The following is a 57259-nucleotide window of genomic DNA, read 5'->3' as shown; positions in this document are numbered from 1 at the left end:
CGTCTATTTGTTCACCAATTGCTCGCACCGCTTCATTTAGAGCAACTCGCAAATCAGAGGCGTTAAGAACCGCATGCTCGACGACCCCAAGCCATCGCTCGCTCAACAGGTGAGTATTCATGGTTGATAGCTCTTGCACTTGTTAGTTCACGAGTGAGCACAGCGCAGGTTCCTTTTTGCGCGCTAGATAAAAAGAAAAAGATATAGCGCTCTTCAACCATCGTGTAGTTGAGAATAATAGAATGGAGTGTGGTGCGTGCATCACGGGGCATCTATCAAAATGGCCAGGGAAGGTCTCTAGAGTTGGGCAATACGCTTCCAAGTTTGAAAAATTCCGGAACGATGCATGTCATCTCCCATATCAACTCCATCATGGAACACTCTCTTTTGACCCCGTCATTGCCCCGGATGGAGAAAATCAGAAGGAAGTCGTGAAGAGCCTCCTCTGTGGTTAATGTTCGCCAGCCGGACTTGGTGTCCGAGGTTGAGTCCACAATGAGGAATTCCTTTTTCCTGGGATCGTAGCCACCAATGACCACCCAATGAAGGCACCGCAGCGGTCCCAGAAGCACGACGGCTGGCTGGCCGCGTTCCAACCTGTTGATGACTTTTCTGAACGATGAGAAATCCGGGGCCAGTGCATCCACCACAAATCCATCATGCCTGAAGGTCCTGAGCATGTCCCACGGCAGTGTGCCATCCCAGTCGGTCAATGGCAGTGCTGGTTCATCCACCTGCATCGCTTTGCGCAGGTGTTTGTTTTTTAGCTTAAAATGCCTGTAAACCACGCGGCTGGCGCACAAGCCGCAGGTATGATTCTCTCGTTGGCGCACATGTTTCAAAGACAGTTTCATATTGGATGGAGTTAAGGATTCGTTGGACAGATTTGCGGGGATTCAGAGGACGGAATCATCACGACCAAGCATCGGCCTTGGCAGTTATTAGTCCGGCACTTGGATAGCGCGCCTCTCGCAAAGGGAGAATCGCCCGATTTGATTTTCTGTCGTGATGCAGGATTAATAGTATGCAAGCGAACAAGGTGATTGCCGCGGCGTCATGGCCCTTGGCGACCACCAGATTGGAGAAGTCTGCGGCATCGCGATAACCGCGGGCAAGCCCTTCCTAGGCTTTCTCATCATGGCCTGTTGGGCAGAGGTGAATGGTCTTTGGTGTGATTGGGATTGTCTGGATGGTTTAGTGGAGGTCTGCGTGAAGCTCCAATGTAACGACATCCGGGGATGTCGGCTGGTTTAGCACAGGCCTGCGCGGAGCAGCTGGTGGACAAAGGCGTCCATCTCCTTCCGGTTGTTCACCCCATTGAGCTTGAGCCATTTTATGACTGGCTGGTAAAGCATGCCCAAGGACTGCCTGAGGTAGGTCATCTCCAACTTCAGTGTGTCATGGGTGCGTTCTTTTTGCCGCCGCCCTGCCATTTCCAACGAGCTAATCGAATTCGCAAGCTCGGTGACATAGTGGGTAATGTGGCTCATCTTGTGGTAGTTGAGCCGGTCTGGGGTGTCGGTGGGCGCATGGTAGTGAGCCCATTGCCCGCAGGAGAGGAAAAAGTAGGGCACTCCGTTGCGCCGAAACACTCCATGGTCGCTCATGTCGCCGATGTAACGATTGAGCGTGGGAATGATCTTCAAGCCGGCAGGCTGGCCGATGGAATCCAGCGCCATGGCCATATCCTCATGACTCTCGCTGCCCATTACAAACAACAACTGGCCCAGCGTGGGGATCGTGATGTCCTTTTGGGCCAGTCCTGGAACGAGGCCGGCGGCTTTTCCAAGGTATGGCACATGCGAGAGCACATGACCTGGAATCGAAATATCATGCCCGACCAGGTCCATAATGATGGCAGCGTGGATCTCTCTCTTGCCCAGCACATGATCCTCATAAAAGCGGTGGCTGCCCATGCCGTCCCCCAAAAAGTAGGGAGGCTCTTCTGCATCAAAGAGCGCGATCACCACGTCGCGTTCGAGGCCGCCTTGCTCCGCCAGCAGTTGGCCCGCCTGAAGCGCGATGGCGACTGCCGCCGCATTGTCATCCGCGCAGGGGAAAGGAATGACGCTGTCGTAGTGGGCACCGATCAAGATGGGCGCGAGGCTTGGATCAGCTCCGGGCAGGCATCCTGCCAGATTACAAAAAGCCTTGCTCTTGAACTTGTAGGGCAGTTCCAGTGATTTCCCCACATACGGCCTGCAGCCGATTTCTTTGAGACGGCGCTTTAGGTGGAGCCGCGCCTGCTCATGACCATCCGAGCCCACCATGCGGCCATCGGGATAACAAATGGCCTCGGTTTCAGTGCGAAGGATTTTGGAAAGGTTTTTCATGGCTCGTGAGCTGAATTTTAGCGTTTCTTTTTGGAAGCCGCCTTGCGGCGCCGCGCGGCTTCAATTTTTTCAAGCAGAGCTGGAATGGATTCCCCATCGAGACGTGGGGAGTTCTTATTCAGTATCCACAAAATGTAAGATGGTTTTCAATGCCTCCCTCACCTGATCTCGCGTTGCAAAGAACACCTGATGGCGGGTTGTGAGTTCCGCGATCAACTCATGGTGCCGACTGGTGATCTCATTTGCGCAACGGGTGAGACGTTTGGCGAATGTTGAAACAAGGCAGGTGATGAAGGCTAGAAACATGACCGGCAGCATGGTCATCATCAGATTGCCGAAAACGTAGCCCGGCGAAGGCACGGGAAAGTTTTGCCATTGAAACGTGTTCATGCCTTCAAAGCTGGTCCGCCAAGCGAGCAGAAAAGACTGGTAGAGCGCCCAGAGCGGGCCCGCCGCGAGGGTCCAGAATATCACAGTCGCCACAGCGCCAATCATAAAGGCCGGAAACCGTGTGGTGAAGCTCGCGACGGAGTCTGCGAAGATCTTGCTGGATCTGGACCGCAGTTGCTCGATACCGCTGACCTTGATCTCGCCAGGGGCCATCCGGAGGTGCTCCGTCACGCCCTCCGGCAGGGCGTGACGCGCAGCCCTGTGGAGTGCGTTCAGCGCAGGCATGAGCTCCTCCGAGATCAGGGTGCAGGCGCGTGCGTTCAACTCATGATCGAGGCTTTTCCCGCGCGTGGTGAGGCTCCTGACGTTGCGCACGGCCTGGAAAGCGCTCAGGGCCAGGGAGGGCATGCTGCCAAGCATTGCAAACGCCAGCCGGTCGATCGCTCCGCTCACCAGCGCGAGCATGGTCATGAAACCGCGGAAGGGAAACATCACGGGATGCAGGGAGCTGGCGATGCGCCAAAGCATTTGAAAGCGCACACTGCGCTCCAGTTCCTCGGTGCTGCCCACCAGACGCTGAAGCACCTCTCCCGCGGCGCGCTCCTCCGCTTTCTCCAGATCCTCCAGCGGTTTACGCAGACGCGTGATCAATGGGGCCAGCCGGGTGCCCAGTCTTTGTCGCAGTGATCCGAGGCGAGCCGCGAGCATGGCGGATGGATTGGCAGCCGTGGTAGTCATGGCCTCACGAATGGCGTTTCGTGCCAGCATCGCTGCCTGCTCCTCGGCGGCCGCACGGTCGCCGCGGTGTTCGAATCCGGGGATCAGCACCGGCGGCAGCACCTCGCTGAGCGGGCAGCACCGTTGCAGGCGCTCGCGCAGCCTGGTTATTTCAGGGAGGCTCAGGTTTTCGGCACGCGGGTATTGATGATCCACGATCACGGGCAGAACAGTGGCACCGTCACCTTCTCTCAGAAAGGCATCGTTGGACTCATCTCCCATCGTGTCCCAGGTGAACATTGCCACGCGCAGTGGTGCCAGCGTGATGCTGCGCAGCGCGTGCTGCCTGCGCTGTTCATCGGCCTCATTGTGACCGGGAACATCCAGCAGGACATACGGACGGCCCAGGTCGAAGAGGTTTTCCGGCGGGACCGGAATGCTTGTTTCGCAGGAGAAGTCCAGCTCACCGGGAAGCTGCGCGCCAATCCACATCAACTTGTCCGTGTCTCCCTCTCGCCTGGAGCCACAGGGAATTCGTTCGCGTGCGGTGGTGTTCAAAAGGAGGGAACGGCAAAGCCACGACTTGCCAGAGTTTTTGGATCCCACCACCGCGATGACGGTCGATGACATGCCGCGCCGCCCGATGATCTCATCCGCCTCGCGACGAAAGGTTTCCAGCTCGCGCTGCGCGCCGGCGGCCTCGGCGGACGGGCCGAGAAGCAATGAAATGGCAGCGGAGACTTCGTCCACGCGGGTAAGAATGAAGGTGTCGTTCATATTGTTCTTCATGGTTCGATTTGATCCAGGGTGTCGCGGATGCCTTGCAGTGCGTCATGATCCAGTTCGATGACCGGTTGCGCCAGCACACGGATGACCGCGGGTTGCGATGCCACGCCGGGTGACGGCAGACTGAGTTTACGGCCGGTCATGCGATGCCTCAGCTCCGCATCCTCCTCCCGCGGCAGGCACAGCCCGTCCAGGACGGCCGCGTGCAAGTTGGCCACCTGCTGCAGCCCGGCCTGTTTCTCCAGATAGCGCGTGAGGTCACTGACCGCCGCCTTGTGAAACAACGCGCTGATGCCCAGCGCCGTCAGCAGTTCTTGAATGCTCGCCAGTTTGACCGCCGTGGCGCCGAAGTCGATTTGTGAAACGAACAGCACCGCCATCATCGTCGCGATCAACGACGCGGGCAGCACAAAGGTGGCGATAGCCCGTTTGTACCATGGCACTTCCTCCCACAGTTTCGTCATGATCTTGTCGAGCACATCGGCATCGCATGTGTCCTCCGACATGTCGAGGTCCTTGAGCGCGCGGAGAGCGAACGTCCAGACTTTGGCAAGGTCGCCCTCTGCCACATCGGTCCGGACGCAGCGCAGCGGCTTCATGTGATCCGCGAAGGCATCGGGCTTCACGGTATGAATGCTGTCGGGGTTTTTCCACGGGGATTCGGGTTTCGCCCCACCAAGCGGAATGTAAGAGCGAACCCATTCCGCAAAGGCGGACGCCCCCTCATGAACGGATTTCATGAGGCTGGTGAAGGGTTTGTTGGCCCACAGCGCAACACCGATCTCCCACGGTGCGGTGCGTTCCATGGAATCGAGAATGGCTTTCGAAATGCCTTCGGAGAAAAGTGTGCGCACATGACCCGCCTCATCGACGAAGTGTTCGGTTAGAAACTGGCGCACATGCTTTTGCACCTGGCGCACCTCTGCGCCGGTTTGTTTCTCGCATTCGACCAGCGCTTCGATGGTCTGGTTCAGAGTGCTCTGCATTTCAGTGATCCCGCTGCGCACAAAGGCCCGGCCCAAGGTGGAGACATCCAGCGAGTCGGGCAGCTTGGAAATGTCCCGCCCGTCCAGACTGGTGAAGACCGGCCACCGAGAGCGCCCATGCACCTCCTGCTGGTAGGGCGCGTGGTAGATGGCCCTTATCATGTCCCGCACCTTCCAGTCCGTCAGGACCGACTCGGCGTTGGCGATGTCCTTGGCAGCGTCTGCGTTCGCCTTGTTGAGCACGAGAAACACCGGCAGTTCAGGCGCATGCTGGTGCAGTTCATGCAGGATCGTCAGCGCGGTTTTGGCCGCCATCTGCTCTTGGCTGCACACCAGGATGAATGCGGAGCATAGACGCGCGGCCTTCACCAGCGCATCCAGCCGCAGATGAGAGGTTGAGCCCGCGCTTTCTCCGCCGCAGGGCCGCTGGATATCGGGGCAGTCCAGGAAGCTCAGATGGTGCCCGTCCAGCGCGGCGTCATGCGCCACAAGCGGGATGCCCAGTTTGACGCCCTTCGCATCGCGGGCGTTGTATTGCCGCGCCGCCGTTTCCGGATCCTCATCGAGGTTTTCCGCGGGGCTGCCGAACTGGCTGGCAAACATCTGGGCAAAGCAGCGCATCGCCACGCCATCCGAGCGCAGGGACTCCGGCAGCCAGAAGACGAAGCGTTGCGTCGCCTCCTTTTCATAGTCGCCCACCAGCACACGCCGGCGGTTCGGCTCGGACAGAAACGATGCCACCAAGGTCGATTTGCCGGAGTTCACCGTGCCGCAGACACCGATGACAGGCGTGCGGGCGAGCTGGGCGGCGTGGTCGATGCCGGTGAGGCGTTCCTGCATGGCGGCGGCCAGATCCGGCGTCATCTCGCGAGCCAGCGAAAGCAGGGTTGCTCCAGCAATGCCGCTATCTTTCCACACGCGGCCGATCTTGGCGTGCTGCACCCTGCGGCGCAGCAAGGCGGCGATTTTGGACGAGTCAGCGATGTCGGGCATGTGCGTCGGGTGGTTCATGGTGGGAAAGGATTGGCTGCCAGCGCCCCATCATTGCCATGCAAGTTCTCAACCTGCGATTGGCCGGACATCCGCCGATATCTTCCCGCCCTTGTCATCAACCAGACAAGGTTCGTGTGGCTGTGTGCTGGTGACTTCGAATTCTGTTTATGATTCTGTTAGGTATTCTGTTGTCTCCAATGCCTTTCGGCGGGGTGGTCGTGGTGACCGCAGGGTAAAAGAGTACAACCCCGCCGTCCGGGTCTCCAATGCCTTTCGGCGGGGTGGTCGTGGTGACCGCCAGATGGGTCTGTCAGGAAAGTGGCTGTGTTCAGTCTCCAATGCCTTTCGGCGGGGTGGTCGTGGTGACCTCAGGGCTGTTTGCGAAACCCACCTGGAAGATGTCTCCAATGCCTTTCGGCGGGGTGGTCGTGGTGACCAGGCCAACGAGCGCGAGGAGTTGAAGGTTAAGGTGTCTCCAATGCCTTTCGGCGGGGTGGTCGTGGTGACAAGAAACGGCCTCCGCCCGCAACGCAGGCAACCAGGGTCTCCAATGCCTTTCGGCGGGGTGGCCGTGGTGACGCCGAGTGGGGGCACAAAGTCATCAGCGAAAATGGGTCTCCAATGCCTTTCGGCGGGGTGGTCGTGGTGACAGGACATCCAATGCTATGAAGAAAATCAAAATCAACGGTCTCCAATGCCTTTCGGCGGGGTGGTCGTGGTGACCGCCACTTCCATGCTGCTGGCATCATGCAGTGAAGTCTCCAATGCCTTTCGGCGGGGTGGTCGTGGTGACAGCAAACCGGTCTTAAAGGACCAGGGACACAACTCCGGTCTCCAATGCCTTTCGGCGGGGTGGTCGTGGTGACCTGGAAATTATGGATGCTAACTTCGCCATCATTCCAGTCTCCAATGCCTTTCGGCGGGGTGGTCGTGGTGACTGCTGACCCAAGCAGTAGGAGGTTGGTATCGTTGTCTCCAATGCCTTTCGGCGGGGTGGTCGTGGTGACCAAAAACCTGGTTCAGGAACAGGAATGTCCTTGGTGTCTCCAATGCCTTTCGGCGGGGTGGTCGTGGTGACAACTCGCAGAGGCCCGCAGAGGGCGGCAAACCGCAGTGTCTCCAATGCCTTTCGGCGGGGTGGTCGTGGTGACTTCATATCTCGCCACGCTCCTACACAGGAGCAAATCGAGTCTCCAATGCCTTTCGGCGGGGTGGTCGTGGTGACTTCATATCTCGCCACGCTCCTACACAGGAGCAAATCGAGTCTCCAATGCCTTTCGGCGGGGTGGTCGTGGTGACCCGTTGACCGGGTCCTTGCCTGCGCACGCCATCACGCGTCTCCAATGCCTTTCGGCGGGGTGGTCGTGGTGACGCTGATGCTACGTTTGAGGCCTCCTTTCGGCTTGGGTCTCCAATGCCTTTCGGCGGGGTGGTCGTGGTGACTAAAAGACTGCAAGAGCAGTTGGAAAACGCACAGTCTCCAATGCCTTTCGGCGGGGTGGTCGTGGTGACTACAAAACAATATCAAAGCAGCTAAGGCTTACATGTCTCCAATGCCTTTCGGCGGGGTGGTCGTGGTGACTTTCCCACGTTTGAGGCGTGGGACGCCCCAGAGCAGTCTCCAATGCCTTTCGGCGGGGTGGTCGTGGTGACCTCAGTCTCTTCTGTCTGAGCTCAGCGCCTTCAGCGTCTCCAATGCCTTTCGGCGGGGTGGTCGTGGTGACAAGGACAGGCCGCTGTGATCAAGCTGCTCAAAGCGGGTCTCCAATGCCTTTCGGCGGGGTGGTCGTGGTGACACGGAGTTGGTCACGGCCTAAACAAAACAAGGCGCAGGGTCTCCAATGCCTTTCGGCGGGGTGGTCGTGGTGACGCGCGATATTGCGTTTGACGAGTTTCTGCAATTAGAGTCTCCAATGCCTTTCGGCGGGGTGGTCGTGGTGACTAAAAAATAACATTAACGTCAATGCAGCTAAGGCTTGTCTCCAATGCCTTTCGGCGGGGTGGTCGTGGTGACGAGAAGCAGGCTCGGGAGAAGGAAGAACTGAAGGTGGTCTCCAATGCCTTTCGGCGGGGTGGTCGTGGTGACCATTTGTGCCTTTTTCTTACGCCAAGCCGGAGGGGTCTCCAATGCCTTTCGGCGGGGTGGTCGTGGTGACCGAGCGAGCCGAGCTGAAGGCAAAGGTCAGCGACGTCTCCAATGCCTTTCGGCGGGGTGGTCGTGGTGACCTTTTAGCTACCATTACAACAAATTCAGACTCTTTGTCTCCAATGCCTTTCGGCGGGGTGGTCGTGGTGACGGGAGAAGGAAGAACTGAAGGTGAAGGTCAGCGAGTCTCCAATGCCTTTCGGCGGGGTGGTCGTGGTGACCTGCAATATGCGATCTATGAGTTTGAAGCCAAAGGAGGTCTCCAATGCCTTTCGGCGGGGTGGTCGTGGTGACGCGGCGCAATCTGAACAGAAATAACACGAAAAGCCGGGTCTCCAATGCCTTTCGGCGGGGTGGTCGTGGTGACCAGAAATCCTGAGACTTACCCTAGCTGGGATTCCACGTCTCCAATGCCTTTCGGCGGGGTGGTCGTGGTGACTCCAGCTGATCGACACGAAGAAAAAGGCCAGCAATGGTCTCCAATGCCTTTCGGCGGGGTGGTCGTGGTGACTCAAAAGAAAGTTCTGGCACCGGAACGGCTGGAAGTCTCCAATGCCTTTCGGCGGGGTGGTCGTGGTGACCTTCACATTTGCACCTTGGTCTTACGCCAAGCCGGGTCTCCAATGCCTTTCGGCGGGGTGGTCGTGGTGACGGCACCCTTCTGAAGGTGTTGATAATTAAAGGATTGGCAACCGCGTTTTCGTAACCTCCCACTTGGCGGACGGTCTGAAGCATTTGGTGGCAATGAAAGGTCATCTCATCTGAGGGTAAGGTGCTGGCAATCAGTGATTTGGAGCATTCGTAACCTTTTGTCCGGTGCTGGCTCACCAAATGATAAGCGCAGCATGCTCCACCGGAGCTTGCGAGCCGAGACGAGCCACTTTCGCCGAGCATGTCCCACATAGAGGGTAAATCCTCACGCTGTCCTCCGCAGAATCAATGCGGTTTTCAATTTCCGCGCAGACCACCGGCAATCTCAGCGGTGGGAGTTCGAGTTCGAAAACGGACATCTGCACACGCAGCCCCAGTCCTTCCAAGTAGCGGGCAAGCCTAGCGCGCCGCCGGTCACCCGCAGGCGAGGATGGCATGTCGTAAGTGACGAGGTACAGCATGGTGCCTGGGCGTGGCATGGAGTGCAATCACCGGCGGACCTGATCCGGGTCGAGGTGATATGGGATGAAATCCGCCAGCGTGCCTGATGCTGCGTGCGAACGATAGCGCCCGGCCTCCCTCTGCATGAGCATCCCTGGTGCAGTGAGCAGCTTCCCTGTGCCGAAGGCCTCGTCACATTCCTTTGCCCAGTCGATAAGAACTTTGAGGACTGCTTCACGACCATCGGGGGTGATACGCACGCCATTGGCAGGACCGTCAGGCTGATGAAAATGCTCTTCCCTGAGCACCCCCAGATTCAGAAGCCGGAGCATTAGCCTGTCGGCCAGAGCCGGGCGGAAAGGCTCGATGATGTCGAGAACCAGCGAAGGCCTGCGGGCCTCCGTGCCATGAATACAGCCGACATAGGGGTCGAGCCCTTCGGCCTCCACACATGCCAGGAGCTGGTTGGCTAGGACAGCGTAGCAGTAAGAAAGTACGGCGTTTCCCGGATCAGCGGGCGGGCGGCGGTTTCGCCCGGTAAAGGTCAGCCAGGGAGTGCGCAGCATTTTCCCAAGGGCCTCAAACCAAAGGCGCGCCGCGGAACCTTCGACACCCAGGAGGCTCGGGATATTTCCGACTTCAGCCACTTGATTCCGATGGCGTGTGATCTGCCTTCCGATCTCGGCGAGCCTGTCGTCGCGATAATTACTGAGATAACGACGCAGGACACTGTGGCAGTTGGCAAGCTTGGCGTCGATCCAACGGCGAGCCAGCAAAAGGCGCAGAGCGGGATCAAACCAAGCAGCGGCCTGTCCAAGCCTGGCCGCCGGATCAGGCTGCCATGGAGCGACGAGCCGCGCCTGCACACGTCCTTCCTTGCCAAGAAAAGTGACCGGGATCCCGAGTGTGCCGAGGCGGTCCAGCGCGGTACGTGTGATCTCCACCCCATGATCGACGATGACCTGCTCGATCATGGCGGGCGGGATGCGGCCGAGCCGCCGTCCCTTGCTGCGCAAAGTGAAGTGAGAAGTGTCCACAGCGAGCGTGGTGTCCGCATCACGAATGTAGATGGTTTTCATTGTATGGCGCGCAGCATGGGCTGCTCCGGTTGATTTGAGGCAAGAAAACCAAGGATCTTCTCCACAACATCCAATTCCCCAAGTGTGTCGGTGTTGACAATCATCCGATACTTGGCCGGGTCTGTGAAATCAAAGCTGTAGGCGGCCTGGAGCCTGCTCCGCATCTTCTGATTGCGTGCCCCGATGGTTTCACCCGTCTCGTCTTTTCGACTAGCAACACGGGAGGCGGCGACTGAATCCGAGACATGGAGGAAAAAGCTGGTTGCCCAAGGAAAGAAATGGACCCCAAGACGATGGTCGACCACCAACCCCTGACCGATCTTGTATCGGGCCAAGATGTCATCCACGAACCAGCCATCCAGTTTCCTGTCCAATTCGGGATGAGCTTTGCAATAGTCTTGGAATTGATTGATGTCCATGTCGTGGTGATTCCTCGCATGGTCACGGCTGAAGTTTCCCATCGACACGAATTCGTGGCCGAGCAATCGTGCGAGATGCCGGCCGATCGTTGTTTTTCCGGAGCCGGCATTGCCACTCAGAATGATGAGTTTGTGGATGTTCATGGCTTGGGTTATTTGATGTTGAAAAAATCCCGACGTGTGTGAATCGGCCATCACTTGATGACCGGGCGCAGCTCAAGAAGCTCTTTTTGGACTTCGAATTTGACGGTTTTTGCCCCCGGCAGTTTTTCCTTGATCGCACCTAACAGGCGCTTGATGTCTTCACGGTGCTCCCAGCATAGCTGCGCAGAACGCGCTGCGGCGACCAAGGCTGAGACTGATATGACGACTGTCCCGGCGAATCCCAAGGCGACGCCGAGGGCGGACACGAGGGCGCCGGTGACGCTGATTGCTGCCCCAATCAAGCCGCCGACGATCGCCAAGCAGGCACCAGCGTAGGCCGTCTTCGGATTGCGTTTAGGTCCGACCATAGAACCAAAAGTGGCCAGCAGACCGATGACGGCCGAAGCACCCATGACAGTTCCACCCATGGCAGCTATGGCCCCGCCGGCTGTGGCCAGAGCCCCGCCGGCCGCAATCGCAAGGCCGCCTGCAGCAGCCCCGATGGTGGCACTGGTGTACGGATTCCGGCCCACGAATGACTGGGCCTGTGACACCCAATCTTCACTGTCAGCAGAGTCATGATGCCTTGAGGAGTGCTTTCCATTTCGGACCTTGCGCGGCTGCCCATCATTTTTTCGCGCCCAGGTCCCCGAGGCATGGTTACGAGGCGGCGGGATGACCTCCACGTCTTCATTTGCGCGGACTGTGCGTTTTCGACTGGTGCCACCTTTGGCTTGGCGTGGTTGGTCTCCATCCACTGCCGAATGCTTTGGCAGGTGCGCGCCACACTGCACACAGAAGGTTGCCATGTTCCAAGCATGCTCAGTGTGTCCCCATCCGCATTCGATGCAGTAGCGATGGAAGCGACGTGAATTGGATGTGCGGTGATAACTCATGACGCAGTGTTACGAAGGCTGGTGGTTGGCATCCAATGTGAGGACATCCGCGGTTGTCGGCATGGTCGATTGGGAGAGGAATTCATAGCTCCCGCCACGCGCTTCGAAGGTGGCGCGGTCAAACGAGACCTGTGCAAAGGCTTCCTCGATGCCTGCCTCGAGAATCGACTGGCTGTAGGTGTGGTGTCCCGCGCTGGAGTCAAAGAAACGTCCTTGCGGATCAATCATCGCATAGCTGCCGCGGATGCTGGTGACCGGTTCCGGCACGACGCGAATGCCGGCGGCCTCCACACGCGGCTGATGGCGTGCCACGAAGGCATCGAACTCCGCACGAGATAGGGTGAGTAGATCGATGTGGGCATCATTCTGCCCTTCCACAGGCATGACCTGCAGCACCTTCCAGCGGGCGATGCCGCTGTCGGCTATGAAACCGCTCATGTCTTCGCGGCAGTTGATGCGGTTGACCACCGTGTTGATCTTGGTGCGCAGGCCCAGCACGGCTGCGTCCGCGAGAATTTGGGCGTACGTCTCCGCACTGAGGGGCTGGCCCTTCGAGTTGTGTCGGCCCATGGCCCGATTCGTCTCCTCGGCGAGGCTGTCGATGCTCACGGTCAGCCAGTCCAGCACCGGTGCCAGGCGGCGCAGATACTCCGGCGTGCAGCGGGAACCGTTCGTCACGAGCATCGTCACGAGGCCGCATGCCTTCGCATGGCCGATGAGTTCCGGCAGCCACGGGCAGAGCGTCGGCTCGCCACCCGCGAAGGTCAGCTTGCGCACCGTCTTGCCGGACGGTAGCGGCGCAGCAGCCACCGCCTCCACGATACGGAACATCTCTTCCTTTGAAAGCTTGACTCCGCGAGAAGTGGAATCTTCGTCAAACGTGGCGTAGCACCCCTTGCAACGGAAGTTGCAGTTCTTGTTGAGGTGGTAGTTGACGGCTTCGGGGAGGAGGTAGGAGTGCATGCAGACTCTCTACTTTCATTCCCCAGCTTAGGCGCTCTGCAGGATATCGCGGGATGTCATCCTGAGCAGGGAGCAAAGGCTAATCGTCTTCTGACGTATCGGCCTGCATCTGTGAGAGCCGAAACTTGAGCTTTAGTTCTTCATTCTGCTGTCCAAGTCGCCCTATGGATTTCCTGAGCTCGGCATTTTTTTGCAATAACAGAGCATGCTCCTTTCGAAGTTTCTTAAACTCAGGCCCCCTTTCAGATGGACCACGAGAATCAGCCGACTCATTCTTTACCGCATTCTGTGCATGGCCATCGACGTCGCTCTTTTGCAACGTGCTCTCGATCTCTTCGATGGGAGTCCATCTGACCGTTGAAGGATCATCGAACAAGCCTTGGCTATTGCTGCTGCAGGCAGTCTCGGCGTCACGCGTATACGTGTGCCCCGCTCCCCATATACGATTGATGAGCAGGGCGCCGTCCTCTCTTTCCTTCCATGCCACGTAAAAGTCCCCTGCCGCTGCCTTCCAAATGTGGAAGATGGGGCGGTTGCCCTGCTTGTTCAGATTGGTAAACTCTCTCTCGTGATCCAAAAGACCGCCATAGGCACCCCGCTTCTTGTTAAACTCCTCGACTAATGTCGGCAGGCTCTGAATGCGCTTTCGAATTGCATCGGAATTGTGAACCTCGCCGAGAATCTTCAACGCATCCGAGGAGAGGAGAATCGGCTTTGTTTCCAGACCTAGGAATTGCGCGAACGCATTGGGCTCGACGTGGCCCTCGGAAATTTCAAACAGCCACGGATGAGCAAACACGGACTCTCGATCCTGTGCGGTTAGAGATGACAGCTCCGGGTGGCTTCGCACCTCGCGTGCTAGGCGTCCCAGATCGGCCATTTCATCAGGGGCGAGCGCCACCGGAATGGGGGGAATGATGTGGAGCGTCTGGTTGTCCTCATGCAGATACGCAGTCGGGAACTGTAAAAAGGAGCCAGCCACGTAGCCAAGGGACGCCATGATCTTGTAGCCTCCTTGCGGTGCAAAGCACGCGTACGAGGCGTCCAGGTGGCGCAGTTCGTTGACAACTTTGTGCATGAACGCCCCAAGCCCCTGCTTCAAACGCACGGGATCACTCGTGTCGAAGCTGTCCACCTCGCGCAAGTGGCACCGGCACTCCAACAGTTCCTCCATGAGCGATTTGACGGCCTCTGCGGCTAGTCGCCCGTTCAGAGTATCGGTGTGGAGCAGAACGACGTCTGGCTTTCCGTGAAGAAGTCCCTTTCTGGCTAACGCGGTGAGAAGAGAATACTCTGCACTGACGTCCCGCGGACGTGCCCGGGCGTCTTGGATACACGATTCCGAAACCGCCAGTTTTCGAACATGTGCGGCGGCGTCTTCAACGGCGTGACCTTCGGCCAGTTCCGGATTCTGCTTTCCCGCAACGAAACGAATCGGACCGGGATTAATGCGCAGCAGTTGTCCCAGAATATTACGTTCGCTAATGGCGGAAATGCCTGACGTGATGATGACGCGGCTGAAATTCATGGAGAGGTCTGCACGAATACAACGCTCAGCACCTGCCAGCCAAGAATATCTTCGCTGCCGACTTCTTTTCCAATCTCGGGCCGGAACCCGGCACGGTAGTCGGGCGAGAGCAGCCAGACTTGGTCGAATGACTGACCTGAGAGTGAGGGCAGGCATTCGGCATCCAATGTGAGCGCGGGGCGGTTGTAGGGCGGCGTGGGATCGTAGCCGAGTATGTGTCGGGCAACGGTCAGCGTGTTGGCATGCCCCCAGAATGAGATCAGTCCTCGAGCCGCAATTTCGGTGCGCAACTCCTCAAGTGGGCGTGGTTCGATGACAACCCTGCGGCGAACAAGGCTGAGTGGATAAGAGTTTCCGAGAAGAACCGGAGTGTTCATGAGGTGAACATCTCATTTTAACTGCCATCCGCCACGGGTGGAACATCGGAGGACATCCTCCCATTTCACGCTCTTGGCGCGAGAGGGCATTGATGATTTACCTTTGGTGCCATGCGATTGTTCGGCCTACTACCTCGAAGGCAGTCTCGTGGTCGTTGCAAGAAAGGTTTAAGCCATACAAAGGCGCGGCATTTGAACTGCGGTATGCGTGGTGTGTGCATGGGGACGATGTTGCCCAGTGTCCGCACAACTTCGCTTCATCGCTTCAGACGTCATCCGTGGGTGTCAGGATTTGGCAACTGAATGAGATGCCGACAGACCTCCAGCTTGGAGAGTCGGACAGGCGAATCCCAATCGACGGGCAATTATGCGCCAGACAAATGCAACGAGATACAGTAACGAAAGTCTACATCAAGGACCCGCTGGGGATACGGTTTGTGAAGAGTTGTGTAACGAACCACCGCTAATCCCGAAGTCTGAGAGTAAAGGGAGGAAAGGTCAGTGACCGTTTCGGAATCTCCCAACCAGTCTTCTTCATCGTAGTGCGCAGGTGGTTGAGTTCGTGGCGGATGTCATCGCTAACCACAGATTTGGGACGAACACCGATGGGGATACAATCGGCATTTTTTAGCCAGTGATTCATATCGTTTGCAGCTTCCGGCTGGCCAATGGGGGTGAGATTCTGATTTTGTTGATTGAGCAGAAAATGAAGTACCGCCAGCGCTTTTACCCGCATCGAAACAGGCTGATCATCAACCCAGAGACATTTCTTGCGATATCCAATCTCGATCAACCGAGGACGCTGGGCATCCTCTTTGATCTCCCGGCTAAACCTGCGCACGAGACCGCTAAAGCTGCCTGGCATGTTCTGTAGATCCTCAAACCGGTTCCGCAGGGGCACAAACGGAACGTCTGCCAACTGAACTAAAGCCTTTGATGGCGCGTGCTCCTTGCCCTCGCGATCTTTGATGGTTGTTCCGGGTTGGCTCGGGAAATAAAACCCTGGCATGGTTTCATACGGCGCGCTGACCAGCACATGCGTGAGCCTGTCGTGTTCACGTCCGATCAAGGTGACTGCAGCATGAAGCAATGCGCCCATGGTCTTGCGACCGCCAGCAATGCTGGCCACGAGACGGTTGTCCGGATTCTCCACAACTCGGCGTACTTCTTCGAGGATGAAACTGGCAGCGATGTCGTTTTCCTCCTGGGTCTGGATGTCTTGGAGCGGCTGAAGCATGCCGGATTTATGGTCGGCCTTGCCGATGACACGGGTGTCCTCCGCGATGAGTTCATCGTCTCCCGCATTCAAAGCCGCACGTAGTGCCTCCCATGCCGTCTGGCCACCCAAGGCTGGCAAATTCGTAAACAACTGCTGCTTTAGCTTTTCATCCCCGACTGCGGTCGTGATAAACACCACGCGTCGTGGCAGGACGCGTGCCTTCTCCTGAGCCAGTGCCCACACGGTCTCGGTGACGATGGCGGGTGAGAGGCCGGTGACGGCAAGTAGAACAGTTTGCTGCTTGGTTGGTTTGATGGAGCGTTTTGTGGACATGGCGGCAGTGGATGAGAATGGCGGATTCAAGCAAAGGGGTCGGTACGGGTCAGATCAGAGGGCGAGAGAAGTTTGATGCCGAGTTCTTGCGAACGTCTCTGCACAGCAACACCTGCCGCTCCGGACGGAGGGTGGCATACCGCGATCCACCGGCGGGTAAACTGCCCTCCGATGGCTTTGGCACGAGAATCGAACTCCTCCAAATGACTCAAAAGGCGGTTCTTTCCCGCACCGCCTCGTTTGCACGAGACACAGACGGCTTCGACCCCATCGATGGCAGTGAGATCCTCTTCAACACGCGTGCCGCTCTGTTGGGTCACTTCCGCTGACCATCGAAGATCACGAAAACGACCACTGCGATCCATCGCATCCGCCACCACGACTTCCCACCAGCCCCCCGTCAAAAATGCCAGCGTTTGCTGAAGCGGGCCGACGGCTGAAAAGTAACCCGGAGTATTTGGATTGTTCACGAGTTGCTCGAGATCATTCCGGTTTGAATCCATCAACATCGCAGCAGAATCACTCGCTTGACGGACGAGTCCGGCATCGACCAATAAAGGTAAAAGAGTTGCAGGTAGTGTAAAAGTACGGTCAATCAAAGCCAGCCACCCGGCGGAATCACGCGGCTCGTTTCCGTTTGGAAGAAGTCCTTTTTTTCCGTGAAGACTTTCGTGAGCCAACTCTTCGTGCTCCGGGTGCTCCAGCAGATGTATGGCCGCCGCACGAAGGGAATGCCAGTCACGACCCGAGCTGATAGAACGATGTCCATTAGCGGCAACGATGACATCGAGGTTGAGGATGTTGGCAAGGTCCTGGAAAGAGAATCCCTTCCCCACGAGCTCATCCAACCCGGGACTGCTTCCGCCATTTTCGAAGCGACGCTCTGCGGTGTCCACGTAAAAGCTGGGGCATTGATCCTTGGCGGCCTGCTCATAGGCACCGATGGACATCAACTTGGTGCCGCCGGTAAAGTTTAATACGGGCTTCATGGAGCGCTCCCGCGCGAGCCGGATCGCACGTTCAACGGCGCGGCCGGATTCGCGGATGGAGGGCATCGAAGAAAGCCGCACGTTCTCGTGTAAAGGGGACACTCCAGCCGCCTTGGCAGCATCGAGAATGCGAGACGAACGGTGCGCTGTCTTGTCCGTTGTGAGATGGATCACAGCAGCAGGCTGCAAGGCCAGCAGCGGCAGAAGATTCGGCATCGTTTGCTCGCTGATGAGCTGAATGAGGGTAACGGGGTGCATGAAGGTGTTTGTAAAGGCGACTGGCAGTCGTGGGTGGATCAGGATGTCTTTATGTCAGCCAAACTAACGACGATTGCCAATCGCCGCTACTGACAGGATGTCCGAGGATGTTTCAGGGGGTAAGCTCTCTACTGCCTCTGTGCCCAGGTCCTCGATCAAGAGGCCGAAAAGGTGGAAGCGCTGCGTGTCATCCCAGAAGATATTGCCACAGATCAACTCCATCTTCTCCGGCATCTCCGGGTGGTCAAACCGCTCCCGGACCTGCTCGATGGGCAGGTCTGCAGGCTGCGGAGTGAAGTGCCAGGGGATGGTCATGGGAATTTTTTCAGGCGGGCATCGCCTTTCATGGCGTTGTAGAGGTCTAGAGAGACTTGGCGTGACTCAGTGCGCTTTCCTTCTTGAAGATGGACCTCCTCACCAGCTTTCCATTTTTTTGCATCAAGGAAGATGACCAGTGAGCGCCAGTCTGTGTCTGAGACTTTATGGGGGCGGAGAAGCACAGGCGAGGCAAAACGACCTTTGGCGGCGCCTGAGTTCTTCTCCCATTTTGCTGTGCGGCCGTCGCTGAAACGCTGGACTATTGGAAGGCCCAAAGCTGGGCGATATGTAGTCTGATCGGCAGTTCCACGATGATTCAGGAATTCATATCCTCGATCATGATCGTTCTCAGCACGAGTGAACCCGGAATTATGCGGTGGATGCGGGGGCCGTGCTCTCGCGTGGTCAATCTTGCGACCATGAGATCTCCAATCCCGCAGCCATGAAGCAAGGTGTTTGATGCAGTCATCAGGTGACTTTTGCGTCCCTGATATCTGGCGAACGTCTATCGCAGCGTCGTTTTGAAACCTCGCTAGAGCTTTCGTCAAAGACTGGACGGAGTTATCCAAAGCCAAGGCTCCCATCGCACGGCGGCTGCGAAAACCGATAGCGCCAAGATGGCCGAAGACGGTCATCAAGGCATCGAGATCATCCTTCAGGGAAGCTTGTCCACGCCATTGGAGGATCATGTCAAAACACGGGAGCTTGGCTGGCTTGATTCCCGTGGTGTCAAAAACACCCCGGCTTTTATCTTCCACTACCCGTCCAGTCTGCCTGTCGATCTTCGAGCGTAGCGGAAATAGCAGGTATCCGCGTTCGGAAACCGGTAGTGCCGCCATGCCGTCAGCATCTTTCGATGAAGTGCAAAGCCCGTCCTGCGCCAAGATACGCAGATGAAGCAGGCCCGTTCTCCCTCCATTTCCAGCAGCCTCTCCGAAGATGAGAGATTCCTGCTTGTTCACGTCTGGAAGAGTCGCTGTCAGCGATTTGAAACCGCCAAGCACACGGAACCACCAGCGTAGTTGCCCTCGAAAAGTGGAAGCTCTCAATTCTGCTGACTGGCTTGGTTCTGCACCACCATTGAAACACGGGGTGATGATCTGAAAGTGATAGGTAAGTCGAAGCATGGCGGATGAGAATGAGATTAGTCTGGCAACTGCCTTGCATACAGCCTAGCTAGCTCTTGAAGCGCAGTGATGATCTTGGAGTTCGGACGAGATTTTTCGGTTTCATAAAGCTGCCGATCCTTTTGGGTGAGATGCTCCAAGAGAGCCAGATGATAGCCTGGAACCGCTTCAGGTGCTGGGAGCTTCGGCCACCACTTCTTATCAACTGTAAACTTGTTGATGACGGCACGCAGTTGGTCTGGGCGGAGGCTTTGAAGCGTTTGGATAACGGACGCATCGGGCAGAATGCTGCGAAGGGCATAATTGGCAGCTTCGGCTTCGGCTTCAGCAGCTTTCTTTGCCGTCTCTGCCGCCTTCTTTGCAAGTTCCTCCTTCTCATGAGCTAGGTCTGGGACTTCAAACCACCCATATCCCGCATTCGTCTTGGCCCCGATGCCGAAGGTTTCCAGACCGTGGGCGAGCCAGCGGCGGGCGTGGGTGAGATGGCTGTCTTTGGCGCGGCAGGTGGGGTGGAGGAGGAAGGCCCAGGTCTGGCCGGGGGCGATGGCGGGGAAAATGACCGGCACGGGTTCTTCGGTGTCTGGGGCGTCTTCGTAGCCTGCTTCCTGGTTGTAGTATTTCGGGTGGTGGCAGGTGATGACATCCAGATCAATGCCGGGGTCTTTCTCCCAAGGGTAAGCGGGCAGGAAGGCGATGGTGCCGGCGAAGTGGGGGAGGCTTTTCCAAGGCTTGGCGGCATGATCGGGCTTGGGCTCAAGGTGGAGATGCTTCAACAGCTTGGGAACGACGGCCTCGCGAATCTGGTCCCATTGCGTGTCACAGGCCCAGGCGAAGTCAGGGCGCTTTTCGAGCCATTTCTTCTCGCTGTCGAAATCATCCCGTCCCTGCCATTCAAGGTCGCTCCAGCCAAAGACGAGGGCAATTTGAAGCAGCATTTCGGCGGGGTCCTTGAAGTCCTGGATGACGGGAGAAAGAATGTTTTGGGGATCCTCCGGTTGAAGTTGGCCGATGGTCCACTCCTGGAGGGCGGCGAGGGCGAGGCGACGGGCGCAACCTTTCACAGCGCTGCCGGGGATCACGGGCAGGCCGCTGAGGCGGTCTAGGCTGAGACCGCCATTTTCAAACACGCCGCCGGCCATGTTCATCAAGAGGCGGCTCTGCTGGCGGGCAAAGAGCAGGCGCGGAGACTTCTCTTTTTCCGGCCCGGCTAGGTCGAGGGCGAAGCTGCGCCAGCTATTGAGCTTTTCCGTGGCCTTGATGGAGCCGTCTTTAATGGCGGTGGAGGTTTGGCGGCGCCAGTTCTTATCGTCTGGTCCGCTGGGGAAGTCGATGTAGCGGCTGGCGGCGAGAGTGCGGGCAGCCTTCCTGCCTGGTGGTTGCTTACCAAGCTCTGCAATCACGGCTCTGGTGCTTGGAAGGAGATGAATCATGGCTGGAGGTTGGCGAGCGGGGTTTTGACGAAGCGTTTCAGATAGCCGAGGAAGGCCAGCGCTTCGTCGGTAGCGCGACGGAGGGTGTGGGCGGTGGCAGGCTGGTTGCGGGGGCCATTCACCTGACTCGAGAGGTATTGCAGGAGCCACTGGGCATCGGAGGCTCCGCCTCCGACACGCTCGCAGATCTCCATCTCATGCAGGTGAAAGGCGATGGCATCGCCCACCCGCTGGTGCTGTCCTTCTTTCTCCAAACTATAGGCAAGACACGCGAGCAGGCCGTTGTTGATGATGAGGCCGGGATAGCCGGAGAGGCAGTCCCCCTCTCCCGGTTGCTTGCGGCAGGCATGGGCGCGGCTGAGGGCGTTTTCGGCGCGGCGTTGTTCGAGGTTTTCCATGGCGTTGGGTGTCCGGGTGGAAGGTTTCAGGAAAGGTGGGTGGAACAAAAGCCGAGGCCGGTGGTGGCATCTCCGCCGATCTGGAGGATGGGCGGGAGCTTACCCCTGAGCTTGTCGTGCGCACCCCCACGGAGCTCGGTGAGCACGCTGTAGAAGAGGGTGTCGGCAGGGACGTTCTCCTGGTTGAAGAGCTTGCCATCATCGGCTGTGCCGGACTCATCATTGATGGAGACGTGCTGGGCCACTTCGCAGGCGGTGCGGGCGAAGTGCGCCATCATGTCATCGCTGATCAGGCAGAGGTGGGTCGGATGCAGGTCTCTCCAAAGTGGGTCGGGAATGGCGGCCGCGAGGTCGCCCCCCGGAGCAAAGGCTCCTTGGTGATCCATGGCGTAGTCTTCGAGGACAATCTTGCCGCCTTCCGCGAGTGTGGCCGCGTCCCCATAAATGTCTGATCCAGCGGGCGTGCCCGGCAGCGTCACGGTCTTTCTTGTGGCCTGCTCCCACCGCTTCAGGAGCAGCGGGCTGGTGACCCAGGCGAAGCAGCCCTTCGCACTGCGCACGGGAAAAGCCAGCAAGCGGGCCTCACCGATGGAGAGATCGCCGGATTTATGGGCCTGCGTGGGATCATCCTTGACCACCTCGTGATCCTGGCGGCCAAAGAGCGCGGTGCCTTCATCGCTACGCAGCCCTTTGGCACGGTCTTTAAGAAAGAAATCGGCAAGCACCCCTTTGAGTGAGCTGCCGGGAATGACCGGAAAGCCAGTGTGACGCTCGCGAATGACGGGCTGGTCGATGGCTCCGACGGAGGCCCCGGCACCGACGTGGAGAGGAGTGCGGGTGAAGAGGTGGAGGATACGGGTGTTCATTAGATGGAAAGGGGGAAGTTTGACTGCTAAGTGACGTAGGTGTAATCAGAAGGATATCAGGTAGTAGGAAGGTTACCGGAGTGGAACTGCCAGGTGCCGCAGACGCCGAGACCGAAGCCTTTTTCGCCAAAGAGAGTGGAGCGGCGGTTGCGGATGGTGTTAAAGTCATCCTTGCCATGCCAGTTCAGGGCGCCGGCGAGCTTGGCAGCGGCGTCCTCGCTATCGCAGGTGAAGTAATAGACACTGCCTGCGCCAACGGCGAGGTGGGTGGGCTTGGGTCCGCCCTCGGTCCGGTCAGGGTCTGTGTTGTTCGGCAGCGCGTAGCCAGTGACGGGGACAGGTTTGCCAACCACAGCACCGACGAGGGTGGCAGGTATGACTGGCTCGGATCGGACACGCTGCCGCCAAGCTTCGCGGCTTTCCCGCTCGCGCCGGGACGTGTCGCCTGCTTTCAGCAGAACCGCACCATTTTGCTGGCAGATCCAATTCGGCAGCCAGCCGCCAGGGTGTGCGGTGATTCCTTTGGAGGGATCTGCCTGAATGGCCGGAAAAATGGCCGGACTCAGCAGCGCCCACTTCACCAGCCAGATGTCCTTTCCTTCAGGATCTTGGCCTTTGAAGCCGCCGCATTTGCCCTTGGGCAGGGGCACGGCGGATCGATGATACGCCTCAACGGTGCAGAGACGCTGCTGACCGCCGACGATAACCGGAGTCCGGGTTCCAGAATTGGGGAACAGTACAGGAATGAGGTCGCGCTTGTCGTTGGGGTCGCTGTTAATTTTGTCCCGGGCTTCGGCAAGGAGGCCGAGGCGCGCATCAGGTTTAAGACGGAGGTAATGGGCTGAGTAAAAGCGCTCGCCGTCCTGGGTGCCGGTGTCGGTATTCATGCCGATACCGTAGCTGAACTCAGTGTCGGCGAAGTCGGCGTCCTCGTGAAACTCGGGCGCGGCATTGTTGGTGGAGGTTCCGAGGTAGTTTTCCCATGCGGCGGCGTTCCACCACGTGGATGGAGCTTTTTTGGTGGGACCGTTTTCATTGGCCAAAGCGTAGCGAAGAGGCTCCGGGAGGCTGGACTGGTCGGCGCTAAAGCCTTTGGCAAGAGGGAGCAGCGTAGCTGCGGCGCAGTCGTTCCCGCCCTTGTCCAGCCCTGCATCGAGCGGGCGCGGGAACAGCCACGTCCTGCCACCGGACAGCACGGGATAGGGGCCTGCGGTGATGAGGGAGCCGAATTTGCGCACATCGGTAATGCGTTCGCCATTGCGACGGTGGTGATCGTGGCCATGCAACTTGCCGCCGAGTTTTTTTTCGAGGTCGGCACGGTGCAAGGCAGCATGGACGGCGGCATTCGTGACAGTAGGGAGTGGCCAGGCGGCGGCATGACCGCTCAGGCTGCCGCCCATCGGGCGGCCATCGCGGAAGAAAAGAACATCGGTGGGCTGAAGCAGGAGCGTGTTCATGCGGGGGAGGCGGGTTGCTTTTCAGCAGGTTTGGTGCGGTCGGCAAAAGCGACGGTGGTGCAGAGGTTGATGACGGCGTTCAGGAGTGTCTGAGGCTCCTGTGGCTGAACGTGGTTCAGGTAGGTTTGAAGCGGTTCCTTTAACCCGCGGGAGAGCTCCTTGGAACCCTGCTGAATGGCAGCGTGGGTGAACTCGCGAAGGATGAGGTCTTTGGTCGCAGCAGCATCAATGGCGTCTTCCTGCTTCGAAAGGCCCGTGGTCTGTGTGAGGTAGGGCGAAAGAAGCTGGCAGACACGGTGAGGGAATCTGCCTCTGAGGCCATCAGGCTTTAGGAGCGCGGCGATGGCCTGATAGAGCGCGAGGCCTCCCTTGTCCCACTGAGCAGTCCAGTGGGAGATTTCTCCACTGCGCTTCATCAAGGTGACAGAGACCGCGGGACGCGGGCCATCGTTCTTCGCGCGCTTTTCGGCGCGCTGTGCTTCACGTATCAGATCCTGCAAGGGCGAGTGAATGTGGGCGACGGCGATGCCGGCGGAGGCATCGGGCTTTTTGACGGTGGATGGTGTGTTATCGGTGGCGTTGCAAAAAGCCGCGCGCAGTGCTCCGGCCACCTCTAGCGCGGTGTCGGCGGGCACAAGACATAGGACATCATCCCCCCCCGCATAGATAAGCTGGCCGAGGGGCACCTGGGCTGGGCGTCCGCACTCATCTCTGCCGGGCACGAGTGCTTCGACGATGGGGCGAACTCGGTTCATGGCGAAATCAGAGAGCGCGGCGCTAAAATCACTGTGGTGATCTTCGAGGCTTTTGTCGCTTGGCAGGAATTCGCCATTCACCCACTTGCCAATCGAATCGCCATCGAAGGCAATGGCGGCGATGTATTTTTCTCCTGCTTGCTTCTCTTGGGCGGGGGCGTTGTCGTCTAATTCGGTTCTGCGGGCGGCAATGGCTGGGATGGAGCGGATTTCAAATTCTCTGGAGCCTGTTCTGAGGTGATGCGTTTCTTTGAGATAAGCCAGATGCCAGATACGCTTGATGATGGCGATAGCTCCGAGGTAATCCGGGTGTTTGAAAAGGAAGTTCCACTCGCCTTTGATGTTATCGCCTAGAACCAGAGCCTCCTCTCTGCCGCTGAGGCTGTCTTTCTCGGCCATGAGCGATTTGTCGTCAGCACTTAATGCCGAGTCCCACGCTTTGAAATCCCGGGTCTGGCGCACGGCGTCGAGGTGCCAGCCGTTGTGCTTATAGGCGTCGGCGTAATCGCCCATGAGTTCAGTGATTTGCCAGGAGACGGACAAGTGGCGATCCACCTGGGCTTGAAAGCGTCGTCTACACATGGATTCCGGCAGGCCGACTTTTTCGCGCTGATTCCAGACGGCATCTGCAATGGTCTGCCATTCGCGACGGATGGCTTTCTCGATCTCCTTTGCCGCATCGACTGCGTTACCTGGAATCCATGCGATGAAGATGTTTGGCAAGTTGGGAATCAGAATGCCATCAGCGCCGGGATCGAGGGATTGAGCAAGCAGCGGCTGGCGTTGGCGAGCAGGGAAAATGAGCCTGGCGTCTTTTGGGAGAGCTTTGATCCCTGCCGCCACCAGCCAGCTCAAAAGATAACTGCCGCTCCACAGATCACGCGTGCTTCGTGCCTGGGCGATGAACTCTTGAACGGGACCGATCTGGAATTTCAAAATCGAATTGGGCATGGCGGCATTTTAGTAAGGACCCAATGATTAGCTCAAGCAACTTCTGCAACCATTAGACGGATGTCCGCGGATGTTCATGTTTGCGCGAATCTCGCTTCATCTACTCCGATTTTTAAAAAGGAAATCTATTCCCGTGATTGTCCGTGTCCTTGGGCATGGACCCCACCACGCGAATTCCATTCAAACGCGAATTTGTGCTTTCCACTTTCTCGCAAACATCGTTGGATCTCCTAACCTTCAGTTTTCTCACCGGCGATCAGCGGGCAAGCCGCTTCACGTTCTTTCTCGTGTTCCGGTCCGGTCTGAGGAGGAAGACGCGCCAGCCAGGCAATACGGCATCCAAGCATTTTTCCAGGTTGGCATTGAACCCGGCCGCACTGGTTTTGGCGGCCGTTGCCCAGATGCCGCCCTCGATCTCAATCAGCACAAGAGCCTCCAAATGCGCAAAATCGGCCCTGCAACGCCGCTCGTGATGGAAGCGGTATTCTCTCACCAGTTCCGGCCCGCTGACGTGCTTCCAGAGCATTAGGAAGCGTTCTTCGAGGCGGGAGGGAGATTTGGGAGCACGGTAGCGCAGGCGGGGCATGTCCTGCGCGGGGAGTCAACGAGCCGAAAAGAATCGCATTGACTTGGGGTGAGTGTGTAGCACATACTACACACATGCCCAAGCCGCTTTCCTTTGGCCAGTTTCTTCGTGAGTCCCGAGAGTCCAAAGCCGCCAGTGACCGCGAGTTCTCCCTGCGCAAGGTCGCCGAGCGGGTGGGCATCGAACCTTCCTACCTCAGCAAGATCGAACGAGATGAACAGCCGCCGCCTGGGGAGGGGGTGATCCGGCAACTGGCTGTCGAGCTCGCCGAGGACCCCGATGTGCTGCTCGCCCTCGCGGGCAAGGTGTCCTCCGACCTGCTGGCGATCATCCGCTCACGCCCCCGCCTTTTTGCCGACCTCATCCGGCAACTCAAGAACCTGCCAGACCATGCCGTCCTCCGTCTCGTGCGCGAGGTGCGGGATGGAACCTGGTGAACACTCCAACCCAACACCACCCAACCCCATGATTGAAATCCACGAAGACTCACTTCGCTTTTCGTTTCCCTCCATCGCTGCCGAAGTCGAGGGTTTGCTCAATGCGCATGTGACCGCCATTCTGCCATCCTTCTTTGCGGAAGACCGCGAGAAGGTGATCGAAGAGTTCCTGTCAGCCAGACGCGCTTTCGGCAGCTCGCCCGACTATCAGGAGAAAGTTCGCAGCGTGGTCTGCGCACTGAGCAATGAGGATATTGAAAAGCAGCTGCGTAAGTGCGTGCTGCGTGAGACGGAGTCCTATGGCTACAACAAGGCGGGCCGTGTGGAGATTGAGTTTCAGCGCACCTTGCGCATTCCCGACGATGGCAGGACCCATTACCTCCCTCCTGGGCTTGGCCGTTTTCCTCTGCGGCACGTGGATGACTTTGCGGACGGGGTTCCCAAGAAGTGGTTGGAGCGCGGCGGTGTGGTGATGCCAATGTACCAGGCTGAGGCGCTCTGGTTGAACTTCAGGGGCGGGTATCCTTTTGCGATCAAAATCGCCGCGGGGAAGATCAACGCAGTGAGCGGCGAGCCTTGGAAGGAGGGGCTCAACCGCAAACCGCAGGATTACGTGGTGACGCCCGGGCAGCGCTGGTTGGATGGGTTCGCCGTGGAGAAAGGCGTGATCAGGCAGTTTGTGGCGATGCCGCTCGGGGCCGGGTATTCTGTGGAGGAGCAGCTTTCCGGCAAAGCTGAGTTTGGTGGCGTGCAGCTTCAGGCGATCCCGATGAAGGCCCGCAAGTATTTTGAGTCCAAGCTGCGTCCAAGGCTGCCGAAGCGGATGGCCGACATTTTGGATGATCTCATCCCTATTCGGAGGCGGGAGCATGGGATTTGCTACTCGATGAGCATGGCCTGCGAGAAAGCCGAGATGGGGCTCGGTGCCGGAGGTCGGATGCGGCAGCAGATCTTTGAAGATCCTTATGCTCCTGAGGACTGGGACATGGAGCAGAGCAGCCGTTGCTTCGTGCATTTGTGTGACGCCCTGCTGTGGCGTGAAATCACCGGTGAGAACCCGCCGCAGACGCCCGTCACAGCACGGGAATACGAAAAGGCAGGTCTGCCATGGTTTGATTATTATCGCGATGACCTTGCGGTGCTTGAGGGTTCCAAGACGCTCGCGGGCGTCAAGAGCGTGAACACAATCTCCCTAGCCAAGGGAGACAAAGCGTTGAAGGGAAACGAATCGGTGGAAATCCCGTCCGTCATCTCCTGCAGTCCCAAGAAGCAGACAGTCAAGGAGTGGGCGGGCGAATGAACGGCCGCGGTTGCTATTCCTCGAACTCAGAAGCCGAGCCCTTGGCGATCTTCAGGCAGTCAAAAAAGCGAAGACATCCCCCTGCTATTGTCCCACCCCATAGAGTAGTGTGGACACATGGAAAATAACATGGGCACTCCAGAAAAAACACGGATCGTTGACGAATGCATCGAGGCGCTTGCTCTGACAGGAATCAAGCGTCCTCAGGGAATCGTGGACTGGATGCACTACGGCTTTGCGCTGCGTTACGGCGGGATCAGGGACCATTTGGAAGGTGAGACAATATGGGGGCAACTCGAAGCGGCGGCAGACAACCTCGCAAGGGAGCGAATATTGAAAATCCTGCCCCTGCTCGAAGAGCGTGCATGGACGGTGGGATCCCTGCTGATGCGGCGTCTGCCCGCCATCCTCTGGCCGGAACTTTCCGCCTTCGCGCGCGGGCGCTTTCTGGCCGGCCTTGCCAGACACATGCGCCGGGCGGCCAGCCCAGAGTCCCTCGACCTCCTGATTGGCGATCAACTCAGCGGTGCCTCTGCGCCGACTGTATTCGATGTGGTCTCGGAGATTCGGCGAAAGCTTCCGGACGCTTCGCTGGACGCTGTATCTGCCGCTGAGATCGGGGCCAATGCGATTGACTCGAACCGTCTCGATGTCCTGGAACTCGTTCTGGCCCACCGCGATTTTTCTGCCGATGGGCACGTGTCAAGAATCAGCTACCCGGAGCAGGAACGTTTCGCGCGGCAACTCTCCCAGCACAGCACCCGGTTGCTGGACGTGCTGCTGGAAGCGGCCGTGCGGTGTCATCATCCGGCCGCCATGCGCATCCTGCTGGAGCGCGGGGCCTCCCCGAACATTCCCTGCTGGAATCTTGAGAGAAGTTACAACGACTGGTTCAGCGCACTGTCTTTTGCGATTCATGCGTTGGGACGGGTGAAGGATAACGCGCAAGCGTGGGAGATGATCGACCTGCTGCTCGCGCATGGCGCGAATGCACAGGGCCTGGAATGCGAGGGCAGGCACAAACCGCTCATGCATGCCATGCAGGGCAACCACTGGGATTTGGTGGACCGACTTCTGGAGCACGGGGCATGTTTCGGGGGCGGGCGGAATTACAAGTCAGAGGATTTCAAAAAGGAAGGGCCGCTCATTCCGGCAGGCCATCCCCTCATCGGCTACCGGCAGGAGGATCTTGATTGGGTAAAGCAGTCGATAGCGCCGCTTGTGCCGCTGGCTGAATTCTGGGAGATCCCCTTGTTTCACAAAGGCAACGCCCAAGGCGGATGGACCACGACATTTCTGCACCACGTGCTCGCGGACGAAAATCTGCCGCTTCTGAAAAAGTATGAAGCCATGGGATTGCCCACCACTCTGACACAGTCGTTGATCGTCGACATGGTCAATGCAGGCCACTACGATGCATTGCTTCATCTGTTGCGGGACAATCCGAACCTTCCGCGAGTCATGTTCCGGATCCGGCGGCGCAAACCGGACTTCGGCACCTCGATGCGTCAACTCTGGCTGTGCACACCAAACCCCGATGGATCGAATGTGCTCCAGCACTTTGATCCTCACGGGCAGACGCCGCTTCAGTTGCCGGACGGTAGCCGTGTTTATGCTCATCTTGATTGCGTGGCTCCACCCGGTCATGATCACGGACCCATTACGGAAGGATGCTTCTGGCTCGAAAAAATCACGGCGGACTACCGCCGACGCCGCGACCACATCGTCACCCGCAACATTCGCCGCATCTGGCGCATGGAACCGGTTCCAGCGAACAATTACCAAGTCCCGGGAATGATTCCGCTGGTCAAAGAAGTGGGCGGGCGCTTCTTTTGGCTTGGCATCAACATGGGATCACTTGCCTTTGGAGAGCACGTCCCCCCGGGATGGAGCTCGACCATCAACGCCTGGCTTGAAGGCGAGCATGGGAAGTACATTCTTTTGAAGTTCATCGAGCGCTGCAAAGCCCAACGCGCGAAGAACATCGAACTGCCTGAACCCGTGCTCAGCGATGATGAACTCAAACCCTACCCGCGCGAGTTCTGGCCATTTTTGCGCCGACTGGAGGATGGAACGATTGGCATGACGGACGAAAGCTGCCGGTCCAAACCGGACATGCTGGACATCTACGGTGTCTGGGAAAGACAGAACAAGCCCGACAAGGATTTCCAGCCCGATCCCCGTCTGCTGGAGTGGCCGATGTGGCAGGAGGTTCCGGTGGAATTGCGGCCGTATTTCTATTTCGACGAATTGTTCGGCAAACCATCGGTGACCTTCAGCTCTCGCAACGCCTATGAGAAGGAGATGATCCACAAGGCCGTGGAATGGAACAACACATGGATGATCCAATCCATGAAGGACGCGGGCATTGTTTAGATGGAGAGCGTTTTACAGCAACTGGTCAGGCGCAGAGCCTCAGCGTAGAGTTACGGGGCACGCCGAAAAGTTTCTGTTTTAGGCGGTAGCGGCGCTCCTGCCCCCCCCTGCCTTTGTCCCACCCCTTGGGGTATGATTCCCTCCATCATGAATCGAAACGCCCGTGAATTCATCCGATCCACCACCACGCTGCTGGACAGCCTACTGGCGCTGCTGTCAGAGGACGAACAGCATGACCTGCTCGATATCTTGGCGGGTGAGGTCGAGGAGCGACTCGACAGACTGGTCGTGAGGGAGGCGGACTGAATAGCCCCATGACCACGGCATACATAAATGAACACACGACTGCGACTTTCCCGGAGCCGCAGTCGGCCCGACAGTTGCGTCTCTTTCGTCTGGAGGACCCGCTCACCGTGCGTTTTGGGAACGACTTTTTCCGCTCCCGCAAGCGCGGGGAAAGCATCGAAACCGCCTTCGTGCGCCCCTTCACCCAGGAAGAAGGATGGAAACCGGCCACCCCGCTGCAAGAATCCCTCCTGCGCTTCTTCGACGCCCTCGACCGCTACGCCAAAGCCCTCGACGCCGCCGCCCCCCCCGCAAAATCTCCCTTTTCGGCGACGAAAAACCCGACGCCAAAACCCTCTGGCAACTCGCTGCGAACTACAAAGAACCCGCCCTCGCGATGGGGAGCAAAGCCGTTGTCAAATCAACTCTTTTGAGCGACTATTACGTCGATGGAAAAGACGCCCTCAACAAAGCCCACTCCTCCCAAGGTGGTAGTTCCGGACTTCTCCGGCGGACGGCGCGAAGCATTGCGGACGCAGGGACCTATGACACTGGAAGCAGTGCGCCAACTTCAAGCGACGATGAAACCGACGCGCTGACGCGTTTCGCCCGCAAGTCGGGCTTGATGCGCTACCTCCGCCACCCACCCAGGCCGAGCAGGCGTTCTGGCAGGAAGTGCGTGAAACGCTGGCCAAACTCCGCCCTCTGACCGTGGATTCAGTTGCAACCCTTGCCGACCGGAAGCTTATGACTGCGCACCATGAGTGAGTCCATCGCCATCATCAGTGACATTCATGCCAACCTGCCGGCGCTGGAGGCCGTGCTGGCGGACATCGAGAGCCAGGGCATCCGCGAGCTTCTCTGCCTTGGCGATGTCGTGGGCTATGGCGCCCAGCCGGCGGAATGCATCGAGCGGCTTCGGGCACGGGGCTTTCTGAGCATCCTACAGGGCAACCACGATGCCTATGTCGCCTCTGAGGATGATCCGCCCAATGTGTCGCCCGAGACGCGTGAGGGCATCCGCTGGACGCGTGCGCGGCTCAGCCCGGAGCACCGCGCCTGGCTGGGGGCACTGCCGCTGACGTGGCAGGGCAGTGATTGTGAGGCCGTGCATGCCTCTATGCCGCAACCCCAGAATTGGGACTACATCCTCGAAGCCTCCGCCGCCGCCTGGCACTTCCGTCACCAGCAGCAGAGGATCTGCTTCATCGGCCACTCCCACCGGCCTGCCATGTTCGTCGAAGGCGAGGATCGGGCGCTCGACATCACCAGCCTCGAATCCATCCGCCCGGACCGGAAGCAGGTCATCAACGTCGGCTCTGTCGGCCAGCCACGCGACAAGGACGAGCGTGCCTGCTACCTCATCTACCGCCGCGACCGTCAGGACGTCTGGTGGCGCAGGGTCGCCTACGACGTCTCCGCCACCCAGTCTGCCATCCTTGCAGCCGGATTGCCGATGAAGTTCGCTCAGCGCCTCGCGGTGGGGAAGTGAATGTTTGAGGCGAATATGAACCTCCACTATCGCACCCAATGCCCACTCCTGCCATTTGGCGCTGGGTGACCATTCACGCCGCCGCGCGTGCATGGATAACGCTAAGAACACCGATAAGCTGATCGACTTGGGACGAATCGAAAACGCCATCCGGCCCCTGCGGATTGATGTCGATGAAGGGCGACTCGTAGAGAAGATCGGGCTTCATCGCTCCGTGCTCGGTCAAATGATCCACGATCAGGTTCACGAACTCGATTTGGTTGGCCGTCAGGGATTTGCCTTCCGTTAGCTGTCCGAGTGCTTGTTTGGCGACTTCCCGGCTCAATCCCACCAAGGAACGGATAAACAGCCCCAAACCACCGCTCTCGATCTTGGCTTTCTCGATGTCACCGGGCGTGCCGATGCCGCTTTCGATGAGAATGCGCTCCAGCTCGGCAAGGTCGGTTTTCGTGAGAGCTTCGTTGGTGCGCAGTTTGTGGATGGCGATGTGGTCCTCGTGCTGCTTGAGAAAGTGCCGGGCCTTGGCGCGGAAGCGGTCGAAGTTGTCCGCCGAGGTGAAGCCGGGCAGCTCGATCTCCGCCACTTCTCCCATCTCATCCTCAAAGTTCGTGTATACCGGCTTGCGGGCCTGTTTGTCGATCAACCTGATGAGTGCCCGCAGCTTTTTGCGCACTTGCTCCAGCATGGGCAGGGTCACGTCCTGCCACCACTCATCGGTTTGGAGTTCTTGGATGAGGGGCATGACTTCCTTCACCATCGGGATTGCCTGTTTCTCTTCCAGCAGGCCGGCGATGTCTTTGAGCTGCTGTTGCAGGCGGGCAAAGCCGGGCTCGGCTCGCACGCGGGTGAGCTGGAGATTGAGCAACAGCAGGTCGAAGCGCTTCGCCTCCTCGTCTTCGGCGGGAAGCTCGGTCGGCAGGCCGGCGACGTTGTGGGAAAGCTCGTGCAGGGCGGCTCCATCGAGCGTCAGCCAGGCTTCGGGCTTGCGATAGATTTCGATCACCCGGCGCTGTGGTCGCACGATGAAGTTCTCCTCGTTCATCGCGGCCACTTCGGTCTGCAAAAGCACGGCGATGTCCTGACGCAGTGCTTTCAGAGGATTGGACTGCTCTTGGACCACATTTTCAGCAGCGGGCAAAGCATCCAGATGGCCCATCAGCTCCAGTCTGCGCGCAAAGAGCCGTTTGGAGAGCGAGTCGCTATTCGATCCGCCGGTCTCCGGTGGGTTCAGGCGGAAGAACTCCAGGTTCTGGCAGTAGTCGAAGACAAAGAAGAACTGCTTGTGCAGGTCCGGGCCGAAGAGGTTAGGGCACAGGCGGGTGCCGCGGCCGATCATCTGCCAAAACTTGGTCTTCGAGCGCACCATCTTGAAGAAGACGAGGTTCACCACCTCCGGCACATCGATGCCCGTATCGAGCATGTCCACCGAGATGGCGATGTGCGGCGCTTTGGCCGCGATGGAGAAGTCGTCGATCAAACTCTGTGCATACGGCAGGTCGCAATGGATCACGCGGGCAAAGCTGCCTTTGAGGTGCGGGTAGTTCGCGTCGAAGCGCTCGGCGATGTATTCCGCGTGGTCCTGGTTCTTGGCAAAGATGATCGTTTTGCCCAGGCGGTCACCGCCAGCCACTTTCTGGCCGTGGGTCATCAGGTGCTCCAGCACCTTATCCACGGTGTCTTGATTGAAGAGCCATTTGTTGATCGCCTCCGCCTCGACACGGTCGGGAATGTCTCCCTCCTCGTTCCATTCGAGTTCATCCCACTGCGCTTTCTCTTCTTCGGTCAGTTCGTCATAGCGCAGGCCGCTGCGCTGGATGCGCAGGGGCACGGAGACGGAGCGCGGCGGCACCAGGAAGCCATCGCTCACGGCTTGATCCAGCGTGTAGGCATCCGTCGGCACACCGGTTTCGAGTTCGAAGAGGCTGTAGGTATCGCGGTCGATCTCTTCGCGCGGTGTTGCGGTCAGGCCCACGAGCAGGGAGTCAAAGTAGCGGAAAATCGCACCATACTTCTGGTAAACGGAGCGGTGCGCTTCGTCGATGATGACGAGATCAAAGTGCCCTGGACCGAAGCGGCGCTGGCCGTCCTTCGTTTCGTCGATGAGGCGCATCATCGTCGGGTAGGTGCTCACATAGACGCGACCCTGCGCGTTCTTTTCCGTCACCAGATTCACCGGCGTGGCATCGGGCAGGAACTTTTTGAAGGCATTCACCGCCTGGTTCACCAGCGCCACGCGGTCGGCCAGGAAGAGCACGCGCTTGGCCCAGTTGCACTGCATCAGCAGCTCGCTCAGGGCGATGACGAGGCGCGTTTTGCCGGAGCCTGTGGCCATCACGAGCAGGGACTTCCGCTGGTGATCCACTTCAAAGGTCTCGCCCACGCGGCGGATGGCCCGCTCGTGGTAGTAGCGCTCTACCGTCACCTTGTTGATCGGTGCCTCGGCCAGCTTCTTCCGCGTGCTGCGGCGCTGAATCATGAGCTCCAGCTCGTCCTTCTTGTAAAAGCCCTGCACCTCGCGCGGCGGGTAGTTCACGTCATCCCAGATCCAGTGCTCGTAGCCGTTGCTCAGGAAGATGACAGGGCGCTGGCCGAACATCTTCTCCAGACAGTCGGCATATAACTTCGCCTGCTGCTGGCCGATCTTCGGACTCTTGCGGGTGCGCTTCGCTTCGAGAATACCCAGCGGCTTGCCGTCATCGCCCCACTGGACGTAATCGACGAAACCCGTGCCCGGCGCGTTCGGCATGCCTGTCACCGGGAACTCGCGATCCCGCTCCTGATCCAGCGGCCAGCCTGCTTCCTTCAGTAGCAGGTCGATGTAATAATCCCGCGTCTCCGCCTCCGAGTAGTCATGCGTGTCCGGCTGCGCCGCATTCGCCTTTTTCGCCTCGGCGATCTCGGCGCGGAGCTTCACCAGCTCGGCGTCCAGTTCGGATTTGTCCGAGAGCAGTGTTTTGAGGTTCTCGTCCTTCTCGCGGAGCTGAGTCTCCAGCTTTTGGAGCTGATCCAGTGTCTGCGGCGGCAGCGGGGCGGACTTTGGCAGCAGCTCGGGATTGAAGACACCGTCCACCGGCTTCGCGCCGCGTGAGTAATGCCGCGCCAGCCAGAAGCAGACGTGAAACAGCTCCTTCACCGCCATCAGCGCATCGTAGGGGCGCACCGGCTTGCTGCTATGCACCGCCAGATTCCCCAGGTCCTTGATGGCATTCGTTTTGTAGAAAACCGCATCCCCCACCGCCTTGCGAAAGCCCGGCTCATGGATCAGCGCACTCAGGTTTTCCTGGTAGGGCAGCGTGAGGGCCGAATCATGCTTGTAAAGCCACCCCACCGCCATCTCCAGCGCCCGCCGGGCATAAAAGCACGCCGCCCGTGGGTCCGGGTGCGCCATCTGCTCCGCTTTCACCGTCGCCTCATGCAGGGCTGGCCATTCAGCGGCGAGGAAGGTGAAGTGGGAGGTCATGCGGCGTTCAGACTTTGCTCCGCCTCCCGCAAAATGGCGAGCACTTCGTCAAACTTCAGCGGCGTGGACAAAAACATCGGCTCCATGGCCTGGTAGTCGCGGCGCAGCTCGCCAAGGCGGGATTCGGGCGGCAACAGACGCAGGGTGCCGGGCACGGCGGTTTCGTAGTGCGCCCAGCTTGAGGCAAAGTAACGGCTTTTGTGCAGGCGCACGCGCTCCAGCAGGTCCAGCCGGGCGGCGGCTTCCGGGCCGCGCGGATGCCGCCACAGCGCGGCGAAGTCTGCGTAGTGCCGGGCGAAGCGATCCCGAAACGCCTGCTCTGCTGGGCGATGATGCTCCGCGTGCAGGATCGTGGCTTTCTCCCAAAACGTGCGCTCGATCTCCAGCGCCACCACCTCCGCCTGGAAATCCGTGAACGCCCCTGGTCCCAGCGCTGCGATCAGTGGAGTGATCTGGTGCGTGCCCGTGGGCCGCTGGTCCGTGAGGGAGCCGAACTCGATCTTCACCGCTCGCTCGATGTAGTCCGTGCCTGCCGGGACGATGCTGGGGTAATGAAACCGCAGCACGGGCGAATGCGCCGCCACATCATCCGTGTAGGCCAGCCAAGTGGCTCCGGCGGTCGGCGCACCCAAAACGGCCTGAATGGCGGCTTCCAGTTCCGGCTGGAAACGCGTGCGCACGGCCTCCGCACAGTCCGCCATCATCTTCTCCATGCGTTTCCGCCGCTGGCTCACGTTTGGGGCGTCATCCAGATCCGCCTCACTCCAGCCCAGCGAGGCGGGCGTCAGCCCGAGGTCGATGTCTTCGGAAAAGCGGTCGATAGCGGCAAACACCTTTGAGAGCGAGGTGCCGCCCTTGAACACGCAATGATCCCCCAGGCTCGGTGCCGCAAAGATGTGCCCCAGCAGCCAGCACACCCAGAAGTCCTTCTCCACAATCACGGGCAGCACGTTGGTGCGTTTCGCCGTAGCGAAGTAAGTCGCCTGTTTTTCCTCGTCAGGTAGTTGGGCAAAGGAGGTCTTCATGAGTTTGTCTTATCTTGAGCGATGTGGCGCAGATGCGGGTGCATCCACGCAGGTGCCAGGGCGATGTCTGCCAACAGTTGCTGCTTGTGCTCCGGCTTCAGTTCCTGGCGCAGGTGATCCACCCGTGCGGTAGTGATGTTTTTCCGACCGATGTTCGCCAGAGCAGAGATCATCATGCCGGTCACACGACCAGCCCCGGCCATTTTGCGCGGAGAGCGGTGCTTGAATTCGATCACCGACTTCCCGCCCAGCTTCACTTTGCGGGACGGGCCGTCCGTGTCGTAAATGATGCGGGCGGGCACCTGCTCGGTCAGGCGCATGTGATTGGCCGCGTAGGCACCGCCTTCCTGGATGCGCAGCCCGTCCCGGCGGGCGATGGCCTGCGCCACCTCGTCCGGCATGGCCCCCAGCTTGCCGAACCAGTGGGTCTTCCCCGGCAGATGATAAAGGCCGCGTCGTGCCCGCTCCACCTCACCAGCACGGCAAAGGCGGGCCAGCGCCTGATCCACCGCCGCCCGGCTGCCCAAGTCCAGAAACTCCACACTGGCAAACACCCGTCCCTCAGCTCCTGCTCGGAGACGAGCGAGGATCTGGTTTTCGAGGTTGTTGCTGGAACGTGGGCGGGCCATTCTGTCAGAAAAATAGGTTTATTTTTCTGACGAAACAAGGCTGAACTTGAATCTCTTTGTTATAACCAAACCAGCCGGCTTATAACGATTCACCTCACAGCTCACCCCGGAAGGCGCGGTGCTGGAGGGTGGCGAAGAGGGCATCCTGCTCCGCCAGGGCGGCGCTGCGATGCCGGTGATTTGGATGGGAGGACGACGAAGTTGCTTGTCATGACTTAGAGCGGATGCGGCCACCAGTAATGCGTCTGACCAAAGGGATGAACCACCTCCGGATCGTCAGGCTGGTGAAGATCGTGGGTCCATTCCCGGTTGAGACCTTTCAGGGCTGCGACGCAGCCGATGCAGGCATCAAATCCATCATCTGTTGTGGCCTCACCAAAACCAGCGAGCGAAGCCATTCCGAGCCAGCCGCGCAGAAAATCATCAGCCTGCTGCTTCGATGCCCGAAGCACCCCCCGCCGATCACGAGTAGCCCACGGATGAAGGGACGGGGCTCCGTTGAGACAGGTCAGAGCAAAGAAGGTCACTTTGGGGTGTGACTCAGTGATGATACCGCCGTGATCGTCGCGCCCTTTTAGCCAATGCAGTAGGATTGCGCCATTGATGCTCATGGCGCCTCTCAGTCCATTCGGTGATTTCACACTATGGGTGACAGGAGCGTAGTCCTCGTAGCTTCGCAGACGCACGTCAGCCGGCCGCCATCCTGATGTCTTCGTGCTCCATGCGGTCAAAGTGTCGATGCCACTTGCAACAATGACCCCGCGTTGACCGACGCGCTCATGCACGAAATGAATGACGTCGGCGACAGTGGATCTCACTTCCGCGTACAATTGGACCGGCATCCATCGCTGATCTTGTTCGGCGACTTCTAACAAGGCGATGCCGTGATTGCCGTCTCCACCCGGGTCGTAACCGAGCACATAACGCTTGATGGCTTCACTCATAACTCTCCTTTGAAGGCGCGGTGCTGGAGGGTGGCGAAGAGGGCGTCCTGCTCTGCAAGCGCCGTGCGCTGCGCCGCCTTCAGCGTCTCCACCGCCCCCACCCGACGGGCGAATTCTTGCTGGAGGGCGATGGGCGGGAGGCCGACCTTGATCGTGAGGACTTTCTCTTGGGAGATGTTTTTCATCGAACCGCTCGTGCCACTGGCCCGTTGCCTGATCTCTCGGCGGAACTTGGGCTGCTGGAATAGAAACCGAACAAAGTGGGGATCGGCCTTGGGTGTTTTGTGCCAGACAAAGCGCCAGAGCTTGTCGGGAAGAAGCAAGTTAGCTGGAGTGGACGCCACATAAGCTGTCGCGCCAATGAGTTCGGCGGTATTTGCTCGGCTAAAAAGCAGATCACCTGTGCGCACGAAGTGCGATGGCGGCGGGCTGTAGTCCGGCGGCATGGCTTTACTCTGTTCGGGGCGAAATTCGAGTGACGTCACGGCACTCACCTTCAAGACGCGATAAGGTGACGTAGTGTCGTCCTCATCGTCAGCCACGATGCTTTTGCCGCTTTCAAATCCCGCGACGAAGTCGCTCACCATGACCTCTGGCCACTTGGGATTTGTCACGGGATCGCCGAAGAGGTCGAGGAAGAGGGATTGGGTGAGGGAGTCGAGTTCGGCGAGGGCGGCGCGGCGCTTGGCCCGCAAGGCCTCCGCCCGGTCCAGCACCTCCGCGATCCGCCGCTGCTCCGCCAACGGCGGCAGGGGGATTAGGAGAGCCTTCAGTGTCGTCGCGTTGACGCCAGGTTGTGCGACGCCTCGTGCGCCTTTCGCGACTTGTGCCCAGTAGTTCTCAGTTTGAAAAAAGTGGCTGACGAATCGCGGCTCTGCCGAAGTGCCAACACGAACGCGGATGAGGTAGGAAGCGAACACTGCATCAGTCGGGCAGTCACGAATCAAGAAGCTCTTCCCTGTCGTCGCACCAGTCCGCGCAAAGACAATGTCTCCCGCCCTGAGCTTAGCATCGGTCGCTGTGCGTGTATCGCACTCGCACCACGGAACGCTGTCCCAATTCACCGCGCCATCCTGAATGTCCGTGATGCGAAGAAACTTGGGGCCAAGAGGCTGTGCAGTGGCAGATGCAGTTACGCCATAGTCAACGGACTCGGCAAATTCACCGAGCGCCACGCTCTTCCATTCGTCCTTCGTCATTCGGATTTCGTCCTTCACCTCAGCATGCCCTCCAGTTCCTTCATGCCCTGGGCGATGTCTTTCTCCAGCTCGGCGAGGCGGGCGAGGATCTCGCCGGGTGGGCGGTGGGCGATTTCTTCGTGGATGACTTCTTTGTAGCGGTTCAGGGAGAGGTCGTAGTTTTGGGCGGCGAGATCGGCTTTGGGGACGAGGAAGGATTGGGCTGTTCTTGGGCGCTGGGCTTCGGCGGAGGGATTTATGATTTCTGATTTATGACTTATGATTTGGGGGAGAGTGCGCCAGCGGGCGAGGACGTCAGGGAGGTTGTTTTTGGCGTGCTCTTCAGGCGAGAGTTTGGCGCTCCCTCCTTCGCCAAGGCTACGGAGGGCAAGGGGGACGGGGCCGAGTTTTTCGGGGGGGAGGAGTTCGGTGCGTTTGTCGTCGAGGGACTGGCCGTCGGCCTGGACGTCGTAGAACCAGACGTGGTCGGTGCCGCCGGAGTTGGTCTTGGTGAAGAGCAGGATGGCGGTGGAGACGCCGGCATAGGGCTTGAACACGCCGCCGGGCAGGGAGATGACGGCGTCGAGCTTTTGCTCCTCGACGAGCATGCGTCGCAGGGTCTTGTGGGCGGTGGAGGAGCCGAAGAGGACGCCGTCCGGCACGATGACAGCGGCGCGGCCGCCGGGTTTTAACAATCGGAGGATGAGGGCCAGGAAGAGCAGCTCGGTCTTTTTGGTTTTGACCATCTGCTGCAAATCTTTGGCACAGCTCTCGTAATCGAGGCTGCCGGCGAAGGGCGGATTGGCGAGGACGAGGGTGTATTTCTCCTCCTCGCCCGCGTGGTCCTGGCCGAGGGAATCCCGGTAGCGGATGTCTGGCTGCTCGACGCCGTGGAGGAGCATGTTCATGCTGCCGATGCGGAGCATGGTGTTGTCAAAGTCGTAGCCGTGGAAGGCCTGCTCGTGGAAGTGCCGCTTCATCTGCGGATCACGCAAGATCTCGGGCTGGTGCTCCCGCAGATACTCCCCAGCGGCGACGAGAAAGCCGCAGGTGCCGCTGGCGGGATCACAAATCGTGTCCTTTGCCGTGGGGGCGGTCATTTCCACCATGAGCTGGATGATGTGGCGCGGGGTGCGGAACTGGCCGTTCTGCCCGGCAGCGGCGATCTTGCCGAGCATGTATTCGTAGAGGTCGCCCTTCGTATCGCGGTCCTCCATGGGGACGGCGTCGATCATATCGACGACCTTCGTGAGCAGGGCGGGCGTGGGGATGGTGAAACGCGCATCCTTCATGTGGTGCGCGTAGGTGGAGCCATCGCCACCGAGGGTGCGGAGGAAGGGGAAGACGTGGTCATTGACGACCTCGAACATTTCCTTGGCCTCGAAGTGCTTGAAGCGGCTCCAGCGCAGGTCGTCGTAGGGGCGTTTTTTCGGATCCGCGCCCTCGGGGAAGATGCGGCGCTCGAGGGGCCGCTTCAGCCGGGCGGCTTTGTTTTCCTCCAGGGTGTGGAGGTCATCCAGACGCTTCAAAAAGAGCAGGTAGGTGATCTGCTCGATGACCTCCAGGGGATTGGAAATGCCGCCGGTCCAGAAGGCATTCCAGAGGGCATCGACTTTGCTGCGGATTTCACCGGTGATCATGTGACGGCGATGAAAGCGGGGGATGCGGGCGGTGGCAAGAGGGTGCGCTCAAGATTTCCACGGCAGGCAGGAAGGGGGCGGGAATGCGGAGCCGGTGTGCCGTCGGCTCACAGCGACGGTAGCGGCTGCGGCGACGAGGCACAGCAGGCTGGTGAGGCGGCACTGCTGGAGGGCGAGGTGGACGGCTCCGGCGAGGTAGAGGAGCGTCAGCAGGACGGTGGGCAGCAGCAGGGGCAGGCGACGGCGGAGGCGCTGGAGGAGGGGGAGGCGGTGGTTCATGGGAGGTGGAGGCACGTGGGGCAGATTCTTGGTTCCTAGTTCTTGGTTTCGGGTGAGTCAGAGACGGCGGTCAGGCTTTGCCCTGCTCCTCCTGCACGATCTGGCTCATGGATTTGCTGAGGTCCTCCTGGGCCTTGGCGTCCAGCTTGCCGGCGCTTTTCATGCGCAGGGCGCGGACCTTGCGTCCCATGGCGCTGCCGGTGGTGCGGATGGCATCCGCGGTGTAGTCCACCGTTCCGCTGAGATGCTGGTCCATGCTCATCTGGCCGGCGGAGGCGATGGCGTCCTGATTGGCGGCAAGGAAAAGGAACTCCCAGCCACGTTCATCGCGGTAGCGGCGGATGAGATCGCTGATGCTGGCGCTGGTGAAGCGGCTGGAGGCATTCTCAAAGCCGTCGGTGAAGATGGCGAGGATGACCTTGCCGGGGCGGGTGCTCGCCGCCATGGCCTCGACGCGGCGGTCGGTCTCCTCGATGGTGCGGCCGATGGCGTCGAGCAGGGCGGTGCCGCCGCGTGGGGTGTAGGTGGCAGCGGTGAGCTGGGGCACATCATTCAGGTAGCGGGCGGCGATGGGGACCTCGTAGGCGTCATCGAACTGGACGAGGGTGAGACGGGCCTCGCCGGGCACGTCGAGCTGGGCCTTGAGGAAGTCGTTGAAGGCGGTGATGGCGGGCTCCTGCATGCACTGCATTGAGCCGGAGCGGTCGAGGATGTAGGCGATTTCGGTGAGGTGTGGGTTCATGAGGCTACCACTCTCTCACAGGGGGTGGGACATCCGTGGGGGTGGTGGGTCCTAAATTTCATCATTCTCGACCAAGGCGGGCTGCCTTTCGCCTTGTGGTTGGCTACGAGGAAACCACGAGGCGATTCGCCGGAAGTCCTCCGACGACGAGTCTGCCATGCGCTTGTGGTGCTTGTGAACCACGTTGAGGAGTTTCGTGACAGTCGGGCGAACACGCAGGTATTTCCAAAGGCCGGACAAGGAATGCCGGTCTTTCGCGTCCAAATGGGCTGGCAGGCAGTCGAATGTGGTCCCGCTGTCCAGAACGCACCAGCCGGGCGGCAAGCGCTTCTGATGGCCGGCGAAATGGGGCGACGTGCGCAGATCGGCAGCTTCGGGCACGACCCACAGAATGCCAATGTAGCGCCGCAGGTCGTCAGGCTCCCGAATCAGCAGGAACTCCGGTGTGAACCGCCAAATGTCGTCCTGTTTTAGCTCATCACTGACCCGCCCCACCAAGTCCCAAAAAGGCTGAACGCTGAATGTATATCGAAGGCCGGAGGGTAGGACGGGCATGGCTTGAGTCAGGGGATGCAGACAACACGACGGATGGATCAGCTTATAGCATCCGGGGTCGGACAATCATGGGGTGACAGTGGCACTCATTTGCTTCAACTTTCCCGGCATGCCTCGCCCCCAGCCCTCGCCCGCTCGTCGTCTCCACCAGGAGGCTCCTGCCGCCTCCTCCCGCTCCGGGGTGAGCCGGCCGGCGATGTGGCGGGTGATGGAGATCCACAAGATCATCCGGGCGGGGCGTTTCCCAAACTGCACGACGCTGGCGGCGGAGATCGAGGTGGCGCCAAAGACAATCCAGCGGGACATCAGCTTCATGCGGGACCAGCTCGGTCTGCCGCTGGAGTATCACGCGATCAAGCACGGCTACTTTTACACGCAGGAGGTGCATGAGTTCCCGATGCTGCAGCTCTCGCGGAATGATCTGGTGGCGCTGTTCCTGGCCCGCCATGCTTTGGAGCCTCTGCTGGGCACGCGGCTGGAGCGGATGCTGACGGAGAGCTTCAGCAAGATCGCTGAGGCTTGTCCCGGCGAGGTCTCTATCGCCTGGCACGAGCTGGACGAGGCCTTCAGCGTGAAGGCGGCCGGCGTGCTGGCGGCGGACGTGACGCTGTTTGGCGACCTGCTGGATGCGGTGCGGGGCTGCCGTGAGGTGAGCTTTGATTACCGGAAGCTGACGGCGGGCCAGCCGGAGCGGCGGACAGTGCGGCCGCACCATGTGGGCCAGATCGAGCACGGGTGGTATCTGATCGCCTTTGATCCTGCGCGTGGGGCGATGCGGACCTTTGCCCTCCAGCGGATGTCGAACCTCCAAGTCGAGCGCACGAAATTCAGGCGGGAGCCGGGTTTTAACGCCCGCGACCATCTGGGTGGCGGCTTCGGCGTGTGGAGCTACGCCGGCGACGAACGGAAGCGGCACGAGGTGCATATCCGCTTTGAGGGCTACGCCGCCCGCGTCGTGGCAGAGCGGCAGTGGCATCCCACCCAAGCGATCCGCAAGCTGAAGCCCGACGGTAGCGTCATCGAATTCCAAGCCGACCTCTCCGGCCTGGAGGAGATAACTCGCTGGGTGCTGAGCTGGGGCAGCAAGGCGAAGGTCCTGGGACCGCCGGACTTGGTGCGCCGTGTGGCCGAGGAGGTGGAGGGGATGAGGATGGCGTAAATGGTAGGGAAAGGCACTGACAAAACTGACAGAACTAGGTTTTGTCAGTTTTGTCGGTTCTCTAGTTCTGCGCTTTTTGTTTTGCGCGGGAATTCAGACGATAAAGAAAAGTAGGACGCCCCCCTTTGTCGGTAGGGTTTTGCTGGGTTGCGAGCAGGTAGTGGTGGCCTGTGAGGAGCTCACAGGCCGCTTCGGCGGCATTAGCCGTGGCGAGCCCGCTCCAGCCTTTGCGATAGACGTCGCGGGCCGTGAACGGCTCGGGTAAGGCAGATGGGTCGCTCATCAGCTTTTTAAGCAGGGCCATCGCGCCCTGGCAGTCAGCCTGGCTGCCGACACCATAAAGACGCATGGCATGCGTCTCCAAGTAGGCTGCCCACGATAGAGCACGATCCAGCGCAGACATCGAAACATGACCTGACTGCCAGTCGGCGACATGAATGAGGACTGCCAGCGCCGAGACGAGCTTCCGGTATTTGATGAGATGACCTTCAAGGGCAGGTGTCAAAGCCTCGGAACGAATGCGATTTTCGAATTCGAAACGCCATGCGCGGAAACGCTCCTGGGCATCGGGCGCAAAGCGGAAAACTGGGATGCCATCGCGATTGCGCGGGATACCAAGCCGCGCGCATTCCGTCGGCGTCAGGCTCTCCATGCGGTGGAACATGTCGGCGGCAGCATCTTCGGCTTTTTGGTCGATTGGACGGTCCACGTCACGCCAGTGAGGGCTAATATCAGGCCAGACCGTGAGAGAGAAGCGCTGAAGGAAGCCATCGGCGCCAGCACTGTCGGAGTTTGCAGCACGGACATGGGAAGCAATCACCCCAGGCTGGATGCTGCCCAGAACACTGACGGCGCAGGCCTCGATGACGCGGGTGCCGCGGCCAATGCGGTCGAAGGTGAAACGCTCTTTGCCATTCCATGCCTGGAGCAGAAAGCTGCGAAGGCTCAAATTGCCTTCGCGTTCCAACATCGCATAGAGACCTGCCAGCTCGTCCTGGTAGAGGAGCGTCCCCATGGGGTTGTCGCGGAGCACCTCGCCAAGCGCCTCCAGACTGGCGTCATTCACGATCAGCCGACGCACCGGGACACGGTCTTGTTCCTCCTCGTCAAGAAGCTGGGTGTAGTCGAAGTCGAGGCTTTGCCGAGCGGCCTTCTTTGCCTCTTGCTCAAGCGCCTGGCGTTTGATTTTCCCTGCGATTCTCTGAGCCTGAAGGTCGCGGTCCGATTCCTTGTGGGCCTGCAGCGCCGCTGCCTCGAGCTCGCGAAGGGGGCGCATCGCCGCCTGCATGGAAGGAGATTTCATCAAAGAAGGGCGGCCGACAATCATGCCCCACAGGTGTGGGAATTCGAAGAAGGCTTCATCCTGCTCTTTGGGTTGGATCGCAAAGCGACGGCCGGCCACACTCGACAAGGCCACCATCGCGGCAACCGCCGAGAAGTCGGGTGGGCACTGCATACGGTCCGCGACGTCAGAGATCCAAGGCGCCAGCGACTTGGGAAGCCAGGAAGTGTCAAAAGGCATCACCGGGTGCAGATTCACGGTGATGGGAACTGGTTCGGGCAAGGATTCACCCGTGTTCATGGCGATGCCATCCAGGATTCCCGCCTTTTCTCGGAGAAAGGCCGCCAGCTCGTCAGCGGAGGTGTCAGCGGATTCAATCACGCGCAGAGCTTCTGCCGCCTGACGGCGGGCTTGGGCCATCGCAACCTGTTTGGCATGCCATTCCGCATGCTCTTGCGTGATCAAAGCATGAGTACCCTGGAGTGCGATGAGGTTATCGCCGGGTTCCTTCACCTCACCATCAGCCAACATGGCCGATTTGATCGTGTGGAAGCTCACAGGCTGATCAGCGGCGTGGAGGCGTAATACAACGACCCAAACCAAGCTGCATTCACGGTCCAGGAATGCCGATGCATCAGGAAGAATGCGCGCCATGGCTGGCAGGTGATCAGTGGTGCCCTCAAGCATCGCGGCGATGATCTGGCGCTCACTGTCAGTGGCAGTCAGCCCATGACCGGAGAAGTCGTCGATGGGTTTCATGGCGATTTTCTTTCTCCGAGCTCAGCAAGCACCAGGTTGAGCACGCTGGCTAGCGTGCGCACTCCGCGAAGGTCGGTGTCACGGTATGGCTCGCGGCGAAGCAGAGGGGAGGCCGGGGGCTTGCCATGGGCAAAGCGGCGGCTGCGAGGGGGCCAATCGGCGCCCTCCATGGAGGAGGTGGTTTTCATGTTAGTTTTGGTTGAACCAGCCCTGCCTCAGGAGTATTGACGCTGACTTGGAATCAGAGCGCTCGTTGTCCCAAAAGGCGGCGGGCGTTTTGTTTTTTGGGTATGTCTGTGTATTGGGGAGGGGGATTTTCGGCGCCTTTTCTCGTGCGCGTACACGCGTGTGTGCGGGTGCGAGCGCGGGGGGCTGGGTGCAAAATTCGACCGACGATTCAGTAGTTAAAGCGTGGCTGGGGGCGAGGAAGCTGATGTTGTCCTTCAGACAACGGTGGGCGGAGTCCGCGAAAAGGATGATGCAGCCAGCGGAGGTATGGGGCCTTGTGACTCCCGCGCTTTTCAGCCTTTAGCACTTCTTTGCGGAAGTTGCTGTCAGTGCGAAGCCAGCGCTGAACCGTCTTGGGACTGACCCTTGCTGCCGCTGCGGCTCGGCGACGAGATTCCCCCATGGCCAGGCCGGAGAGAAAGGGGCGCACGAAGACACTCACTTTCTTGGTCGGACGTCCCAAGCGGGGCCGAGTCTTAGGCTTTGGTGCTGTCGAGCGCGCATTCATCGGCGTCTAGACATTGCCTCCGCGGGCGCGGTCCAATTCCAACTCTTTACACACCTGCAGCGCAGTGCGGCAGTTGGCCTTGGTGACACGAAACTGCAGGGCCATGGACGCCTCCTTGGCGAGCGCCTCGAAGCTGACCTTGCCGACCGCGGGAGAACATTCCGTCAGCCAGGTCATCAGAGCTTTAAAGCGACTCAAGTCGAGACGGTTGCAGTGACGAGTCTTTGTGGATTCAGGGGTTTTCATAGTCGGGTGGGACGTTGATTTTACGGATGGAACTAGGACTAGTCTTTTTCAGCTGATGCCCCACCGCTTGCGCGGGACTCGAGGAATGCCTTCAGGCTGCTGAAAGAGATCAGGCGAGTGCCTTTAATCTGACCACGCTCTTTGAGGGACACCGACTTCACCAACCCGCGGTTGAGGAGGTCATAGAGTTTTGGCTTGCTCACCCGCGAGTAAGCGCAGGCTTCGGCGACACGGAGCCAGTCGGGATTGGGGGACCATGCCGCTTGGTCTTCGTCACCGTGCCCGCGATTAATATAGATGGTTGGAGTCCTCATAGAGGATCAACCAAGTAGCCGTTGTCACCAAGGTCGCAAAAGCGCAACTAGCCCCCCCTATTTGCGCTCGACCGCCATCAATCTCATTTTAAAGCGTCTGATGTTCTTTTTAACCTCTTGATCCGTGCCCAGGTTCGGAGGCACGCCACCACAAGATCGGAGCACTTTGGCGTATACGCGCAGAATGGTAACTGCTTCTGACGGGGATAGGGTCCAAAGCGCCAGCGGAAGCCAGCCAGTCAGCAACCACCGCTCAAAAGATTTTGCCAAGCTCCGAGTGGTCGCCTTTGTAACCCACTCGCCAAACTGAACGAAAAAACTGGCATCCCCTATTTCAGCCCTCTTCGATACCCAGCTTGAGTATTTCCTGATTGATTCTGAAATCGAGCGTCCCCGGATGACCTCGTCGGTCATCGCATCAAGCAGAAACGGCGTGGTGTGATTCAACAGATCGTCCTCGTGGACATCCCGCGTCTTGCGCTTGTCACGAGAGAAAAGGAAAACATGCAAAAAGTGGTAAGCTGCTTTAGGTTGCTCAAGGCTAATCAGGTATCTCGACTTGATGTCCTTTCCCTTGTCACCGGACAGAGCAAACGACTCCATGATGCGTTCTAAATACTGCAAAGCAGAGATCGCATACATCGTGGCAATGAAGCTAATTCGGTCAACGCCATCGGGGCCATATTTGGCTACGATTCTCTCATATTTTGAATCGGAACTCACCAGTGATGCAATTCGCTTACAAAGCCGTGCCACCAAAGCCTCAAAGCCTGGATATTCCCGGTATATCCGCTCAACGTCCGCACCAATCAAATCGATTTCACCTGAAGGAGGAATGTCACGCGCCTGAACGGTGTGGGAAAGCAATTCTGCGTTACGCTGGGCTTTGGAGTTTTTTCCGCTTTTCATAGCGCTAGTGTAGAGAAGTCAGACATGGCAAGGTCTCCAAGGCCTTGCGCTTTGTGTTCAGCTCGATGTGGGTGTAGTGCGTGTTCATTTCCGCCGAGTCATGACCAATGATGTCCTGCACCACGGCGGGTGATACGCCGGCGTTTTTGAGCAGGCTGGTCGCCGTATGGCGCAGGGAGTGGAAGGAGAGGTCACTGGTGACACGGGCAGCGGCGCGCCCTTTTCCCGAACTTTTGCCGTGCATGCGTCTGTCGGTCACACCTGCGGCCGCCAGCAAGTCACCGAATTGGCGAGATACCATAGGGGAGTTCCCCTTTAAAAATGCTTTGGCGGCCTTCGGATGTAGATGCTCTGATGGCTCATCTACGGCGGAAAGACTTTCAATGTGCTCCATCAGAGGGCCGCAAATCGGAATGCGAACCATGCGCGCAGTCTTGGCGGTGCGCAGATGGATCTCCCCTGCCCCGAGGTCAATGTTGTTCCATGAAAGGACGGCTAGGTCACCGAGTCTTTGACCAGTGTAGAATCCGAACAGGATGAGCGACCGCCACTCGTCAGTGGCGACTTTGAGAACTTCCTTCAGTTCCTCAATGGTGAACGGGCGCCGCCTCTCCGCGGAGACCACTTTCAAACGTGGACAATCCTTCGCCGGGTTCTCGGCGATGTAGCCATCCCGCCTTGCATCCTCAAAGACCACCCTGAGCTGCTTGATGAACTTGTTGCAGGTCGCGGGTGACACACGCGCGGCCTGGGCGTCCCGGAACAACACGAACTGCCGCGTGTCCAGGTCCGCCAAAGGGCGTTTGCACTTGTCTCCCAGCCACTGGATGAAGATCGAAGTCGTGGCTTTGTAGGAATCCAGGCTTGCCGGGGACACCTCCCCTTTTCTGCGTTCCAGCCAGCGTTTCACAAAATCCGCCACCGTCGCGTCCGGCAGATCCTCCTGGTGGCTGGCCTTGTAGATCTCGGCAATCACCCGGTGCGCCTGACGTGCCTTGGCGCGTTCCTTGGACAGCCGCTCCCATTCATCCGCCTTTGCCTGCGCTGGCTTGCGCAGAGTTTCCTTGGTCGAACGCTGGACTCTCCTTCCGTCCGGCATGGTGATGCAGGCGAACCAAAACGGTGAACGTGCCTTTTTGCGGAGTGAGGCCATGGCCTTGAAGTAGTGGCAACGAGAGTGGCAACATCATTGCTGAAAATCAAGGTCAAAGAGGTCAGTTAAGTCACACTTTCACTGGGGAGAGTGTGTTTTCAAAACCAGGGATTGGTACCGAGGGTTCGAATCCCTCCCTGTCCGCCATTGCTTGGCGCGTGATGCGCCGCCAGAAATCCCAAGCCGGATGGCCGATCAGAGGTATTTCTTTGTGAACAGCGCGCGCTGGAAGTAGGCAAGGCGTTCGAGGATGTCTTTGAGCAGCAGTTGATGCTGGTCGATCATGGCGAACTTCGCGGGCTCGGACAGTTTCAGTGTCTCGCACTGGGCATGCACCTGCGTGACGGCGATCTTCAACTCCTTGAGCTTTTGACCCACATCGTCGGTGATGCGGCTTTCCTCGATGGTGTTGCCGAGCTTTTCAGCTTCACGCGAGAGATAGGCCACCGTGTTTGGCAACGCCGCGCTGCCGCCGATGAGCGCGCCGCTGTAAGCATCCACCTTGGGCCTGCCCGGCAGGTTCGGACGCTGCGGCACGACGGACTGGGGCTCCGGAGGCAATCCGCCATTGCGGGCGTCGATAATGGTCGGAGTGATGAAGAGCATGAGGTTCTTGTGGTTCTTGCTCCGGCTTTTGTATTTGAAGAGCCATTTCAAGCCGGGGATCTTGCTAAGGAACGGCACTCCGACCTCGCCCTCACGCTCGCGCGCCTCGTCCAGTCCGCCGACGGCCACCGTGTAGCCGGAATCGATCTCCACCGGTGCGCTGTAAACACGCGATGAAGCGATGGGATATGGATTTCCGGAAATCACCTCGGTGCCGATGATGCTGGAGACAGTGACGGCCATGTTGAGCATGATTTTGTCCGACTGCATGCGTTTGGGGAGGATGTTCAACACCGTGCCGATGGGCAGGTAGGCGACCTGCGTGGTGGTGGTCGCGCCGACAGCCCCTGCGCTCGCCGTGGAGCTGGCGTCAAGCACCGGCTGGTTCACAACACTGCGGATGGCGACCTCGCGGTTGCTCATCGTGACCATGCGCGGATAGGAAGTGGTGTTGGTCTCCTCGTCACGCAGAATGGCGCGCAGCTTCACATTCAAGTCCTGCGCGCTGAGAATGCTGAGCGCGGGCCAGCCGAGGGAAGCACCCACGTTATTCAAATTCACAGAGCTCAGCAAAGGAGCCAGGTCCGTGCGGAATCCTCCCGTGGTGGGCACCGAGGTGTAATCAACATTTAATGTGGGGTTGCCGGAGGCATCGGTTCCGGTCTCGGTTTTATTGACCTGGCGGAAGTTTCCGTTTTCAAACGTGCCCGACCAATCAATGCCAAATTCGCGCTTCGGATCGCGGGACGTTTCGATGAATTTCACCTCGATGGCGATCAAGGATTGCGGCTTGTCCGCAGCGGCCAGATAGCCCTCCACCCACATGTGCTGAAGACGTGTGGCGACGATGTAGAGGGTGTTGGAGTCCGATTTCCAGATGACCTTCGGCTTCCGCACGGCACTCAGTTCGTTCGAATTCATCGCACGGGCGGCGTTTTCATCCTCACCAGCCCCCAGAGCGCCGGCACCCCCACCTGCAATAGCACCGCCGATATTGCCACCAGCCTCCATTTCTTCCGGTGGCAGGCCGAGAAGAGCGCGGATGTCATTAATAACCTCGCTACGACGCACCGCGAAGGTCTGGCTCGCTCCCTGGAGGTCAAGACCACCGGACGCGCCGCCACCACCGGCACCGCCACGACTGACACCCCCGCCTCCGCTACTGGCCGCCGCCGCAGATGTCATCCCGCCCCCTGCGCTGACGCGCTCCACACGCTCAAGCGCGTTGTGGCGAATTTCATACGACTTCCCGATGAGTTCGCGGTCATCGGCCGGGCGGATGTACCAAATCCCGTTGTCGGGAATGATGGCCAAGCCATTGGCCTTGCACAACGTCTCCAGCACCTGAAAAGGACTGGCCTTAATTGAAAAGGTGATGAGCCTGCCGCCGTCCGGACTGTCATCTGGCAGGGAGAAGAAAGATATGCCCGCGTCAGTTGCCAGAAAGCGCAGCACGTCACTGAGCATGGCCTTGGAGAAATCGTATTGCTGCGGAGCAGAGGAGCGCAGCCGGGCAGCTTCCGCTTCATACTCAGGCGAAAGCAGGTGCATGTTGTTCTGATTAAACTGGGCGCGCAGCAGCGTGTCCGGCAAAGCCGTCAGAACGACGCAAAGAATAAGCTGGAACAAACCGGTAGAAAGGCGCATATTATTGAAATTATAACAGAGATGGAAATATAAATCAAATGCCATTTATCACTGTTTGATCCTAATTATTTAATTATGGCAACACTCACTGAATCCAAACAAGCATCAACCAAATGGCCAAATCTTCCAACTTTATTATAATTTCCATATCTTTTCCTTGAATTTAGGCTTTTTGAACTATTTAGTACAGTCGTTATGTCGCCGAGTGGTTTCAAGACTTGCGAATCCGCAACACGCAGTTCCCACTGCCGTGAAGGTCACTCCTTGCTCGAGCTTATTATCACCATCGCCATCATCGGCGTTATTGTGAAGGTGAGCGTCTCCCTGCTTATGGATGATGCTGGTTCCGCTCGCGTTGCGAAGCTGGAGTCTGATGTTTCCACCTTGAATCAAATGGTGGCCCTTTACGTGGCGGATGGCGGCAGCGTGGCCGGCCTTACCAGTCCGCAGGCCGTACTCGACAAAATGAAGCGCATTCGTCCACAGGCCGAGTGGCAGAAGCATGTGGGAGCAGCCTCAGGGCGTCTGCTGGATGTCCGTCTGCGCGCTAGAATGACCTCGCAGCCGGATGCCGACAACAACCCACGTGTCTTCTGGAACAAGACCAAGCAGCGCTTTGAGCTGAACAAGGCCACCGGAAGCGCCGTTTCCGAGTTTTACTTCGACGAATCACTCGCCGGGGCTGATTTCGGCACTGAAACGAGAACCAAGTCCACATTCGCGTTTAACTCCAGCACGAAGGGCTGGGTTTGGGGAACCTCCGTGACCGATCCTGCGGCGAACTACCTGAACCCGCAGCCTTTCGCCCCCCCAGCCTCCGCCAACGGCTTTGATCCGAACGAGTCCGCTCCAACCACGAGTGAACCACCTGCGGATGATGCAACGGGTACTGGCGGCGGTGGTAGTGGTACCGGCGGCGGCGGCACCTCCACACCACCCACGGTGACAAAACTACCTCGTCCCGCCATCACTCCTGCGGGCGGCACCTTCGCGTTCACCAGTTTCCCCACTTCGGCCACCATCAGCCGCAACGGCGCGCTGCCCGAGGTCTCGAAGCTGATGTACCGCGTCAATTCCGGCGCGTGGATCGAATACACCGGCTCCGCCATCCCGCTCACACCCGCGATGAACCTACAGGCGGTCAATGAATCGACGCGTCCTGCCGAATACTCCACCAGCAATACCAACTCGCAGACCTATTACCGTCTCACCAGCGGCTTCAGCGGCACGGGAGAGGCCAACTGGGGCAATGCCATCGGCGGGACCAACCTCGTCACCAACATCCAAAACGGGACAACTAGCTCCACCTTCAAGCACGGGAACACCAAGCTCGACCTCGGCAACGGTGAATACCTCGACGCCGGCGTCGAAAACGTGCTGAGCTTCACCCCCGAGGAGTTCGACACCATCACGCCGAACACCTGGTTCAAATTCGGCGAGCTGATGCTGCTGAACGGAACCACGTTTTACAACAGCGAGGCCACCGGCGTCACGCTCTCGGTGAACCTGTCGCTCACGCAGCCCTCGTTGAATTTCACCACGCACATCGACCTCGGGCTCACCAGCACCGAGAACACCAGCGACCGCCTCGCCAGCGCGGACATCGTGGAACTCAAAAACCCGACCACGGACATCCGCGTCACCATCGACGGTGTCGAATACCGGCTCGAACTCTCGTGGGCCACGCTCGACCCCGGCGCGGGCGTCGTGCAGGGCAGCAAATTCCTCATCTTTGAAGGTGCCACCGCTCAGGCGGAGCTGCGCGCCCGCTTCACCAGCAACCGATAAACATTCACGCTCATGGAAGACATTCACGAACGCAGTCAGCTCGGCTACCGGATGCTTCATCTCTCGAAGGACTCCGGCGTCAGCGACTTTTACATCACCCCGTGGGAAGCGCTGACCTACAAGCGCAACGGCAAGCTCTTCTACGACTCGTTCATCTACCAGCCGGAGCGCCCGCTGGAGTTCACGCCCGGCTGCGTGGACTACGCGCTGCAGCTCGGTCCGCGGCGCTATCGTGTGAACCGCATGGTCACCCGCGGACGTCCGCGCTGGGTGCTGCGTCTGCTGCCGGAGAGCATTCCTGACATCAGCAAGCTCATGGTGCCGCCACCGGCCATCAAGGCGTTCCTCGAAGCCAAAAACGGCCTGTTCCTCGTCTGCGGCGCCACAGGCTCCGGTAAATCGACCACCATCGCCTCGATGATTCTTGAGCGTGCCAAACGCCGCCAGGAGCATGTGCTCACCTTCGAGGACCCCATCGAATTCGTTTATCCTTCCGGCATCCCTTCCCTCGTCTCACAACGCGAGATCGGCACCGATGAGCTCGACTTCAACAAATCCCTGCGTGCCGCTTTGCGCCAGGCGCCGGACGTGATTCTCGTGGGAGAAATTCGTGACGGCGAGACGGCGGAGATCGCGCTGCAGGCCGCGGAAACCGGCCACGTCGTCGTCGCCACGCTGCACACCTCCTCCGCCGCGCAGACGGTGCAGCGCTATCTGAAGCTCATCCCGAGCGACCGCATGGAGAACGCCATGCTCTCCTTCGCGGACTCCATCCGCGGCATTCTCTGCCAGCGCCTGCTGTTTGACGAAAATCGCGGCAAACGCTTCCCCATTCACGAGCTGCTGCTGCCCTACGACTCCGTGTGCGGCATGATCCGTCGCGGCGAGTTCAAGAACCTCGACCAGGAGCTCGAAGCGGGCTTCACACGCGGCATGGTCAGCTTCGAACGCTGCCTGAACATGCGCATGGCCGACGGCTGGAAGCCCGCCACATCGCGCAAGACCGGCTACACCGAACATGAGGTGTACGACTTCCTTTCCAAAGAACAACTGACCTCCATTTATGCTGTTGGATGAAATCAAATCTGTCCTGAGCTTCGCAGCCTTCAAAGCCGACCCCGACGACTCCGCCGTCGCTTGGGGAAAGCGTTATGAAGGACGCAAGTCTCTTCTTCTCAACGTCAGCCGCGGCTCGGTGAGCTGGCGCTCTGTCAACAAACGCGGCCGCTTTGAGGAAGGCGGCGTCCAGGAGGGTGAGCTGGCCGACGCGGCGCCGCAGCGCGCCGACGAATGGCGCGGCATGGTCGAAGGAGGCTGGTGCTCCGTCTCCGTGAACCACCGCTTCATCATCAGCCTGGAGAACAACCTCATGCGCGGCGACAACTGCGTGAGCCTGCTGCGCACGAACCCTCGCGCCGTCCTCGGACCGAAGTATGACCGCGGCAAGCGCTACGCCATCTGCCACCACCCCGAGACCACCGCCAGCCTGCTCCTCGCCGTCGAGGAGTCCCTGGTGAAAGTCACCGAGGATGTGCTTAAAACGATCAATCTAAAGCCCGGCCGTGTCTGCTGCGGCCTGTTTGCCATGCTGGAGCATGCCATCCTGAGCATCTTCCGCGCAAGCTCCGGCGGCACGCCCTCGGACTTCGTGCTCATCGCCGCATGCGAGGGCTCGCTTGGCGTCCTGGTGCAGCAGGAGGGCCAGTGGAAGGACATCCGCTGCCGCAGCGGCCTCGGCCCCGAGGCCGTGGAGACGGCCTTGCAGATCATCAGCCCGCTCGTTGCCAAGGTGCCGCAGGGCAGCCCGGTATATTTCGTCGGTGACGGCCACGACAACAAATTCCGCACCGAGCTCATGCTCCACCTCGAAAAGGTCGGAGCCACGGACCTCACCCAGGATGACCTGCTCTGGTCCATCATCGGCGAACACTGATCCACGCGAAAAACCATGAACGAATACCTCTGCCACGACTTCAAGACGCCGCGCACCGACACCTCGCGCCGCCTGTCCTCGACGTTCCGTGCCATCCCCGTCATCTTTTACGTCGCCCTCATCGGCAGCGCCTATGTGATGACGATGGATTACTTCAACTACAAACGCGCCCTCAGGCAGAAGACCGAGGCCGAGGAGCGCAAAAAACTCAGCGAGGAGCAGCGCGACGCTTTCAACAGCGAGAAATCCAGCCTCGAATCCGAGGCCACCAAGGCGGAAAAAGTCGCCCAGTGGATGGAAGGTGCGCGCAACATCCAGCCCATCGCGGTCAAGATCGCCCGCGCCGTGCAGCCGGAGACGCGCATCACCCAGGTGGCGCTCGAGCGCAGCGAGCAGGTCCCTGCCAACCTGGCGCTCACCATCCATCTCAACGGCTCCCAGGTTCCCAACGAGCTCGCGTCCATCGAGTCCGCGCTCGGACAGCTTCTCTACCGCTCTTACTCCCCGCAGCAGACAAAGAACGGCGATGTCGTCGAATACCACTCCACGCTCGTCCGCCAGACAGACTAAACCCGCCTTCCTTCTTTCGCAGCCATGAACCCGAAGCAACTCGCCTGCGTCGTCCTGCTGATGATCATCGGCGGCATGACCTACGCCGCCCAGATGGTCCACAACAAGGTCTCCAGCACACGCTCGGAGGCGGAGGACGCGGAGACCGCGGCCACCACCGCCGAGAACGAGCGCTCCACCGCCGAGATCTCCACCGCCATGTTCAAGGCGGACACCGAGGACGTGCGCCGCTTCCTGCGCGGCTGGCTTCCCGCCATCGAACGCATCCAAACCCAGCAGGAGGCCGAGCAGACCATCGAGCTCAGCCTGCGTGAGCGCGGCATCAATCTCGTTCGTTCCCGCAAGACCGAGCTCAAAACCTCCGCCAACAACAAGATCATCCCCAAGTCACTCCTCACCACGCTCACCATCGAGGAGGAGTACGCCAAGGTGCTGAACTGGCTCGGCGACATCGAGCGCCGCCTGCCCACCGCGCGCATGAAGGTCGTGCAGATCACCGGCGGCAGCACCGGCCGCCAGTTGAAGATGGAGGTGTCATTCGAGACCCCCATCTTTGATCTCGCCGCCGCGGATGCCGAGAAAGGCAAGGCAAAGGAAAAAGCGGGCAAGGAGAAGGACAACGCCAAAAAACCATGATCATGAACCGCATCCACAGACTGATTTCATGGACCGGCCTGCTCTGCATGCTCATGAGCATGCCCGTGCGCGCCCAGGACGGCGCTGCCGATGAAGAGACGGAAAAACGCGTCCAGTACCAGCTCGTGCTGCCGGACGAGAAAACGCCGGAGAACGTCAAACCCGAGGAGCACAACCCCTTTGAGTCCGAAAGCGAGGCGCAGAACAGGCTCGCCCCTGGAGACACCGAGGAAAACCGAGTGCGCGACAAACTTCTCAAGCTCCCCGTCGTCGGCGTGAAGCGCATGGAGGACGGCCGCATGCGGGTGCTGCTAGGAAACATCATCCTCGAAACCGGCGGCACTGTCCCGCCCGTGCTGCCGGAGCAGCTCGTCGAGCTGCGCGTGAAGAACATCACCCAGCAGTTCATCGAACTCGCCTGGCAGGAGAAGCGTGCCACCGGCCTGCCGCCGAAGCTCATGATCATCCCGATCAACATCTCCCCCAAGGTGCGCTATCAGATGCTCGGGCAGGTGGACGAGCAGGGGAAGGCCTCCAGCGCTGTGAACGCCACGATGGACCTGCCGCTGCATGAGATCGCCAGCGGCAAGCCGCAGGCACAGCCCGCCACGGCCGCGGTCTCCCAGCCGCCCCCGCCTCCGCGTGCGGAGTTCGTCGATGAGTCCCCCATTCTTCCCGAGCCAGCGCGGCAGGCAGTCAGGGAAATGCCGGCGCAAACAGCGTCCGCGCAGGAAAAGCCTGCAGTTGCCGCCCCTGCGGCATCCGCCCCGCCCCGCCCCGCACCTGCCGTGGAATCCGTCGTGCGCATGCTCTTCGGCACGCCAGCACCTGCGCCCAAATGAACCGCCGCGTCCATCAGCCGGGGGGATTCACCTCCGTGGAACTCCTGCTGGTGCTCGCGCTCTCCGCCGTGGTCATCGGCGGCGCTGTCGTCTCCTACGGCACCATCGTCCGCAGCCAGCCGAGCGTCTCATCCATTGTCACCGTCCCGCTCGGCCTCAACCGCCTGCAAAACTTCTACGGCCTCTCCACCAGCACGCTGAATGTTGCCATGGCGCCTCAATACGGCGCGCTTTCCCAGGCCGAGGAATTGCGGGAGCAGTTCCTCACGGACACCATCAGCGCCACCGCCGTTTTCTGCCTTCCGCGCGACAGCATCAACACCTGGCGCCCCGCCGTCATTCCCTACAATCCCGCGCTGCACGAGGAGCTCGACACGCCGCAGAAATTCCGCGTCCACATCATCACGAACGCCTCCGTACCCGAGACGCTCTACCGCGACTACCGCAATCCCCTCAACGACGGCGTTCCCGTTCCTCAAAACGCCAGCATCTTCGTGCTCGGCTACAGCAAATACCCCGGCTATCTCAAGGTGAACGCCATCTATGACATCGACGTCATCCGCTTCACCGGCGCCACCGAGCCGAACGGCATCTACGCCTCCGTGAAGCGCTACGCGGACTCCACCACCAGCACCACGCCCTCCACGCTCAGCTACATCGGCGGCTACGACGTGTTTTTCCCGCCTTCCGTGCCAAATCCCACCAGCGCCGCCCAGTGGGCCGCGGACGGCTTCTCGCCGCTGTTCGTCACCTTCGAGCGCGCCACCCGCCTCGCGCTGCGGGAGACGCCCGCCACCATCG

General features: G+C 59.4%; 51 protein-coding genes and 1 CRISPR repeat array (1 of these 52 cut by a window edge). Of the genes, 14 read left to right on the top strand and 37 right to left on the bottom strand.

The annotated features are described in order from the left end of the window. From ACILSE_RS18025 to ACILSE_RS17920, 22 genes are all read right to left on the bottom strand, one after another. On the bottom strand, positions 1-121 hold the start of the coding sequence (locus tag ACILSE_RS18025; protein WP_395718819.1) for a hypothetical protein. The gene continues 311 nt to the left of window position 1, outside the view; only the first 121 of its 432 coding nucleotides appear in the window; its start codon is at positions 119-121; its stop codon lies off the left edge, out of view. A 154-nt stretch (positions 122-275) separates the two neighbouring features. Continuing rightward, a complete protein-coding gene (locus tag ACILSE_RS18020) occupies positions 276-854 on the bottom strand; it encodes a cysteine peptidase family C39 domain-containing protein (RefSeq protein ID WP_395718818.1) in 579 nt (192 codons plus the stop codon). Positions 855-1250: 396 nt separating this feature from the next. Beyond that, positions 1251-2270 (bottom strand): M28 family peptidase, encoded by a 1020-nt coding sequence (locus tag ACILSE_RS18015; RefSeq protein ID WP_395718817.1) that lies wholly within the window; start codon positions 2268-2270, stop codon positions 1251-1253. A 177-nt stretch (positions 2271-2447) separates the two neighbouring features. Next, positions 2448-4229, bottom strand: a complete 1782-nt coding sequence (locus ACILSE_RS18010; RefSeq protein WP_395718816.1) for a hypothetical protein — start codon at positions 4227-4229, stop codon at positions 2448-2450. Beyond that, positions 4226-6223, bottom strand: a complete 1998-nt coding sequence (locus ACILSE_RS18005; protein ID WP_395718815.1) for a hypothetical protein — start codon at positions 6221-6223, stop codon at positions 4226-4228. The genes ACILSE_RS18010 and ACILSE_RS18005 overlap by 4 nt, the downstream gene beginning before the upstream one ends. A gap of 172 nt (positions 6224-6395) precedes the next feature. Beyond that, a CRISPR array of direct repeats spans positions 6396-9003; the repeat unit is 36 nt; unit sequence GTCTCCAATGCCTTTCGGCGGGGTGGTCGTGGTGAC. 172 nt (positions 9004-9175) lie between these two features. Next, positions 9176-9463, bottom strand: a complete 288-nt coding sequence (gene cas2, locus ACILSE_RS18000; protein WP_395718814.1) for a CRISPR-associated endonuclease Cas2 — start codon at positions 9461-9463, stop codon at positions 9176-9178. 27 nt (positions 9464-9490) lie between these two features. After that, positions 9491-10522, bottom strand: coding sequence for a CRISPR-associated endonuclease Cas1 (gene cas1, locus ACILSE_RS17995; protein ID WP_395718813.1), 1032 nt, complete (start codon positions 10520-10522; stop codon positions 9491-9493). Further along, positions 10519-11085 carry an AAA family ATPase gene (locus tag ACILSE_RS17990; RefSeq protein ID WP_395718812.1) on the bottom strand — a complete coding sequence of 189 codons (567 nt, stop codon included), beginning with the start codon at positions 11083-11085 and terminating at the stop codon, positions 10519-10521. The genes cas1 and ACILSE_RS17990 overlap by 4 nt, the downstream gene beginning before the upstream one ends. A 50-nt stretch (positions 11086-11135) precedes the next feature. After that, positions 11136-11981, bottom strand: a complete 846-nt coding sequence (locus tag ACILSE_RS17985) for a DUF5336 domain-containing protein (RefSeq protein WP_395718811.1) — start codon at positions 11979-11981, stop codon at positions 11136-11138. 9 nt (positions 11982-11990) lie between these two features. Beyond that, entirely contained in the window at positions 11991-12944 is a 954-nt protein-coding gene (locus tag ACILSE_RS17980) for a viperin family antiviral radical SAM protein (protein WP_395718810.1), read from the bottom strand. Positions 12945-13023: 79 nt separating this feature from the next. Continuing rightward, a complete protein-coding gene (locus tag ACILSE_RS17975; protein ID WP_395718809.1) occupies positions 13024-14472 on the bottom strand; it encodes a putative CRISPR-associated protein in 1449 nt (482 codons plus the stop codon). Next, on the bottom strand, positions 14469-14849 hold the full coding sequence (locus ACILSE_RS17970) for a hypothetical protein (protein ID WP_395718808.1): 381 nt from the start codon (positions 14847-14849) through the stop codon (positions 14469-14471). The genes ACILSE_RS17975 and ACILSE_RS17970 overlap by 4 nt, the downstream gene beginning before the upstream one ends. Before the next feature lie 463 nt (positions 14850-15312). Continuing rightward, positions 15313-16401: a CRISPR-associated ring nuclease Csm6 gene (csm6, locus tag ACILSE_RS17965; RefSeq protein WP_395718807.1), complete on the bottom strand. Its 1089-nt coding sequence runs from the start codon at positions 16399-16401 to the stop codon at positions 15313-15315. A 26-nt stretch (positions 16402-16427) separates the two neighbouring features. After that, entirely contained in the window at positions 16428-17648 is a 1221-nt protein-coding gene (locus ACILSE_RS17960; protein ID WP_395718806.1) for a Card1-like endonuclease domain-containing protein, read from the bottom strand. Positions 17649-17711: 63 nt separating this feature from the next. Further along, the gene (locus ACILSE_RS17955) at positions 17712-17963 is read right to left on the bottom strand and encodes a hypothetical protein (RefSeq protein WP_395718805.1); all 252 of its coding nucleotides are present in this window, start codon (positions 17961-17963) and stop codon (positions 17712-17714) included. Continuing rightward, positions 17960-19093 carry a type III-B CRISPR module RAMP protein Cmr1 gene (cmr1, locus tag ACILSE_RS17950; RefSeq protein ID WP_395718804.1) on the bottom strand — a complete coding sequence of 378 codons (1134 nt, stop codon included), beginning with the start codon at positions 19091-19093 and terminating at the stop codon, positions 17960-17962. Before cmr1 ends, ACILSE_RS17955 begins: the two co-directional genes overlap by 4 nt. 17 nt (positions 19094-19110) lie before the next feature. Continuing rightward, positions 19111-20523: a type III-B CRISPR module RAMP protein Cmr6 gene (gene cmr6 / locus ACILSE_RS17945; protein ID WP_395718803.1), complete on the bottom strand. Its 1413-nt coding sequence runs from the start codon at positions 20521-20523 to the stop codon at positions 19111-19113. Further along, complete coding sequence (locus ACILSE_RS17940) at positions 20520-20921, bottom strand: type III-B CRISPR module-associated protein Cmr5 (RefSeq protein WP_395718802.1); 402 nt, start codon at positions 20919-20921, stop codon at positions 20520-20522. Before ACILSE_RS17940 ends, cmr6 begins: the two co-directional genes overlap by 4 nt. Positions 20922-20947: 26 nt before the next feature. Continuing rightward, positions 20948-21787, bottom strand: coding sequence for a type III-B CRISPR module RAMP protein Cmr4 (gene cmr4 / locus ACILSE_RS17935; protein WP_395718801.1), 840 nt, complete (start codon positions 21785-21787; stop codon positions 20948-20950). A 56-nt stretch (positions 21788-21843) separates the two neighbouring features. Continuing rightward, complete coding sequence (locus ACILSE_RS17930; RefSeq protein ID WP_395718800.1) at positions 21844-23244, bottom strand: type III-B CRISPR module-associated Cmr3 family protein; 1401 nt, start codon at positions 23242-23244, stop codon at positions 21844-21846. Then, positions 23241-24950: a type III-B CRISPR-associated protein Cas10/Cmr2 gene (gene cas10, locus ACILSE_RS17925; protein WP_395718799.1), complete on the bottom strand. Its 1710-nt coding sequence runs from the start codon at positions 24948-24950 to the stop codon at positions 23241-23243. The genes ACILSE_RS17930 and cas10 overlap by 4 nt, the downstream gene beginning before the upstream one ends. A gap of 256 nt (positions 24951-25206) precedes the next feature. Continuing rightward, positions 25207-25536: a hypothetical protein gene (locus ACILSE_RS17920; RefSeq protein WP_395718798.1), complete on the bottom strand. Its 330-nt coding sequence runs from the start codon at positions 25534-25536 to the stop codon at positions 25207-25209. Positions 25537-25610: 74 nt separating this feature from the next. Here ACILSE_RS17920 and ACILSE_RS17915 point away from each other — a divergent pair, with 74 nt between their 5' ends. From ACILSE_RS17915 to ACILSE_RS17890, 6 genes are all read left to right on the top strand, one after another. Then, the gene (locus ACILSE_RS17915) at positions 25611-25973 is read left to right on the top strand and encodes a helix-turn-helix transcriptional regulator (RefSeq protein ID WP_395718797.1); all 363 of its coding nucleotides are present in this window, start codon (positions 25611-25613) and stop codon (positions 25971-25973) included. A gap of 28 nt (positions 25974-26001) precedes the next feature. Next, positions 26002-27273, top strand: a complete 1272-nt coding sequence (locus tag ACILSE_RS17910) for a hypothetical protein (RefSeq protein WP_395718796.1) — start codon at positions 26002-26004, stop codon at positions 27271-27273. A 117-nt stretch (positions 27274-27390) separates the two neighbouring features. Then, on the top strand, positions 27391-29649 hold the full coding sequence (locus ACILSE_RS17905; protein WP_395718795.1) for an ankyrin repeat domain-containing protein: 2259 nt from the start codon (positions 27391-27393) through the stop codon (positions 29647-29649). A gap of 147 nt (positions 29650-29796) precedes the next feature. Then, complete coding sequence (locus tag ACILSE_RS17900) at positions 29797-29955, top strand: hypothetical protein (RefSeq protein ID WP_395718794.1); 159 nt, start codon at positions 29797-29799, stop codon at positions 29953-29955. A gap of 8 nt (positions 29956-29963) precedes the next feature. Further along, entirely contained in the window at positions 29964-30368 is a 405-nt protein-coding gene (locus ACILSE_RS17895) for a hypothetical protein (RefSeq protein WP_395718793.1), read from the top strand. A 326-nt stretch (positions 30369-30694) separates the two neighbouring features. Beyond that, positions 30695-31426 carry a metallophosphoesterase family protein gene (locus ACILSE_RS17890; protein WP_395718792.1) on the top strand — a complete coding sequence of 244 codons (732 nt, stop codon included), beginning with the start codon at positions 30695-30697 and terminating at the stop codon, positions 31424-31426. A 73-nt stretch (positions 31427-31499) separates the two neighbouring features. On the opposite strand, the gene ACILSE_RS17885 is transcribed toward ACILSE_RS17890, so the two are convergent. From ACILSE_RS17885 to ACILSE_RS17845, 9 genes are all read right to left on the bottom strand, one after another. Then, positions 31500-34886, bottom strand: coding sequence for a DEAD/DEAH box helicase family protein (locus ACILSE_RS17885; RefSeq protein WP_395718791.1), 3387 nt, complete (start codon positions 34884-34886; stop codon positions 31500-31502). After that, positions 34883-35911: a nucleotidyl transferase AbiEii/AbiGii toxin family protein gene (locus ACILSE_RS17880; RefSeq protein WP_395718790.1), complete on the bottom strand. Its 1029-nt coding sequence runs from the start codon at positions 35909-35911 to the stop codon at positions 34883-34885. The genes ACILSE_RS17885 and ACILSE_RS17880 overlap by 4 nt, the downstream gene beginning before the upstream one ends. Continuing rightward, the gene (locus ACILSE_RS17875; protein WP_395718789.1) at positions 35908-36540 is read right to left on the bottom strand and encodes a DUF6088 family protein; all 633 of its coding nucleotides are present in this window, start codon (positions 36538-36540) and stop codon (positions 35908-35910) included. The genes ACILSE_RS17880 and ACILSE_RS17875 overlap by 4 nt, the downstream gene beginning before the upstream one ends. 215 nt (positions 36541-36755) lie before the next feature. Then, positions 36756-37484: a hypothetical protein gene (locus tag ACILSE_RS17870; RefSeq protein ID WP_395718788.1), complete on the bottom strand. Its 729-nt coding sequence runs from the start codon at positions 37482-37484 to the stop codon at positions 36756-36758. After that, the gene (locus tag ACILSE_RS17865; RefSeq protein ID WP_395718787.1) at positions 37481-38683 is read right to left on the bottom strand and encodes a restriction endonuclease subunit S; all 1203 of its coding nucleotides are present in this window, start codon (positions 38681-38683) and stop codon (positions 37481-37483) included. The genes ACILSE_RS17870 and ACILSE_RS17865 overlap by 4 nt, the downstream gene beginning before the upstream one ends. A 14-nt stretch (positions 38684-38697) precedes the next feature. Then, complete coding sequence (locus ACILSE_RS17860; RefSeq protein ID WP_395718786.1) at positions 38698-40302, bottom strand: N-6 DNA methylase; 1605 nt, start codon at positions 40300-40302, stop codon at positions 38698-38700. Between the two features lie 48 nt (positions 40303-40350). After that, positions 40351-40581 carry a hypothetical protein gene (locus ACILSE_RS17855; protein ID WP_395718785.1) on the bottom strand — a complete coding sequence of 77 codons (231 nt, stop codon included), beginning with the start codon at positions 40579-40581 and terminating at the stop codon, positions 40351-40353. 70 nt (positions 40582-40651) lie between these two features. Beyond that, positions 40652-41323, bottom strand: coding sequence for a hypothetical protein (locus ACILSE_RS17850; protein WP_395718784.1), 672 nt, complete (start codon positions 41321-41323; stop codon positions 40652-40654). A gap of 51 nt (positions 41324-41374) precedes the next feature. Then, complete coding sequence (locus tag ACILSE_RS17845) at positions 41375-41878, bottom strand: hypothetical protein (RefSeq protein ID WP_395718783.1); 504 nt, start codon at positions 41876-41878, stop codon at positions 41375-41377. Between the two features lie 109 nt (positions 41879-41987). Here ACILSE_RS17845 and ACILSE_RS17840 point away from each other — a divergent pair, with 109 nt between their 5' ends. After that, on the top strand, positions 41988-43037 hold the full coding sequence (locus ACILSE_RS17840) for a helix-turn-helix transcriptional regulator (protein WP_395718782.1): 1050 nt from the start codon (positions 41988-41990) through the stop codon (positions 43035-43037). A gap of 61 nt (positions 43038-43098) precedes the next feature. Here ACILSE_RS17840 and ACILSE_RS17835 read toward each other — a convergent pair whose 3' ends face one another. The 6 genes from ACILSE_RS17835 to ACILSE_RS17810 form a co-directional block, all read right to left on the bottom strand. After that, a complete protein-coding gene (locus tag ACILSE_RS17835) occupies positions 43099-45078 on the bottom strand; it encodes a YfjI family protein (protein ID WP_395718781.1) in 1980 nt (659 codons plus the stop codon). A 742-nt stretch (positions 45079-45820) separates the two neighbouring features. Beyond that, on the bottom strand, positions 45821-46060 hold the full coding sequence (locus tag ACILSE_RS17830) for a hypothetical protein (RefSeq protein ID WP_395718780.1): 240 nt from the start codon (positions 46058-46060) through the stop codon (positions 45821-45823). Positions 46061-46098: 38 nt separating this feature from the next. Beyond that, the gene (locus ACILSE_RS17825) at positions 46099-46374 is read right to left on the bottom strand and encodes a helix-turn-helix domain-containing protein (RefSeq protein ID WP_395718779.1); all 276 of its coding nucleotides are present in this window, start codon (positions 46372-46374) and stop codon (positions 46099-46101) included. Positions 46375-46431: 57 nt separating this feature from the next. After that, positions 46432-47283, bottom strand: a complete 852-nt coding sequence (locus tag ACILSE_RS17820; RefSeq protein WP_395718778.1) for a hypothetical protein — start codon at positions 47281-47283, stop codon at positions 46432-46434. 4 nt (positions 47284-47287) lie between these two features. Further along, the gene (locus ACILSE_RS17815; RefSeq protein ID WP_395718777.1) at positions 47288-48436 is read right to left on the bottom strand and encodes a tyrosine-type recombinase/integrase; all 1149 of its coding nucleotides are present in this window, start codon (positions 48434-48436) and stop codon (positions 47288-47290) included. A 195-nt stretch (positions 48437-48631) separates the two neighbouring features. Continuing rightward, a complete protein-coding gene (locus tag ACILSE_RS17810; protein ID WP_395718776.1) occupies positions 48632-50689 on the bottom strand; it encodes a type II secretion system protein GspD in 2058 nt (685 codons plus the stop codon). Positions 50690-50953: 264 nt separating this feature from the next. Here ACILSE_RS17810 and ACILSE_RS17805 point away from each other — a divergent pair, with 264 nt between their 5' ends. The 7 genes from ACILSE_RS17805 to ACILSE_RS17775 all read left to right on the top strand — a co-directional run. Further along, entirely contained in the window at positions 50954-52477 is a 1524-nt protein-coding gene (locus ACILSE_RS17805) for a choice-of-anchor K domain-containing protein (protein ID WP_395718775.1), read from the top strand. Positions 52478-52489: 12 nt separating this feature from the next. Continuing rightward, the gene (locus ACILSE_RS17800) at positions 52490-53554 is read left to right on the top strand and encodes a type IV pilus twitching motility protein PilT (protein WP_395718774.1); all 1065 of its coding nucleotides are present in this window, start codon (positions 52490-52492) and stop codon (positions 53552-53554) included. Next, positions 53541-54410 carry a hypothetical protein gene (locus ACILSE_RS17795; protein WP_395718773.1) on the top strand — a complete coding sequence of 290 codons (870 nt, stop codon included), beginning with the start codon at positions 53541-53543 and terminating at the stop codon, positions 54408-54410. The genes ACILSE_RS17800 and ACILSE_RS17795 overlap by 14 nt, the downstream gene beginning before the upstream one ends. A gap of 15 nt (positions 54411-54425) precedes the next feature. After that, positions 54426-54980, top strand: coding sequence for a hypothetical protein (locus ACILSE_RS17790; RefSeq protein WP_395718772.1), 555 nt, complete (start codon positions 54426-54428; stop codon positions 54978-54980). Positions 54981-55004: 24 nt separating this feature from the next. After that, positions 55005-55616: a hypothetical protein gene (locus ACILSE_RS17785; RefSeq protein WP_395718771.1), complete on the top strand. Its 612-nt coding sequence runs from the start codon at positions 55005-55007 to the stop codon at positions 55614-55616. A 2-nt stretch (positions 55617-55618) separates the two neighbouring features. Further along, positions 55619-56458 carry a hypothetical protein gene (locus tag ACILSE_RS17780; protein WP_395718770.1) on the top strand — a complete coding sequence of 280 codons (840 nt, stop codon included), beginning with the start codon at positions 55619-55621 and terminating at the stop codon, positions 56456-56458. Then, positions 56455-57259 (top strand): hypothetical protein (locus ACILSE_RS17775; protein ID WP_395718769.1); only part of this gene is annotated, 805 nt, incomplete at its 3' end. The genes ACILSE_RS17780 and ACILSE_RS17775, both read left to right, overlap by 4 nt.

Origin of the sequence: Prosthecobacter sp., assembly GCF_044236155.1 — a bacterium.
GTDB lineage: Bacteria > Verrucomicrobiota > Verrucomicrobiia > Verrucomicrobiales > Verrucomicrobiaceae > Prosthecobacter.
Note: the sequence above shows the minus strand (reverse complement) of the source record. Positions and strands in the feature narration are given on the sequence as shown.

Bases quoted from the DNA above. Each gene is read 5' to 3' on its own strand.
- ACILSE_RS18020 (WP_395718818.1), bottom strand. From the start codon at position 854: ATGAAACTGTCTTTGAAACATGTGCGCCAACGAGAGAATCATACCTGC.
- ACILSE_RS18015 (WP_395718817.1), bottom strand. From the start codon at position 2,270: ATGGTGGGCTCGGATGGTCATGAGCAGGCGCGGCTCCACCTAAAGCGC.
- ACILSE_RS18010 (WP_395718816.1), bottom strand. From the start codon at position 4,229: ATGAAGAACAATATGAACGACACCTTCATTCTTACCCGCGTGGACGAA.
- ACILSE_RS18005 (WP_395718815.1), bottom strand. From the start codon at position 6,223: ATGAACCACCCGACGCACATGCCCGACATCGCTGACTCGTCCAAAATC.
- cas2 (WP_395718814.1), bottom strand. From the start codon at position 9,463: ATGCTGTACCTCGTCACTTACGACATGCCATCCTCGCCTGCGGGTGAC.
- cas1 (WP_395718813.1), bottom strand. From the start codon at position 10,522: ATGAAAACCATCTACATTCGTGATGCGGACACCACGCTCGCTGTGGAC.
- ACILSE_RS17990 (WP_395718812.1), bottom strand. From the start codon at position 11,085: ATGAACATCCACAAACTCATCATTCTGAGTGGCAATGCCGGCTCCGGA.
- ACILSE_RS17985 (WP_395718811.1), bottom strand. From the start codon at position 11,981: ATGAGTTATCACCGCACATCCAATTCACGTCGCTTCCATCGCTACTGC.
- ACILSE_RS17980 (WP_395718810.1), bottom strand. From the start codon at position 12,944: ATGCACTCCTACCTCCTCCCCGAAGCCGTCAACTACCACCTCAACAAG.
- ACILSE_RS17975 (WP_395718809.1), bottom strand. From the start codon at position 14,472: ATGAATTTCAGCCGCGTCATCATCACGTCAGGCATTTCCGCCATTAGC.
- ACILSE_RS17970 (WP_395718808.1), bottom strand. From the start codon at position 14,849: ATGAACACTCCGGTTCTTCTCGGAAACTCTTATCCACTCAGCCTTGTT.
- csm6 (WP_395718807.1), bottom strand. From the start codon at position 16,401: ATGTCCACAAAACGCTCCATCAAACCAACCAAGCAGCAAACTGTTCTA.
- ACILSE_RS17960 (WP_395718806.1), bottom strand. From the start codon at position 17,648: ATGCACCCCGTTACCCTCATTCAGCTCATCAGCGAGCAAACGATGCCG.
- ACILSE_RS17955 (WP_395718805.1), bottom strand. From the start codon at position 17,963: ATGACCATCCCCTGGCACTTCACTCCGCAGCCTGCAGACCTGCCCATC.
- cmr1 (WP_395718804.1), bottom strand. From the start codon at position 19,093: ATGCTTCGACTTACCTATCACTTTCAGATCATCACCCCGTGTTTCAAT.
- cmr6 (WP_395718803.1), bottom strand. From the start codon at position 20,523: ATGATTCATCTCCTTCCAAGCACCAGAGCCGTGATTGCAGAGCTTGGT.
- ACILSE_RS17940 (WP_395718802.1), bottom strand. From the start codon at position 20,921: ATGGAAAACCTCGAACAACGCCGCGCCGAAAACGCCCTCAGCCGCGCC.
- cmr4 (WP_395718801.1), bottom strand. From the start codon at position 21,787: ATGAACACCCGTATCCTCCACCTCTTCACCCGCACTCCTCTCCACGTC.
- ACILSE_RS17930 (WP_395718800.1), bottom strand. From the start codon at position 23,244: ATGAACACGCTCCTGCTTCAGCCCACCGATGTTCTTTTCTTCCGCGAT.
- cas10 (WP_395718799.1), bottom strand. From the start codon at position 24,950: ATGCCCAATTCGATTTTGAAATTCCAGATCGGTCCCGTTCAAGAGTTC.
- ACILSE_RS17920 (WP_395718798.1), bottom strand. From the start codon at position 25,536: ATGCCCCGCCTGCGCTACCGTGCTCCCAAATCTCCCTCCCGCCTCGAA.
- ACILSE_RS17915 (WP_395718797.1), top strand. From the start codon at position 25,611: ATGCCCAAGCCGCTTTCCTTTGGCCAGTTTCTTCGTGAGTCCCGAGAG.
- ACILSE_RS17910 (WP_395718796.1), top strand. From the start codon at position 26,002: ATGATTGAAATCCACGAAGACTCACTTCGCTTTTCGTTTCCCTCCATC.
- ACILSE_RS17905 (WP_395718795.1), top strand. From the start codon at position 27,391: ATGGAAAATAACATGGGCACTCCAGAAAAAACACGGATCGTTGACGAA.
- ACILSE_RS17900 (WP_395718794.1), top strand. From the start codon at position 29,797: ATGAATCGAAACGCCCGTGAATTCATCCGATCCACCACCACGCTGCTG.
- ACILSE_RS17895 (WP_395718793.1), top strand. From the start codon at position 29,964: ATGACCACGGCATACATAAATGAACACACGACTGCGACTTTCCCGGAG.
- ACILSE_RS17890 (WP_395718792.1), top strand. From the start codon at position 30,695: ATGAGTGAGTCCATCGCCATCATCAGTGACATTCATGCCAACCTGCCG.
- ACILSE_RS17885 (WP_395718791.1), bottom strand. From the start codon at position 34,886: ATGACCTCCCACTTCACCTTCCTCGCCGCTGAATGGCCAGCCCTGCAT.
- ACILSE_RS17880 (WP_395718790.1), bottom strand. From the start codon at position 35,911: ATGAAGACCTCCTTTGCCCAACTACCTGACGAGGAAAAACAGGCGACT.
- ACILSE_RS17875 (WP_395718789.1), bottom strand. From the start codon at position 36,540: ATGGCCCGCCCACGTTCCAGCAACAACCTCGAAAACCAGATCCTCGCT.
- ACILSE_RS17870 (WP_395718788.1), bottom strand. From the start codon at position 37,484: ATGAGTGAAGCCATCAAGCGTTATGTGCTCGGTTACGACCCGGGTGGA.
- ACILSE_RS17865 (WP_395718787.1), bottom strand. From the start codon at position 38,683: ATGACGAAGGACGAATGGAAGAGCGTGGCGCTCGGTGAATTTGCCGAG.
- ACILSE_RS17860 (WP_395718786.1), bottom strand. From the start codon at position 40,302: ATGATCACCGGTGAAATCCGCAGCAAAGTCGATGCCCTCTGGAATGCC.
- ACILSE_RS17855 (WP_395718785.1), bottom strand. From the start codon at position 40,581: ATGAACCACCGCCTCCCCCTCCTCCAGCGCCTCCGCCGTCGCCTGCCC.
- ACILSE_RS17850 (WP_395718784.1), bottom strand. From the start codon at position 41,323: ATGAACCCACACCTCACCGAAATCGCCTACATCCTCGACCGCTCCGGC.
- ACILSE_RS17845 (WP_395718783.1), bottom strand. From the start codon at position 41,878: ATGCCCGTCCTACCCTCCGGCCTTCGATATACATTCAGCGTTCAGCCT.
- ACILSE_RS17840 (WP_395718782.1), top strand. From the start codon at position 41,988: ATGCCTCGCCCCCAGCCCTCGCCCGCTCGTCGTCTCCACCAGGAGGCT.
- ACILSE_RS17835 (WP_395718781.1), bottom strand. From the start codon at position 45,078: ATGAAACCCATCGACGACTTCTCCGGTCATGGGCTGACTGCCACTGAC.
- ACILSE_RS17830 (WP_395718780.1), bottom strand. From the start codon at position 46,060: ATGAAAACCCCTGAATCCACAAAGACTCGTCACTGCAACCGTCTCGAC.
- ACILSE_RS17825 (WP_395718779.1), bottom strand. From the start codon at position 46,374: ATGAGGACTCCAACCATCTATATTAATCGCGGGCACGGTGACGAAGAC.
- ACILSE_RS17820 (WP_395718778.1), bottom strand. From the start codon at position 47,283: ATGAAAAGCGGAAAAAACTCCAAAGCCCAGCGTAACGCAGAATTGCTT.
- ACILSE_RS17815 (WP_395718777.1), bottom strand. From the start codon at position 48,436: ATGGCCTCACTCCGCAAAAAGGCACGTTCACCGTTTTGGTTCGCCTGC.
- ACILSE_RS17810 (WP_395718776.1), bottom strand. From the start codon at position 50,689: ATGCGCCTTTCTACCGGTTTGTTCCAGCTTATTCTTTGCGTCGTTCTG.
- ACILSE_RS17800 (WP_395718774.1), top strand. From the start codon at position 52,490: ATGGAAGACATTCACGAACGCAGTCAGCTCGGCTACCGGATGCTTCAT.
- ACILSE_RS17795 (WP_395718773.1), top strand. From the start codon at position 53,541: ATGCTGTTGGATGAAATCAAATCTGTCCTGAGCTTCGCAGCCTTCAAA.
- ACILSE_RS17790 (WP_395718772.1), top strand. From the start codon at position 54,426: ATGAACGAATACCTCTGCCACGACTTCAAGACGCCGCGCACCGACACC.
- ACILSE_RS17785 (WP_395718771.1), top strand. From the start codon at position 55,005: ATGAACCCGAAGCAACTCGCCTGCGTCGTCCTGCTGATGATCATCGGC.
- ACILSE_RS17780 (WP_395718770.1), top strand. From the start codon at position 55,619: ATGAACCGCATCCACAGACTGATTTCATGGACCGGCCTGCTCTGCATG.